This window comes from Ruegeria sp. SATB027 (assembly GCF_059613825.1).
Genome location: NZ_JBXWTH010000019.1, coordinates 1 through 57,227, shown reverse-complemented (window position 1 = coordinate 57,227; position 57,227 = coordinate 1). Strand labels below are relative to the sequence as shown.

At 59.5% G+C, this 57,227-nt stretch carries 52 protein-coding genes (1 of these 52 running past the window's edge); 40 read left to right on the top strand and 12 right to left on the bottom strand.

Translation table 11 applies throughout. From position 1 onward, the window contains the following. Positions 1–1,193: the 3' portion of a 5-aminolevulinate synthase gene (gene hemA / locus AC2FPW_RS03935; RefSeq protein WP_480488712.1), read on the top strand. The gene continues 31 nt to the left of window position 1, outside the view; 1,193 of the gene's 1,224 nt are visible here — the last part of the coding sequence; the start codon falls outside the window, past its left edge; it ends in the stop codon at positions 1,191–1,193. 53 nt (positions 1,194–1,246) lie between these two features. Here the strand turns inward: hemA and AC2FPW_RS03930 are convergent, their stop codons facing one another. The 6 genes from AC2FPW_RS03930 to AC2FPW_RS03905 are packed head-to-tail and all read right to left on the bottom strand — an operon-like array spanning position 1,247 to position 6,668. Further along, positions 1,247–1,534 carry a cytochrome C oxidase subunit IV family protein gene (locus AC2FPW_RS03930; protein ID WP_496812622.1) on the bottom strand — a complete coding sequence of 96 codons (288 nt, stop codon included), beginning with the start codon at positions 1,532–1,534 and terminating at the stop codon, positions 1,247–1,249. Positions 1,535–1,539: 5 nt separating this feature from the next. Next, positions 1,540–2,088 carry a cytochrome c oxidase subunit 3 gene (locus AC2FPW_RS03925; RefSeq protein WP_267365168.1) on the bottom strand — a complete coding sequence of 183 codons (549 nt, stop codon included), beginning with the start codon at positions 2,086–2,088 and terminating at the stop codon, positions 1,540–1,542. Beyond that, positions 2,085–4,007 carry a nitric oxide reductase activation protein NorD gene (locus AC2FPW_RS03920; protein WP_496812621.1) on the bottom strand — a complete coding sequence of 641 codons (1,923 nt, stop codon included), beginning with the start codon at positions 4,005–4,007 and terminating at the stop codon, positions 2,085–2,087. The genes AC2FPW_RS03925 and AC2FPW_RS03920 overlap by 4 nt, the downstream gene beginning before the upstream one ends. Before the next feature lie 9 nt (positions 4,008–4,016). Continuing rightward, a complete protein-coding gene (locus AC2FPW_RS03915) occupies positions 4,017–4,826 on the bottom strand; it encodes a CbbQ/NirQ/NorQ/GpvN family protein (protein ID WP_267365163.1) in 810 nt (269 codons plus the stop codon). Between the two features lie 8 nt (positions 4,827–4,834). Then, on the bottom strand, positions 4,835–6,202 hold the full coding sequence (locus tag AC2FPW_RS03910; RefSeq protein ID WP_480477361.1) for a cbb3-type cytochrome c oxidase subunit I: 1,368 nt from the start codon (positions 6,200–6,202) through the stop codon (positions 4,835–4,837). Between the two features lie 16 nt (positions 6,203–6,218). After that, a complete protein-coding gene (locus AC2FPW_RS03905) occupies positions 6,219–6,668 on the bottom strand; it encodes a c-type cytochrome (RefSeq protein WP_209597154.1) in 450 nt (149 codons plus the stop codon). A gap of 266 nt (positions 6,669–6,934) precedes the next feature. Between AC2FPW_RS03905 and AC2FPW_RS03900 the strand changes: the two genes are divergently transcribed. Beyond that, positions 6,935–8,041 (top strand): Hint domain-containing protein, encoded by a 1,107-nt coding sequence (locus tag AC2FPW_RS03900; RefSeq protein WP_496812620.1) that lies wholly within the window; start codon positions 6,935–6,937, stop codon positions 8,039–8,041. Positions 8,042–8,069: 28 nt separating this feature from the next. Here AC2FPW_RS03900 and AC2FPW_RS03895 read toward each other — a convergent pair whose 3' ends face one another. Then, the gene (locus tag AC2FPW_RS03895; protein ID WP_496812619.1) at positions 8,070–9,266 is read right to left on the bottom strand and encodes an NnrS family protein; all 1,197 of its coding nucleotides are present in this window, start codon (positions 9,264–9,266) and stop codon (positions 8,070–8,072) included. A gap of 243 nt (positions 9,267–9,509) precedes the next feature. On the opposite strand from AC2FPW_RS03895, the gene AC2FPW_RS03890 reads away from it, so the two are divergent. The 32 genes from AC2FPW_RS03890 (at position 9,510) to AC2FPW_RS03735 (ending at position 45,282) form a co-directional block, all read left to right on the top strand. Further along, positions 9,510–11,186: a cytochrome D1 domain-containing protein gene (locus AC2FPW_RS03890; protein ID WP_480871200.1), complete on the top strand. Its 1,677-nt coding sequence runs from the start codon at positions 9,510–9,512 to the stop codon at positions 11,184–11,186. 124 nt (positions 11,187–11,310) lie between these two features. Next, entirely contained in the window at positions 11,311–13,098 is a 1,788-nt protein-coding gene (locus AC2FPW_RS03885) for a NapC/NirT family cytochrome c (protein ID WP_496812618.1), read from the top strand. Between the two features lie 54 nt (positions 13,099–13,152). After that, positions 13,153–13,554, top strand: a complete 402-nt coding sequence (locus AC2FPW_RS03880) for a cupredoxin domain-containing protein (RefSeq protein WP_480484312.1) — start codon at positions 13,153–13,155, stop codon at positions 13,552–13,554. 201 nt (positions 13,555–13,755) lie between these two features. Further along, entirely contained in the window at positions 13,756–14,517 is a 762-nt protein-coding gene (gene cobA, locus AC2FPW_RS03875) for a uroporphyrinogen-III C-methyltransferase (RefSeq protein WP_480484311.1), read from the top strand. Between the two features lie 46 nt (positions 14,518–14,563). Continuing rightward, on the top strand, positions 14,564–14,893 hold the full coding sequence (locus AC2FPW_RS03870) for a c-type cytochrome (RefSeq protein WP_496812617.1): 330 nt from the start codon (positions 14,564–14,566) through the stop codon (positions 14,891–14,893). Continuing rightward, positions 14,890–16,035, top strand: coding sequence for a cytochrome D1 domain-containing protein (locus AC2FPW_RS03865; RefSeq protein ID WP_480871204.1), 1,146 nt, complete (start codon positions 14,890–14,892; stop codon positions 16,033–16,035). The genes AC2FPW_RS03870 and AC2FPW_RS03865 overlap by 4 nt, the downstream gene beginning before the upstream one ends. A gap of 3 nt (positions 16,036–16,038) precedes the next feature. Then, the gene (ahbB, locus tag AC2FPW_RS03860) at positions 16,039–17,028 is read left to right on the top strand and encodes a siroheme decarboxylase subunit beta (protein WP_496812616.1); all 990 of its coding nucleotides are present in this window, start codon (positions 16,039–16,041) and stop codon (positions 17,026–17,028) included. Next, entirely contained in the window at positions 17,025–17,474 is a 450-nt protein-coding gene (locus AC2FPW_RS03855) for an Lrp/AsnC family transcriptional regulator (RefSeq protein ID WP_496812615.1), read from the top strand. The genes ahbB (AC2FPW_RS03860) and AC2FPW_RS03855 overlap by 4 nt, the downstream gene beginning before the upstream one ends. Beyond that, entirely contained in the window at positions 17,471–17,953 is a 483-nt protein-coding gene (gene ahbB / locus AC2FPW_RS03850; protein WP_496812614.1) for a siroheme decarboxylase subunit beta, read from the top strand. The genes AC2FPW_RS03855 and ahbB (AC2FPW_RS03850) overlap by 4 nt, the downstream gene beginning before the upstream one ends. Before the next feature lie 4 nt (positions 17,954–17,957). After that, positions 17,958–19,172 (top strand): heme d1 biosynthesis radical SAM protein NirJ, encoded by a 1,215-nt coding sequence (gene nirJ / locus AC2FPW_RS03845; RefSeq protein ID WP_496812613.1) that lies wholly within the window; start codon positions 17,958–17,960, stop codon positions 19,170–19,172. Between the two features lie 91 nt (positions 19,173–19,263). Continuing rightward, complete coding sequence (locus AC2FPW_RS03840; RefSeq protein ID WP_496812612.1) at positions 19,264–20,772, top strand: cytochrome D1 domain-containing protein; 1,509 nt, start codon at positions 19,264–19,266, stop codon at positions 20,770–20,772. Next, positions 20,729–20,992, top strand: a complete 264-nt coding sequence (locus tag AC2FPW_RS03835) for a hypothetical protein (RefSeq protein WP_496812611.1) — start codon at positions 20,729–20,731, stop codon at positions 20,990–20,992. The genes AC2FPW_RS03840 and AC2FPW_RS03835 overlap by 44 nt, the downstream gene beginning before the upstream one ends. Positions 20,993–21,538: 546 nt before the next feature. After that, on the top strand, positions 21,539–23,716 hold the full coding sequence (locus AC2FPW_RS03830; RefSeq protein WP_496812610.1) for a 4Fe-4S binding protein: 2,178 nt from the start codon (positions 21,539–21,541) through the stop codon (positions 23,714–23,716). Between the two features lie 15 nt (positions 23,717–23,731). Beyond that, positions 23,732–25,639, top strand: a complete 1,908-nt coding sequence (gene nosZ / locus AC2FPW_RS03825) for a TAT-dependent nitrous-oxide reductase (RefSeq protein ID WP_209507040.1) — start codon at positions 23,732–23,734, stop codon at positions 25,637–25,639. Positions 25,640–25,641: 2 nt separating this feature from the next. Beyond that, positions 25,642–26,898: a nitrous oxide reductase family maturation protein NosD gene (locus tag AC2FPW_RS03820; protein ID WP_480488739.1), complete on the top strand. Its 1,257-nt coding sequence runs from the start codon at positions 25,642–25,644 to the stop codon at positions 26,896–26,898. Continuing rightward, positions 26,888–27,781: an ABC transporter ATP-binding protein gene (locus tag AC2FPW_RS03815; RefSeq protein WP_496812609.1), complete on the top strand. Its 894-nt coding sequence runs from the start codon at positions 26,888–26,890 to the stop codon at positions 27,779–27,781. The genes AC2FPW_RS03820 and AC2FPW_RS03815 overlap by 11 nt, the downstream gene beginning before the upstream one ends. Continuing rightward, positions 27,778–28,599: an ABC transporter permease gene (locus tag AC2FPW_RS03810; RefSeq protein ID WP_496812608.1), complete on the top strand. Its 822-nt coding sequence runs from the start codon at positions 27,778–27,780 to the stop codon at positions 28,597–28,599. The genes AC2FPW_RS03815 and AC2FPW_RS03810 overlap by 4 nt, the downstream gene beginning before the upstream one ends. Continuing rightward, positions 28,596–29,111 carry a nitrous oxide reductase accessory protein NosL gene (locus tag AC2FPW_RS03805; RefSeq protein WP_496812607.1) on the top strand — a complete coding sequence of 172 codons (516 nt, stop codon included), beginning with the start codon at positions 28,596–28,598 and terminating at the stop codon, positions 29,109–29,111. The genes AC2FPW_RS03810 and AC2FPW_RS03805 overlap by 4 nt, the downstream gene beginning before the upstream one ends. Continuing rightward, complete coding sequence (locus tag AC2FPW_RS03800; protein WP_496812606.1) at positions 29,108–30,001, top strand: FAD:protein FMN transferase; 894 nt, start codon at positions 29,108–29,110, stop codon at positions 29,999–30,001. The genes AC2FPW_RS03805 and AC2FPW_RS03800 overlap by 4 nt, the downstream gene beginning before the upstream one ends. A gap of 130 nt (positions 30,002–30,131) precedes the next feature. Further along, positions 30,132–30,647 (top strand): ferredoxin-type protein NapF, encoded by a 516-nt coding sequence (gene napF / locus AC2FPW_RS03795; protein ID WP_496812605.1) that lies wholly within the window; start codon positions 30,132–30,134, stop codon positions 30,645–30,647. Further along, positions 30,644–30,937, top strand: a complete 294-nt coding sequence (locus AC2FPW_RS03790) for a chaperone NapD (RefSeq protein ID WP_267363554.1) — start codon at positions 30,644–30,646, stop codon at positions 30,935–30,937. The genes napF and AC2FPW_RS03790 overlap by 4 nt, the downstream gene beginning before the upstream one ends. Beyond that, positions 30,934–33,426: a nitrate reductase catalytic subunit NapA gene (napA, locus tag AC2FPW_RS03785; protein ID WP_480507883.1), complete on the top strand. Its 2,493-nt coding sequence runs from the start codon at positions 30,934–30,936 to the stop codon at positions 33,424–33,426. The genes AC2FPW_RS03790 and napA overlap by 4 nt, the downstream gene beginning before the upstream one ends. A 28-nt stretch (positions 33,427–33,454) precedes the next feature. After that, entirely contained in the window at positions 33,455–34,273 is an 819-nt protein-coding gene (gene napG / locus AC2FPW_RS03780; RefSeq protein WP_496812604.1) for a ferredoxin-type protein NapG, read from the top strand. Beyond that, the gene (gene napH, locus AC2FPW_RS03775) at positions 34,270–35,187 is read left to right on the top strand and encodes a quinol dehydrogenase ferredoxin subunit NapH (RefSeq protein ID WP_496812603.1); all 918 of its coding nucleotides are present in this window, start codon (positions 34,270–34,272) and stop codon (positions 35,185–35,187) included. Before napG ends, napH begins: the two co-directional genes overlap by 4 nt. A 12-nt stretch (positions 35,188–35,199) precedes the next feature. Further along, positions 35,200–35,637: a nitrate reductase cytochrome c-type subunit gene (locus AC2FPW_RS03770; RefSeq protein WP_209507029.1), complete on the top strand. Its 438-nt coding sequence runs from the start codon at positions 35,200–35,202 to the stop codon at positions 35,635–35,637. Positions 35,638–35,666: 29 nt separating this feature from the next. Further along, positions 35,667–36,359, top strand: a complete 693-nt coding sequence (locus AC2FPW_RS03765) for a NapC/NirT family cytochrome c (protein ID WP_496812602.1) — start codon at positions 35,667–35,669, stop codon at positions 36,357–36,359. 13 nt (positions 36,360–36,372) lie between these two features. Further along, on the top strand, positions 36,373–36,630 hold the full coding sequence (locus AC2FPW_RS03760; protein ID WP_267363546.1) for a hypothetical protein: 258 nt from the start codon (positions 36,373–36,375) through the stop codon (positions 36,628–36,630). Between the two features lie 484 nt (positions 36,631–37,114). Beyond that, positions 37,115–40,315 carry an adenylate/guanylate cyclase domain-containing protein gene (locus AC2FPW_RS03755; protein WP_496812601.1) on the top strand — a complete coding sequence of 1,067 codons (3,201 nt, stop codon included), beginning with the start codon at positions 37,115–37,117 and terminating at the stop codon, positions 40,313–40,315. 52 nt (positions 40,316–40,367) lie between these two features. After that, complete coding sequence (locus AC2FPW_RS03750; RefSeq protein ID WP_496812600.1) at positions 40,368–41,252, top strand: encapsulin; 885 nt, start codon at positions 40,368–40,370, stop codon at positions 41,250–41,252. 14 nt (positions 41,253–41,266) lie between these two features. Continuing rightward, on the top strand, positions 41,267–42,091 hold the full coding sequence (locus tag AC2FPW_RS03745; protein ID WP_496812599.1) for a DUF3237 domain-containing protein: 825 nt from the start codon (positions 41,267–41,269) through the stop codon (positions 42,089–42,091). Next, a complete protein-coding gene (locus AC2FPW_RS03740; RefSeq protein ID WP_496812598.1) occupies positions 42,084–44,207 on the top strand; it encodes a hydroxysqualene dehydroxylase in 2,124 nt (707 codons plus the stop codon). The genes AC2FPW_RS03745 and AC2FPW_RS03740 overlap by 8 nt, the downstream gene beginning before the upstream one ends. Positions 44,208–44,211: 4 nt before the next feature. Beyond that, positions 44,212–45,282, top strand: coding sequence for a polyprenyl synthetase family protein (locus AC2FPW_RS03735; RefSeq protein ID WP_496812597.1), 1,071 nt, complete (start codon positions 44,212–44,214; stop codon positions 45,280–45,282). Here the strand turns inward: AC2FPW_RS03735 and AC2FPW_RS03730 are convergent. The 4 genes from AC2FPW_RS03730 to AC2FPW_RS03715 form a co-directional block, all read right to left on the bottom strand. After that, positions 45,273–45,743: a hypothetical protein gene (locus AC2FPW_RS03730; protein WP_496812596.1), complete on the bottom strand. Its 471-nt coding sequence runs from the start codon at positions 45,741–45,743 to the stop codon at positions 45,273–45,275. The genes AC2FPW_RS03735 and AC2FPW_RS03730 overlap by 10 nt on opposite strands. A 75-nt stretch (positions 45,744–45,818) precedes the next feature. Then, positions 45,819–46,598, bottom strand: coding sequence for a carnitinyl-CoA dehydratase (locus AC2FPW_RS03725; protein ID WP_496812595.1), 780 nt, complete (start codon positions 46,596–46,598; stop codon positions 45,819–45,821). A 3-nt stretch (positions 46,599–46,601) separates the two neighbouring features. Beyond that, positions 46,602–48,617: an acetate--CoA ligase family protein gene (locus AC2FPW_RS03720; RefSeq protein WP_496812594.1), complete on the bottom strand. Its 2,016-nt coding sequence runs from the start codon at positions 48,615–48,617 to the stop codon at positions 46,602–46,604. Positions 48,618–48,619: 2 nt separating this feature from the next. After that, positions 48,620–49,780 (bottom strand): acyl-CoA dehydrogenase family protein, encoded by a 1,161-nt coding sequence (locus AC2FPW_RS03715; protein WP_496812593.1) that lies wholly within the window; start codon positions 49,778–49,780, stop codon positions 48,620–48,622. 80 nt (positions 49,781–49,860) lie between these two features. On the opposite strand from AC2FPW_RS03715, the gene AC2FPW_RS03710 reads away from it, so the two are divergent. Next, on the top strand, positions 49,861–50,808 hold the full coding sequence (locus tag AC2FPW_RS03710) for a GlxA family transcriptional regulator (protein ID WP_496812592.1): 948 nt from the start codon (positions 49,861–49,863) through the stop codon (positions 50,806–50,808). 67 nt (positions 50,809–50,875) lie between these two features. Here AC2FPW_RS03710 and AC2FPW_RS03705 read toward each other — a convergent pair whose 3' ends face one another. After that, positions 50,876–51,478 (bottom strand): helix-turn-helix domain-containing protein, encoded by a 603-nt coding sequence (locus tag AC2FPW_RS03705; RefSeq protein ID WP_480484283.1) that lies wholly within the window; start codon positions 51,476–51,478, stop codon positions 50,876–50,878. Between the two features lie 146 nt (positions 51,479–51,624). Between AC2FPW_RS03705 and glyA the strand changes: the two genes are divergently transcribed. The 5 genes from glyA (at position 51,625) to AC2FPW_RS03680 (ending at position 57,134) form a co-directional block, all read left to right on the top strand. Then, entirely contained in the window at positions 51,625–52,878 is a 1,254-nt protein-coding gene (gene glyA / locus AC2FPW_RS03700; RefSeq protein ID WP_480484282.1) for a serine hydroxymethyltransferase, read from the top strand. An 11-nt stretch (positions 52,879–52,889) separates the two neighbouring features. Further along, on the top strand, positions 52,890–54,272 hold the full coding sequence (gene lpdA / locus AC2FPW_RS03695; RefSeq protein ID WP_496812591.1) for a dihydrolipoyl dehydrogenase: 1,383 nt from the start codon (positions 52,890–52,892) through the stop codon (positions 54,270–54,272). Positions 54,273–54,286: 14 nt separating this feature from the next. Next, complete coding sequence (lipA, locus tag AC2FPW_RS03690; protein ID WP_480488769.1) at positions 54,287–55,231, top strand: lipoyl synthase; 945 nt, start codon at positions 54,287–54,289, stop codon at positions 55,229–55,231. A gap of 25 nt (positions 55,232–55,256) precedes the next feature. Next, complete coding sequence (locus tag AC2FPW_RS03685; RefSeq protein WP_480488771.1) at positions 55,257–56,630, top strand: alanine/glycine:cation symporter family protein; 1,374 nt, start codon at positions 55,257–55,259, stop codon at positions 56,628–56,630. An 81-nt stretch (positions 56,631–56,711) separates the two neighbouring features. Next, entirely contained in the window at positions 56,712–57,134 is a 423-nt protein-coding gene (locus tag AC2FPW_RS03680) for a universal stress protein (RefSeq protein ID WP_496812590.1), read from the top strand. Positions 57,135–57,227 lie beyond the last annotated feature (93 nt).

The window sequence follows — 57,227 nt, the reverse complement described above, 5'->3', positions numbered from 1 at the left end:
TCGACACTTTGAAAGACGAAGGCAACTACCGGATTTTCATCGACCTGCAACGCCGTCGTGGCGCGTTTCCGAACGCGCGTCAAACCGACGGGCCGGTTCAGCGGGATGTGCGGATCTGGTGCTCAAATGACTATCTGGGCATGGGGCAGCACCCTTCGGTGATCTCTGCCATGCACGACGCACTGGATCGCTGCGGAGCAGGCGCTGGCGGTACGCGCAATATCTCGGGCACCACGCATGATCACGTTCTGCTTGAGGCTGAGCTGGCTGATCTGCATGGGAAAGAAGCCGCGTTGCTGTTCACCTCGGGATATGTGTCGAACTGGGCTGCTTTGGGGACATTGGCCGCGCGAATTCCCGGGCTGATCGTGTTTTCTGATGCACTCAACCACGCCTCGATGATCGAAGGTATCCGGCATTCGCGTGCCCAGAAGGTGATTTGGAAACATAACGACTTGGCGGATTTGGACGCCAAATTGGCCGCAGCGGACCCCGACGCACCCAAGATGATCGCCTTTGAATCGGTTTACTCCATGGATGGTGATATCGCCCCCATCAAGGAAATCTGCGATCTGGCTGACAAATACGGCGCGATGACCTATCTGGACGAGGTTCATGCCGTCGGCCTTTACGGCCCGCGCGGTGGCGGGATCGCTGAACGCGATGGATTGATGGATCGCCTGACTGTCATCGAAGGTACATTGGGCAAAGCGTTCGGCGTGGTTGGTGGGTATATCGCGGCCTCAGCCGCGCTGTGTGATTTTGTCCGCAGCTTTGCCAGTGGCTTCATCTTCACCACTGCCCTACCCCCATCGATTGCAGCCGGCGCTGCCGCATCGATACGGCATTTGAAGCATTCAAGTGCAGAGCGTGACTTGCAAAAGACCCGCGTGGCGCAGGTACGCGCCCGATTGGATGCCGAGGGCATTCCGCATTTGCCCAACCCCAGCCATATCATCCCGGTGATGGTTGGCGACCCTGTGAAGTGTAAATTCATTTCGGACACCCTGCTTGAGGAGTTTGGCATCTACATTCAGCCGATCAACTATCCCACGGTTCCAAAAGGAACCGAGCGCCTGCGGATCACGCCGTCACCCGTTCATACGGATGAGGACATCGATCATCTGGTGGGCGCCCTGTCGGCGCTGTGGCAGCGCTGTCAGATCGCGCGGATGCCAATGGCCGCACAATAACCTAAGCGTCCCTTTGCTTGGTAACCTGCCGTCCCTTTTAGGGGCGGCTTTTTTCAGATCAGGTAAAGTGCAAAGATCACAGCAGAGAACCCCGTCAGAACCAAGGTGAAGCCACGCAGCCAGCCCGGGCTTTCAGCCAGGTCCAGATATCGGGCCAGAATCACACAGGCTTTGATAAGGGCAAGGAGCAGGATACCGCCTGCAATGAGTGCGTCAGGCGTTTTCATCAGGGTCAAAAGCGTTGAAGCCAGACTGAGCGCCAAAAGCGACAGCCACGCGCCGGTGAGTGAATTCGGACGCCTCCGGCGGGAGTATTTAGCAAAAGATGAAGTTGCCGGCATATTGTTTATCCCAGAAGATAAATCACGGGGAACAGCAGGATCCAGACCAGATCGACCATGTGCCAGAACTGTGCGCCCGCCTCGATGTTACGAGGATCATCGCGCCACGCGACCAGCAACAGGATACACACCCCGGCCAGAACATGCGCCGCGTGAAATCCTGTCAGCAGGTAGTAGAACATGAAAAACGGGTGGGTTTCATAGGTAATGCCCTGCCCAGCCTTTCCAGCATATTCCACGCTTTTGATAACCAGGAATGCGATCCCAAGTACGGCCGCGCCTGTCAGGGCAAGCCTGGCCTTGAACCGGAATGCTGCGCGGCGCCAGTTCAGGGCCTGTGCGGCCAGGTAGCCAGATGTGACCAGTATTGCAGTGTTAAAGGCTGCACCTGTTCGATAAAGATGCGATTGCGCCTCGGCAAAGCCTGCAGGGTCGGTCAGGCGAACGCCCATGAACGCGATCAGCCCGGCACCAAAAACCAGCAGCTCACTGATAATCAGAACCCACATCAGCAATTCGCCCGGAAGCTCGTCGATGAAGGAGGTTTCGCTCATGCACCGACCAATTGGCGATATATTTGCGGCAACGCCATGGTCAGGCGGTGCGGGTCTGGGATAACAGCGAAACCGCCCTGTCCGAACATGCGGGGGAACCAGCTTTTGCCGGTTCTGTCGATGGTGACACCAAAAACCGATTGCCCGGCGCGGCGTGCCTCACGCACGGCCATGCACGTGTCTTCAATACCGTGACGCCCTTCGTAATGGTCAAGGTCATTGGGTTTGCCATCGGTGATCACCAGCAACAGGCGGCGTTTGCGGGTCTGACTTGCCAGATCCTTTGAACAGTGGCGGATCGCGGCCCCAAGCCGCGTGTAGTGACCGGGTCGCAGTGATGCGATACGTTGTTCAACTTTGGCACCCATCGGCTCATCAAACCGTTTGCATCGCTGGATATAGACGCGCTGACGTTTCAGCGAACTGAAGGCATGAATGGCGAAATCGTCACCGCAGGCGTTCAGGCCCCAGGCCAAAGCGGCCAGGGCTTCACGTTCAATGTCGATCACGGCGCGACCGGTTACGGCACTTTCAGTGGACCGGCTGACATCCAGCAGGATCGAGACTGCCAGATCGCGCGCCTCGGGGCGGGATTGTTGCCAAATGCGGTCGTTGCTTTCACCACTGGCCATACGGTCAGTTTCGGCGCGCACGGCGGCTTCGATATCCAACTGGTCACCGTCCAGATGGCCGCGTGTCATCACGCGCCCAGGGCGCAGCGCCTCGAACTGGCGTTTGACCGCGCGGATACGGCGGGCGGTGGCAGGGTCCTTGCCAAACGCGGCAGCATCGTCGCGGATATCCGCATCCGACAGCAGGACGTTGACGTGATCTGCTAGATATCGGCCCGAGCGCACGTCCCATTCGGGATAAAGGATGCGACCGGACAGACGCTCCCGGTTCACATCTTCGGGTGCCAGATCAAGGTGCAGTTTCAGCCGCGTTGGCGGGGCTTTTGATATCTGACCCAGGCCAATCTCTTCCTGGTCATCGGCCGCTTTCTTGGCATTGTCGGGATCATCATCGTCGATGCGGCGGTTGATGTTCAGGAACTCGGCCCAGCTGAGGATGGCTTCGAACTTATGCAGAATGAAACTGTCGCTGCGCTCGGCCTGATCCGATTTGCGACGACGGGCGCGGTGGGTTTTCTCACCGGATTCCTCGGGTGGACCTTCAGTTTCGGGGTTTTCCACCTCGTTATGTTCGGAAAAGCCAACTGCGCGCAGTTCGGGCCACAGGGGAACCGGGCGCATAGGCTGATAGCCGCGAGGGGCGATCAGGTCCTCGTCCAGTGTCAGAAGCTGCTCGGCTTTCGCCGACAGCGGTTGAGGGTCACCCAACTTATGGCGGATCAGCTCTTCAACTGCGTCTTCAATCGGTGGCAGGTTGGGGATATCGCGCTGATGCAGCACGCCCTTGCAAAGTTCGGTGTAAAGCGGGCGCAGGCCGGGGGCGTCGTCCAGCGTCGTATCAACCATTTTCTGCGCGGCGATCAGCGCGCGCAGGTCGGCACGCAGCGGATCGTCTTCATCAATTCGCGTTCCGGCATGGGCAGCCGCAGCGGCCAGCCAGACATACAGCGCGCCATTGGCTTCGCGCGCAGGAAAAACCGCCAACCGGTCCGGCAAGCGCAAGACTTCGCCATCAAACGAAGCGCGCGGCATCAGCTCCACTTCGGTCGCCAGACGACGACGCCAACTTAGGCGATGATGTGAAACCTCGGGCGAGACCGGGCGCAATTCTACGCCCGGGCCACCGCCCAGCCCTCGAAAGAGGACGGCCAGCCGCCCCGCGACCTCAGAGAGGTCGACCGCGGCTCCATCGTGCACCTGGGGTGCATCGAGGCGGCTGGCAAGGGTGTGCCACAGTTTCCCGATCGTTTCTTCGGGTTCCCATGGCTCAAAATCGATCTTGACCATCGGCCGGCCTCACCCAAAGACAGCCGTAACAAGATCGAGGAGCCCGCGTTTGATATCCTCGTCATCTGTCAGAGGTTCAATCATGGCGGCGAGGATGGCGCGGTCGGTGGACATGCCTTGTGCGATAAGTGTTGCGGCATAAACAACCAGTCGGGTGGAAACGCCTTCCTCAAGATCCTGACCCTTAAGCCCGCGCAGCTTACCCGCCAGCCGAACCAGCGGCTTGCAACGTTCCAGCGGCAGACCGCTTTCCTGTGCGACCACTTCGGCTTCCATCTGCGCGGATGGGAAATCAAACTCCAAAGAGATGAACCGCTGCCGGGTCGAGGGTTTCAGGGTTTTCAGGATATTCTGGTATCCGGGGTTGTACGACGCCACCAGCATGAAGCCAGGTGCGGCTTCAAGCTCTTCGCCAGTGCGGTCGATTGGCAGGATGCGCCGGTCATCGGTCAGCGGGTGCAGAACGACAGTCACATCCTTACGGGCCTCGACCACCTCGTCGAGGTAGCAGATCGCGCCTTCGCGCACTGCGCGGGTCAGGGGGCCATCGACCCAGACGGTTTCCCCGCCTTTCAGCAGATAACGGCCAATCAGGTCAGCAGCCGCCAGATCATCATGGCAGGCTACGGTATAAAGCGGGCGGCCAAGTTTTGCGGCCATGTGGGCCACAAAGCGGGTCTTGCCGCAGCCCGTCGGACCTTTCAGCAGAACTGGCAAGTCGTTGTTATAAGCCGCGGTGAACACATCGCATTCATCGCCTTGGGGCAGGTAGAAGGGGGCGTTTGCCGCCCCCTCATTCAGTTTTATGGAGCCATCCATATCCATCATCACTCCGCAGGGGTTTCGGCGGCGCCGGGTTCAATAACTTCTTTCCGGGGAACCCAGATCGAGTAGATGAACAGCAGCGCGCCAAGGACCACGACGATACCGGAACCCAGACGCATCCAGTAGAAGATTGCGATCTGGTCTTGTACGTCCATGAAGTAATCTCCGACCACACGTTGCATGTGCGTCTGCACGGTTCCGCCAAAGGTCAGCACGAAGGTCATAAAGACCATACCGCTCGTCATCAGCCAGAACGATCCCATGTTCAGCACCTGATTGTAAGGATCACGGTTCTTGAGGATCGGCATCGCATAGCTGAAGATCGCCAGGTTGAGGCAAACATAGGCTCCGTAGAAGGCCAGGTGACCGTGGGCCGCAGTGATCTGTGTGCCGTGGGTATAGTAGTTTACCCCGTGCAGCGTATGCAGGAAGCCCCAGACACCAGCACCGAAGAAAGCAAGCGTTGCGCAGCCCAGCGACCACAGCAAAGCGGCCTTGTTGGGATGGTCACGACGGCCTTTCCAGACCATGACGAAGGCAAAGGCCATCATCGCGAAGAACGGGATCACCTCGAGGCTTGAGAAGATCGACCCAATCCACTGCCAGTAACCGGGGGTGCCGATCCAATAGTAGTGGTGACCTGTTCCAAGAATTCCCGAGAACAGCGCAGCGGCCACGATGACATAAAGCCATTTTTCGACCACCTCACGGTCCACACCGGTCAGCTTCAGCATCAGGTAGGCCAGGATCGACGCCATGATCAGTTCCCACACACCTTCGACCCACAGGTGGACAACATACCACCAGTATTGCTTGTCCAGAGACAGGTTGCCTGGGTTGTAGAAGGCAAACAGGAACAGCAGCGCCAGACCCCACAGGCCCAACAACAGGATATTGGTGATTGCGGTCTTCTTCCCCTTCAGAACGGTCATCGACACATTGTAAAGGAACATCAGAGCGGCAACGACGATACCGGCCTTGACCCATTTGGGTTGCTCAAGGAACTCGCGCCCCTCTTTGCCCAGCAACCAGTTGCCTTCGAACAGGTTGAAGACATAAGTCAAAACCACGCCCAACGTACCGACCACAAGAATGATCAGCTGCAAATAGGCCAGCTTGGGCGAGTGGATTTCACGCTCGGCCTCTTCCGGGATCAGGAAATAGGCCGCACCGAAAAAGCCCAGTATCAACCAGACGATCAGCGCGTTGGTGTGTAGCATCCGCACGATGTTGAACGGCAGAAGCTCGCTCAGGAAGTTAGGGAATACATAGATGAAGCCGGCCAGCAGGCCGCCGATCACCTGTATCGCGAACAGTGCCATGGCTACCGCAAAGTAGGCATAGGCGATTTTTTGGGATTCGTATTTCATTGCTCCATTCCCCTTCTCAGCCAGCCTCGTTGGGCGGCCAGTCCTGAGCGTCGATGTTGTCCGTCCAGATCAGGAAGTTGGTCAGATCCCGGATCTCTTCGTCGCTGAGGTTGAATTGCGGCATCTGCCGACGACCGGGAATGCCGGTGGGTTGTGCCTCCATCCAGCCCTTGAGGGATTCAAAGGCCGATTCCGGGTCGTCCAACACGCCCCAACGTGTCATCACATTGCCGACCTCAGGGGCAAAGTACGCCCCTTCGCCAAGGATTGTGTGACAGTTGATACAGGCGTGTTTTTCCCAAACATGTTTGCCCCGAACCACACTTTCGTCGAGCTTCGCGGCATTTTCGGAATTGACGATATACAGGTGTGAATGGGCTGATAGAGCCAGAAAGATGAGGATGAAGAACAGTGACCCGCCATAGAATATGTTGCGAGCCATGCTCTTTGTCATGACTTCTCGCATCGCGCTCTCCTTTGCGCAGATTAGCTAGTGCATGAAACATGAAGGGTGAGCGCAGGGTTTGCCTTAACGAAAGTCAAGACTTCTCAAGTATGCTCAGAAACGCGATCAGACATCCGCAAACAGCGAGAATAACGAAATGACCTTGGGATCGCCTTGAAATCTCAGCCAATTCTGAGCATTTTCGCATCGACTTTATTGTATGACGAACTTATTCAAGCGCTTGAGAAAACAGGTGTTTATTTCGTTTCAAAGATTGATGGGTGGAAATGGCGAACTATTCCTATATCGGTTATACGCCTGGTGTAATCACGGTGAATACGATCGGGCCGGACACGGTTACGTTGGATGTCAGTTTTGATCCCGACACGGATCGTCGTTTGTTTAGCGTGACTGACGCAGCCGGTGGTTTTATTCAAAACGGAGGTGGACCACCTGTTGTCGATACAGGGGATGTTTTCAACGGTGACCGCTTTGACGACGAAGACGGCGATGACCTGACGCAGACCGGTACTATCACCACCCTCGATGGTTCGACCACCTTTTTGAGTGGCTCAATATACCTGGAAGAATCCTACATTCTGTCCAAACCAGGCGGAGGCACAATCACTGTTTATCGCGTCGAAGTTGACGGCGTATTGGGCGGCTACATAACCTCTGAACCACTTGTGCCCGGCACGACCTACTCGATGAACATCGTGAATGTCACGCCGACCAATGCGCCCGACACAACTGACCCGGCTGCCATCATTGACGTGCCGTGCTTTACTGCCGGAACACTTATAATGACGCCAGAAGGTCCGATGCCCATCGAGGATCTGAAGGTGGGTGACATGGTCATGACTGCCGACAATGGACCGCAACATATCCGTTGGATCGGAACGCGGCATCTGGATCAAGCGGCGCTTCGCGCCCGTCCCAGGCTGAAACCCATTCGGATCGAGGCCGGTTCATTAGGCGATCGGGTACCACGGCGCGACCTGCTTGTTTCGCCACAGCACCGTATGCTGGTTCGATCCCGGATCGCCGTCAGAATGTTTGACACCGAAGAAATCCTTGTTCCGGCCCACACACTTGTTGCCAGCCCCGGAATCTGTGTCGCAGACGAAACCGTGTCAGTCACGTATTTCCATTTGCTGTTCGACCGTCATGAAATCATCTACGCGGAAGGGGCCCCGTCAGAGAGCCTGTTCACTGGTGCGCAGGCCCTGTCCAGCGTTCACCCTGACGCCCGAGAGGAGATCTTCACTCTGTTTCCGGAACTGGCTGAACCGGGGCACGTCCCTCAGGCTGCGCGGCAAATACCCGCAAAAGGAAGACGCGCACGCGCGCTCGTCCAGCGTCACGTCAAGAACGAACGCCCCTTGATATCCTGAAACGGCAAGCCGCGGCGAAACGAACGGGTCAGCCCTGCTTTGTTGCGCGCGGGCCTGTCAGCGCGGGCCACATGGCAAACAGGTACAACCCAATTGCGGCAATCCATAGCCCGTCAGCTGTCAGCATGGCCACCATATAGCCACCTGCCAGCCCGGACCCCAGCCAGCGGACCAAAGCCGCCGCCGCCATAAGCCCGTATCCGACGGCCATGGGCGACGGTGCAACAAGGGGGCGGCCACTGTGGCCAAGGGCGGCGCGGCTCATGACGGCAAGGGTCATGCCACCAACGCACCCGATCCCCAAAATGTGCAGCGCGCCGATCTCATTACCATATCCGATGACGGCAGACCCCCACAGCAACAACCCAAGGGCCAGCATCATCAGGCCCAGGTGCAGAGCAATCAGGATCGGCTGCCGCAGCGCCCAACCCGCTCTCCACCGTGCCATGCGCGTCAGCTGGGCACCGCCCAGCAACAACGCGCAGATACCCGCCAAGGAAACACTGCCCAAGGTCAGCACCAACAACGGCAGCACAAGGGCAAGCGCCATCACGGCCTTTTCCAGCGCCGCGTTTGAAACCGGCCACAGGGCTTCGGGAACACCGTCGCGTTTCATTGCATTGCGCGTAAAGGCCGGAGTAATACGTCCCCCCAGTATCGCTATCATTGAACACAAGGTCAGCAGCCCTGCGCGCACGCCGGTATTCAACGTGTCTGCGGCGACACCTATCCATTCCAGATGAACCATCAGGTTGGCCACCCACACCAAACTCAGAAGATACAGAAATATCATGTTCTGTGGCTTGGGCCTTCGTACCAGCTGGCTGGCAATTTTCAGGACAAGAATCGGAACAAAGCTCAGGTCAACAATCGCGACGGTAATCGGAGAGAGCGATCCTGAAAACCACACCGCCAACCGCCCCGCCATCCAGATCAGCGCTACGATCGTGACAAAGCGCGCCCGCACTTCGGGCGTGCCGGTCCAGTTTGGAACTGCGGTCAGAAAAAACCCACCCAGTGCTGCCGTCGCATAGCCAAAAATCATCTCATGGGCATGCCACATGACCGGGGGCATTCCATAACTTTGCTCGGCATAGGGTAAGAGCCCATCCAGTGAGGCCAGCCAAACACCCCAGGCGACACCAGCAAACACACCATAAAGACCGGCAGAAAGGAAAAATACCCGAAAGCCTTCGCTGAAAATGCGCGATATTGCAGATGACATGCCTGCTCTCCATGGCCCATCTCGTCCTTCAACAAGCAGTACTGTCCGACGGGATTCGGGCACTTAACCGAAATCAAGACATCAAAAACATGTGCGAAAAAAACAGGTTTTATTGCTGAAATCTGCGTCTGGTTTTTGCCCAAAGAACGAAGTTAGCGCTGCGCCCGTTGACTTTGGTCAAGGATGACAATCCCGTGATGGATCAGTCTCCGCATTGCCTCACCACGCAAATGGAGAGTGATCATGTCACTTGGAATCAGCTACAACAAGACCGGCCGCGCTTTTGGGGTCGGATTGGCAATGTTGTTGGGCAGCGTCGCTGCTCCAGCTTTTGCCGACGAGCCAACACTTAGCGACGAAGCCTTTGAAGCTTCGAAACAACTGTACTTTGAACAATGTGCAGGCTGCCACGGGGTTTTGCGCAAAGGCGCTACCGGTAAAAACCTGGAGCCGCATTGGAAGAAGACCGCAGCCGACGGCACCGTAACCGAAGGCGGCACCCTGAAACTGGGTCAGGAACGCCTTGAGAAAATCATCGCCTGGGGAACTGAAGGCGGGATGAACAACTTCTCGGACATCATGTCCGAGCAGGAAATCAAGGATATGGCGACCTACATCATGATGGAGGCCCCAAAGCCGCCTGAAATGTCGCTGGAACAGATGAAGGCAACCCGCAAGGTTTACGTCGAAGAAGCAGACTACCCGACCGAGCCGCTTCACGGCCGCAACTGGGAAAACTTCTTTGTCGTCATCGAACGCGATGTGGGCAAGGTTGCCGTCATCGACGGTGACACGAAAGAAGTGCTGACGCATATTCCGACCGGCTATGCCGTGCACGTCCTGAAGGCTTCGGAACATCACAACATCACCGAACCCGAAACACCTGGACGTTTCTGGTACACAATGGGCCGTGACGGCAAGATGACCAAGATCGACCTCTGGCAAACGCCGGACAAGATGCTGGTTTCGGAAGTCAAGATCGCCTATGACGCGCGCGATGTCGCCGTGTCCGGTGACGGCAAATACGTCATCGGTGGTGGGTACTGGCCGCCTCACTTTGCGATCGTTGATGCGCAGACCATGGAGCCGGTCAAAGTCGTTTCGACCCGTGGCACAAACGTAGATGGCGAGTATGTGGAAGAAGCCCGTGTGGCCGCTATCTACACAACGCCGAACGAACCCACCTGGATCGTTGCCGTGAAAGAGCTGGGTCAGCTCTGGCAGGTTGACTACACCGACCTCGACAACTTGCGGATTGACAAGATCAACTCGGCCAAGTTCCTGCATGACGGGTTCTTCGACCCGACAGGCCGGTACTTCCAGATCGCGGCAAACGCATCGAACAAGATGGTCGTTGTCGATACTGAAACGCACAAGCTTGAGGCGATGATCGACACCGCTGCCCTGCCGCACCCCGGCCCGGGCGCGAACTGGATTGACCCGAACTGCGGACCTGTGGCGGGCACAACCCACCTGGGTGTCGGTACCGTGACAGTCTGGGGCAACGACCCAGAAGGTCACCCGGAACAGGCGTGGAAAACCTGTTACGAGGTGGAAACCGACGGTCCCGGCCTGTTTGTCCGCACCCATCCAAACTCGGACTACATCTGGGCTGACCAGACCAAACACCCCGAGCCGGAAATTCAACAATCGGTTCAGGTCATCTCGAAAGAGACCGGCGAGATCGTGAAAACGATCCAGATCACCGAAGATGAAGGCAGCGCCGCTGTTCACTTCGAATTCAACGCCGATGGTACCGAGGTCTGGGTTTCCAAGTGGAACCTGTCGGACTCGAAGGAACCCAACGGTCAGATTGTGATCTTCGACGCCAAGACATTGGAAGAAATCGGTCGGATTGACGGGCTTTATGCGCCAACCGGCAAATTCAATGTCCACAACCGGTCGAACCACGTCACCTGACGGGTTCGTAACCTAAACCGGAAAGGGCGGGCCCCTCGCCCGCCCTTTCCTCGTTTGACAGATCCGCCAAACTCACCGGCCTGCCACCCAAGGCCAGACAAGACAGCCAAAACGGAGCCCGGATATGACTTCCGAACCGGATAAGAAAAAACCGATCTGGCGCCGGTATTTCCTGTGGGGAATGCCCGTGGCCGGCATTGCTGCGGCTTTCGCCGCCGGCATCATCTTCTGGGGTGGGTTCAACACCGCCATGGAAGCCACGAATACCAAGGAATTCTGTGTCTCGTGCCACGAGATGCGGGATTTTGTTTATGCGGAATATCAGGGCACGATCCACGACGTGAACCGGTCGGGCGTTGGTGCGGTCTGCTCGGACTGTCACGTGCCCAAGGACTGGACCCATAAGATCATTCGAAAAATAAAAGCCTCGAAAGAGCTTTATGGAAAGATGGTCGGCACCATCAACACCCGAGAGAAATTCGAAGCCAAGCGCATTCATCTTGCCATGAATGAGTGGGAGAGGATGAAATCGACGGACTCGCGTGAATGTCGAAACTGCCATGACTTTGAATCGATGATGCCTGAATTCCAGCGTCCGCGTGCACGTCAGCAGCACCTGAACGCAATGGAAACCGGTCAGACCTGTATCGACTGCCACAAGGGTATTGCACACTCGAACATCCGAGACCGCGCATCCGACGAATATCTGGAAGAGCTTGAAGCGCCAAATCCGGCCTTCATTCGACCAATTCCGCCAGAATACCTTGCCAGCCTTGAGCGGATCGAAGCCAAGGAAGCTGCCGAGGCCGAGGCTGAGAAAGCTGCAAAGAAAGCCCAGCAGGAGGCCGTTCAGGCCCAGATTGCGGCAGCAGTTGACGCCGCTGTCGCGGAAGAGCGGGCAACGGCTGCAGCCGATGGTTCGGCAACACCTGCCAGCAGTGAAAGCGGCGATGTCGGTGGCAACATCGACTGGAATGCAGTGGCCAGTGCGGACCTGAAACTGTTCTATCCAGGCCAGGCGTCGTTTGAATGGGTGCAGAACGGAAAAACTCATGGCGGGGCCCGTCCGCTGACCAAAGGTGGCGATCAATGTTCGACCTGTCATGCCAAGGAACTGGATGCGATTGGTAACAAGATCGTTGCCGGTGGCGAGCTGGAACCCACTCCGATCCCCGGCAAACGCGGTGTGATCGACGCAACCGTTCAGGCGGCACATGATGACGAAAACCTGTACATCCGTCTGCAATGGCCGGATGCGGGGCACAACCCTGCTCCGTTTGTCGATGGCGGCAAAATGGATCCTGAAAACCAGATCAAGGTCGCTATGATGATCACCGGAACCGGTATCGAGCTGGGCGATCAGGTCGGCTGCTGGGCGTCGTGCCACGCCGACAACACCTATATGCCCTTTGCGCCTGAGGCCGATGCAATTGCCGCAAACGGGGATGTTTCCGGTCGCCTGACCGCTCAGGACACCGTGACCAAGTACCTCAGCGAAAGCCGCACCGAGATCGAGATCAAAGGTCGAGGCGGCAAGGCTTTGGGCGGTTGGGACAAATTGCAGGCCGCCGAACAAATCGAGCAGTATCTGGCTGACGGCACCTTTCTTGACCTGATGCGTGTCTACGCGGACGGCAGCGCCACAAATGGTTATCTGCTGGAACAGCGGGTGGTCAATGATGGTGAGATTGCAGCCTCGGCAAACCTGTCTGGTGGCATGTGGACGGTTGTTTTCACACGTCCGCTGAACTCGGGCGCACCCGGCGATGTTCCGCTGGAGGCCGGTCAAACCTATACGGTCGGTTTTGCAATCCATGATGACTTTGCCGCCGCACGGTTCCACCACGTAACGCTGGATACCAGCCTAGCGCTCGACGACGACAGCGCGTTTATCAACGTGGTCAAGCAATAACAGTTTGGGGCCGGTTCTCCCGGCCCCAATTACTTTGGAAAGGAGACATGGACCATGAAACCCCACCGCCTTCTTCCCGCGCTGCTGCTTCTTGCCGCGCCAGCCTGGTCAGATGAAACTGCCGAGATCTGCGCCGAAGCCGAAGAGCGCTATGTCGAGCTGTTCGGCCACCCCTCGGCCTCGGTCGAGGACGCCAAAGTGGTTTTGATGTACAACTACAATTTCTGCCCGTTCGAACTGACCGTAAAGGCAGGTACAACTGTCCGATGGGTGAATGTCGACAAGCGCACCAGCCACAGTGTGTTGCTGAAAGATGGCAGCGAACCCGAAAGCGACCGGTTGTTCCCGGAAGAAACGGTTGAAATGACCTTCCTGACACCCGGCCCTCAGGATTATCTTTGCGGGCCCCATTGGGAGACACAGAACATGATCGGGATGATCACTGTCGAGCCCTGATCCCGGGTGTTTTCATAGGCTGAACAGAGGGGCGCGGGCGCAAATCCCGCGCTCCTTAACTTATGTCAAGGAGGTTGGTTTTCGATTGCGCCAATCTGCCCTCATGACACGCCCGGCCTACCCAGCAACGTCCCGCAAAAGCATTGGATTCGCGCAGGAAACCCCGGGTTTCGAAGACATTCAGACCCAGCGAGTTTGAACATGAGCGGTAAGGTTTTTCTGATTGGTGCAGGCCCCGGCGACCCCGAACTGATGACGCTGCGTGCCCTGCGAATGCTGCAGGAAGCAGATGTGGTGGTCTATGACAGGCTGGTGTCTGCTGATATCCTGAATCTGCACGCCGAAGGCGCGCGGCTGATCCCTGTTGGGAAAGCGCCCAAATGCCACACCGTCCCACAGGACCGGATCAACGAAATCCTTCTGGAAGAGGCCAGCGCAGGTCACACGGTCGCCCGTCTGAAAGGTGGCGATCCGATGATCTTTGGCCGCGGCTCGGAAGAAGCCGCTTATCTGATGGCCCATGGCGTGGCAGTCGAATACGCACCGGGGATCACGGCGGCGCAGGGCGCGTCCTGTTCGACCGGCGTGCCGCTGACCCATCGCGGTCTGGCCACCTCGGTTCAATATGTCACCGGACACCGGCAGGCTGACAAAGTGCTGGATCTGGACTGGAAACGCCTGGCCGACCCGGACACGACACTGGTGGTCTATATGGGTGTGGCCAATATCGGCCAGATCGCCATGGGGCTGATGACCGAAAACCTACCGGGATCAACACCGGTTCTGGCCATCGGAAATGCGACGACACCTGATGAACGCCGGCTGGTGTCACGGCTGGACCAATTGGCCAACGACGTGCGCACCTCCGGGTTGAAGGCACCAACGCTTTTCATCATCGGTAAAGTTGTCTCACTCTACGCCGAACAGCCCGTGGCGAACATTCTGGAACGGGCTCATGGCTAAGCTAGGGTGCAGAAATCGTGTGCCGTGTCCCGCGCCGAACAGAAATGTGCCCGGCCACAAGGGGTGGGTTGCCCGAACCTTTCTGACAACTGCGGTTCTGGCCGCAACGTCCGCCTTTGCTGCCGATGTCATTGATCCCAACGCACTGAAAAGACTTGTGCATCAGGATTGCGGCTCGTGCCACGGGGTATCGCTGAAAGGCGGCCTGGGGCCTGATCTGCGCTCGAAAACACTGGAGCATTATGACGCCGAGGTTTTGACCGGCGTCATCCTTGACGGCATCCCCGATACGGCGATGCCCCCGTGGCGGCCCCTGATCAGCGAAGAAGAGGCCGAATGGATTGCCCGATACCTGCTGGAACAGGAGGCACAATGAAACACCTTATCCTCAGCCTTGCGGCGACATTGATGATGACCACGGCCCAGGCCGAGCCGATGGCGACAGGAGACCTTGGGCTGGTGATCGAACGTGCCAGCGGATCGGTCCTGTTGGTGGACCAGTCCGACCGTGCCGCTCTGGCCCGGATAGAAGGATTGGGCGATCTGTCCCACGCCTCGTTGGTCTATTCACCGGATGAACGTTTTGCCTATGTCTTTGGCCGTGACGGAGGCCTGACCAAGGTTGACATTGTCACCCGCCAGATCGTGAACCGTGTTGTGCAGTCCGGAAACGCCATTGGTGGCGCAATCTCGGACGATGGCGCCTTTGTAGCTGTATCGAATTACGAACCCGGCGGTGTGCGCGTGTTTGATGCGCAAACGCTGGAGATGGTGGCTGACATTCCCACCGGCAGCAAAACGATTGGTCTGGTCGACGCGCCGGGCCGCCGTTTCGTTTTCACAATGTGGGACACCGGCGAGACATGGATCGCGGATTTCGCACAAGGCGCGCCCGAGATCACCAAGATCCCCGATATCGGCAAGAACCCTTATGACGCGCTGATCACTGCCAATGGCCGCACCTATATCACCGGCCTGTTTGGCGAGGATGGTCTGACCGCGCTTGATCTGTGGTCCGACAACCCGGAACCGATCCGCGTTCTACCCGGCTATGGCCGTGGTCAGGAGGAAATGCCGGTCTACAAGATGCCCCATCTGGAAGGTTGGGCGCTGACAGGGTCCGAATTTGTCTTGCCCGCCGTTGGCCACCACGAGGTTTTGTGGATCGACGCCACCACCCTGACCGAGACCGGACGCACGCAAACCTACGGACAGCCGGTTTTTGCCATGGCCCGCCCGGACGGGCGGCAGGTCTGGGTTAACTTTGCCCACCCGCTGAACGATACCATTCAGGTCATCGATACCGTCAGCAAACAGATCATCCACGAATTCAAGCCCGGCCCTGCCGTTTTGCACATGGAATTCACTCCGCGCGGGCACGAGGTCTGGATCAGTGTGCGCGATGCGAACAAGGTCATGGTTTATGACACGCGTAGCTTCGAAAAACTACGTGAGATCGAGGCCGAAAGCCCGTCGGGTATCTTCTTTACCGCGCGTGCGCACAAAACGGGTCTGTAAGTCATGCAACACATTACAGACCCGATCGACCGCCGCTTGCTGGATGAATTTCAGCGTGATTTCCCGGTGACCGAACGCCCGTTTCAGGTTCTTGGAACCGCTCTTGAACTGGACGAAAGCGAAGTCATCCACCGCCTGACCAGAATGCGCACCACAGGCCGCATCACGCGGGTTGGCGCAACCATCACACCCGGCGTGGTGACGGCCAGTACGCTGGCAGCAGTGTCCGTCCCGGAGGAGCGGCTGGAAGAGGTTGCCGCCCTGATCGACGCCGAGCCGGGTGTAAACCACAATTATCAGCGCGAGGACGCCTGGAACCTCTGGTTCGTCGCTACCGGCCCGGATCGGGCGCATGTGGATGCTACCCTTGCGCGGATCAGCCGGGTCACCGGGCTGCGGGTACTGGATTTGCGGCTGGTGCGCCCTTTCAACGTTGATCTTGGGTTCCGCATGATCGGAGGGGTCAAAAATGTGCCCACAGCGCGTCAGGTGGATGCATCCGCCATGCGCGACGGCGATCGTTGCCTGCTGCAAACGCTCAGCTCGGGACTGTCTCTGGTCGCCGAACCTTATGCAGCTTTGGCACATTCGCTGAACCGGGACGTTGATGAGGTGATGGCGCGGGTCATCGCGTTGCACGCTGCCGGTATCATTTCGCGGCTGGGTGTCATCGTACGTCACCGGGCGCTTGGCTGGTCGGCCAATGCGATGGTGGTCTGGGACCTGCCGGCAGAGCAGATCGACATCGCTGGCCCCGCTTTGGCCGCTTTCCCAGGGGTGACCTTGTGTTACGAGCGCAACCCGGTGCCCGATGTGTGGCCATATCGCCTGTATTCCATGATCCACGCGCGGTCCCGCAGCGAAGCTTTGGACGTACTGGCCCGTGCGACGACCCTGTCCGAACTGACAGGTGCACGGAACAAGGTTCTGTTCTCTACCCGCTGTTTCAAGCAGACCGGTGCCCTGATTCAAACCAAAGAGGTCGCCGCATGACGCTGGACCAAACTGACCGTGCGATCCTGAACCGTATGCAGGACGATCTGCCACTGGTTTCACATCCTTACGCAACAGTCGCCAAAGAACTTGACCTGTCCGAGACCGAATTGCTGGCGCGCCTGACACGCATGAAAGAGACCCGCGTCATCACACGATTTGGGCCGTTCTTCGATGCCGCTGCAATGGGCGGTGCCTTCTGCCTCTGCGCGATGGCCGTTCCAGCCGGGGAATTTGAAGCCGTCGTGACCAAAGTCAATGCACACCCCGAGGTTGCCCATAATTATGAACGCACGCACCGGCTGAACATGTGGTTCGTACTGGCCACTGAAACGCCCGAAGGAATCAGGGCCACAGCCGATGCAATCGAACAGGAAACGGGGATCGAGGTTCTTTGTTTCCCCAAACTTCAGGAATTCTACATCGGCTTTCGGGTAGCGGCATGATCGACGCAACAGACAGACAGATTATCCAAGCACTACAGAGCGGATTGCCTCTGGTTTCTGCTCCATATGCTCAGGTTGCTGATGATCTGGGGATGCAGGAAGCCGATCTGCTTGAGAGGCTGTCAGCCCTCAAAACGCGCGGCGTAATCCGCCGCATCGCGGCCGCCCCCAACCACTACAAGCTGGGCATGACCTCGAACGGCATGACTGTCTGGGATGTCGAAGATGACCGCATCGCCGAATTGGGCGCTCAGATCGGTGCTCTACCCTTTGTCACCCATTGCTATGAACGCCCGCGCGCCCTGCCCGACTGGCCCTACAATCTGTTTGCCATGGTTCACGGATCGGATCGGGATGAAGTCGAGGAAAAACGCGCCCAGATCACTATGATCCTGGGTGATGCCTGCCGGGCCAAGGATATCCTCTATTCCACGCGCATTCTGAAAAAGACCGGGCTGCGCCTGAAAAAGAAAGGCTGAGACGATGTTCCGCCTGACCGAATACATGCACCAGCTGGTCAAACCGACCCCGGTGCGAAAACGCCGCCCCGGCCCTGTGAAACCGGTTGTAATCTGGAACCTGACGCGGCGCTGCAATCTGAAGTGTCGTCATTGCTACACCGTCTCGGCGGATGTTGCGTTCCCGGGCGAGCTCAGCCACGAGCAAGCCATGGTAACCCTTGAGGATCTGGGCCAGTTTCGCGTCCCGGCCCTGATCCTCTCGGGTGGGGAACCACTGGACAGGTTCGATTTCTTCGACATTGCCAAACGTGCCCGCGACCTTGTGCCGATGCTGGCGCTGTCGACCAACGGGACACGAATTCATGATGAAACCGCCGACATGATTGCCGACGTCGGTTTCAACTACGTTGGCATCTCGTTGGATGGGATCGGGGCCACAAATGACTGGTTTCGTGGTGTTGAAGGGGCTTTTGCCGACGCCCTGCGCGGTGTGCGCGAATGCAAGAGGCGCGGCATCAAGGTTGGCTTGCGGTTCTGCCTGACCGAAGGCACGCAGCATCACCTGCCGGACCTGCTTCAGCTATGCGATGACGAGGGCGTCGACAAGTTTTACCTGTCGCACCTGGTTTATGCCGGGCGTGGTGACAAGAACCGTGGTGAAGATGCCGAGCATCAGCGCACCCGCAAGGGAATGGATCTGCTGTTGGAGCGCGCGTGGGAGGCTGCCTCGGGCGGTCGCCCGCTGGATATCGTGACGGGCAACAATGACGCAGATGCGGGGTATTTTCTGAACTGGGTTCGTGCGCATTTCGACGCTGACAAGGCTGCGCATGTCCGCGAGCATCTGGCCGCTTGGGGAGGAAATTCCAGCGGTTTGGGTGTGGCCAATATCGATAATCTGGGCCGGGTTCATCCTGACACCTACTGGTCTGATTACACAGTCGGCAACGTTAAGACGACATCGTTTTCCGAACTTTGGACCAGCGACGATCCTATGCTGGCCATGCTGCGCACGCGTCCGCGCCCCCTCAAAGGGCGCTGTGGAGCCTGTGAGCTAAAGGATGTCTGCGGTGGCAACACCCGCATCCGGGCCCTGCAACTGACCGGTGATCCCTGGGCCGAAGATCCGGCCTGTTACCTGACAAACGAAGAAATCGGTGTTGACGACGCAGGTGAGCGTCTGCGGGTCACGCCGTTCCGGGGGAAAAGCCATGATCCGGCGCATCAGTTCTTTTGATCCTTTCTGCTTTGAGCCTTCGACATGGGCGCTAAAGACACGTAACGGAGCCTCCGGCGGGAGTATTTTTGAAAAGATGAAGGTCGTGTTGATGTGTTCTGTACTGGGCGCCGGTGGTGCCTGGGCGGATGCACCAACGGACTATGCCGAGCATTGTGCGTCCTGCCACGGTGAAAACCGCCTGGGCGGTGTGGGCCCGGCACTGATCCCAGAGACGCTGCAGCGCATGCGTGGGCCGCGTATCGCAGCGGTGATTGCGGAAGGGCGCGCGGCGACGCAAATGCCTGCTTTCTCGCACGAACTCGATGCTTTGCAGATTGAAGAGCTGGCTGGCTGGTTGAAATCACCGCTGGAAACCGACCCCGAATGGGGCGAGGCCCATATCATGGACAGCCGCACGCTGGATGACGGTTATATCCCGGTTGATGCGCCAGTGTGGTCCAGCGATCCGATGAACATCACCCTGGTGGTCGAAACCGGGGATCATCATGTCAGCGTGCTGGATGGTGACACGTTTGAAGTTTTGGACCGGTTCGAGACACCCTTCGCGGTTCACGGCGGGCCGAAGTTCAGCCCGGATGGGCGTTACGTTTTCATCATGTCCCGGGATGGCTGGGTTCAGAAATACGACATCTGGGCTCTGCAACAGGTGGGGCGCGTACGGGCGGGGCTTAACAGCCGAAACATCGCAATGTCCGGTGACGGCAAGTGGCTGGCCGTTGCGAATTATCTGCCAAACAGTCTGACCCTGCTGTCGACCGAAGACCTGTCGGTGGCAAAAGTCATTGCGATCAAAGGAAAAGCGGGGAAATCCAGCCGCGTATCCGCGGTGTATCAGGCCCCCCCGCGCGAGAGCTTTGTTCTGGCGCTCAAGGATGTTCCCGAGATCTGGGAGGTCTTTTACGGAGCCAATCCGCCGCAATCCGGTTTGGGTCACGACTTCCGCATCGAAGGGCAGTTCAAGAACCCTGACCCCTTCCCGGTGCGCAAGATCACCACGCCCGACTATCTGGACGATTTCTTTTTCGATCAAAGCTATGAATACGTCATGGGTGCCGCGCGCGATGGCAAGGGCGGACAGGTGATCGACCTTGTTATTGGGCACAAGGTGGCCGATCTGGACTTGCCGGGGATGCCGCATCTGGGCTCGGGGATTACGTGGAAACATGGCGATACGACCGTTATGGCCACACCGCATCTGACCGACGGCACGGTGTCGGTGATCGACATGGAGACTTGGGAAACCGTCAAACGGATCAAGACCGAAGGGCCGGGCTTCTTCATGCGGAGCCACGAAAATTCGCCTTACGTCTGGGCCGATGTCTTCTTTGGCCCCAACAAGGATGCCATGCATGTGATCGACAAGCAAAGCCTTGAAATCGTAAGAACTTTGCGCCCTGCCCCGGGCAAGACCGTGGCACATGTCGAGTTCACAAAGGATGGCCGGCACGCGCTTGTATCAATCTGGGAAGATGACGGCGCGGTGATCGTTTATGATGCGCAGACGCTGGAAGAAGTGCGCCGCCTGCCAATGCGAAAACCGTCTGGGAAGTACAATGTCTGGAACAAAATCACCTTCTCGGAAGGCACCAGCCACTGAAGGCAAATGGCCGGTCTGGAAACTGGCCATTATGCTTTATCCAGCCACCATGTTGACCGTGGCCATCAACCTGTTTCTGGCCGGGCTGATCCTGCATAGCGCCGGTTTCGGGGTGATTGGACCGGTTCCGGCAATCCTTTGGTCAATACCTTTAGGCATACCCGCGTCCTGGTTGGCGGGGCGATGGGTGCGTGGGTTGATGGACGAAGCGGACGGCTGAAGGGAAATTCCAAAGGCCTGACGAAAGTCAAGTATCGGACAGGGAAAACCGCCTACGACTCGGGAAAGAATACCGAGTTGGATTCTCCATGCCTGCCTTTAACTCCTTTCACACCCTCCCTGTTCGCGCATTACGCGCGGCGTGTGGACTGGCAGGCATTTTCCTTCTGTTGTTGCAAATGCTTGGCCCGGTTCTGGCGAGTCCCGGTGAGAGCATGTGGGTGGAGATCTGCTCGGAGGCGGGCGCGGTCTGGGTTCAAGTTGACCTTGAAGAAGAAGGCGACAACGATCCAACCGCGCCCTGCCCGAAATGCGCGGACTGTGCGCTTTGTGCGGTAGCGGTGTCAGCACCGATGCCGGGCGCTTTGCTGCCCGCAAGCGTCGGAAATGTTCAAAATGTACGCTTTGAACATGGGGGGCAGTGCATTTTGTACAGCCCCAAACACCTGTGGCCCGAAACCCGGGGGCCCCCGTTCACGACCCTAGAAGAATCTGAACGCGCCCCGCGCGCGTCCATGGCGTCCACCCAATTGATCGGAGGTGCGCCGTGGTCATAAGTCGCGCAATCCATTTCCTTCTGGCCCTCGTTCTGTCCTGCGGTGTTGCAATCAGTGCACGCGCCGACAGTCTTGCCAGCTTTCTTCCTGACATTGATCCGGCTGACCTGGCCCCGGGTGCCGACGCGTTTGGCCCGGTACGCAGCGACGTGAAGGTTGCCCCGGTCCTTCGGGGTGCCGAGACCATCGCGTGGGCTTTTCTGACTTCGGACTTTGTCGGCACGACCGGATATTCCGGCAAACCCATTCACGTGGTTGCCGCCATCGACGCGGATGCTGTTCTGACCGGTGTTCAGCTGGTCAAGCATTCCGAACCCATCGTGCTGATCGGTATTCCCAATTCCCGGATGGTGGAACTGACCGAAGGCTATGCGGGCCTTGACCTGAAACGAGAGGCCGAGACCGGGGGTGAGGGGCATGACCTAGACATTATCTCGGGCGCGACCGTGACGATCATGGTGATCGATGACAGCCTTGTGCGCGGAGGGATCAAAGTGGCCCGCGCGCTGGGGCTGGGCGGATTGTCTCCGGTACAGGCTGGCGGGCCGAAGCGCGAAGTCGATATGGCGCAGGATGCCATTTACGACTGGACCACATTGTCTGGAGACGGCTCGGTCCGGCGGATGACGCTGGATGTCGGGCAGGTCAATGCTGCCTTTGAAGCCACCGGGGATCAGCGCGCGATCAAGCGACCCGAACCGGGCGCGCCGGATGACACCTTCATCGACATGCACATGGCGCTTGTTTCGGTGCCATCGATCGGCAAGTCGCTGCTGGGTGAGGCTGAATACCAGAACCTGACCAACTGGCTGGACGAGGGCGAACAGGCCATTCTGGTACTGGGGCGCGGGGCCTATAGTTTCAAGGGATCGGGCTATGTCCGGGGTGGGATCTTTGACCGGATTCAGCTGATCCAGGGCGACAGCTCGGTGCGGTTCTTTGACAAGCAGCAGCGCCGTCTGGGTGAGGTTGCCGCGCCAGATGCCCCCAGCTTTACCGAATTGGATATCTTCAAGATCCCCGCTGATGCCGAGTTTGACCCGGCCGAGCCGTTCCGCCTGCAATTGCTGGTGCAGCGTGCCGTCGGGGCGGTTGAAAAGACCTTTCTGACCTTCGATCTGGGATACAAACTGCCGGAACAGTACCTGTTGCCCGTCACCGCGCCATCGGTCGTGGATGATGCAACCGGCGAAGCGGCTGCCAAGGCCGCCCTGTGGCAGCGCATCTGGAAGGATCGCACTGTCGAGATCGCCGGGCTTGGTGTCATGCTGCTGGTGCTGACGGCCACGTTCTTCTTCCAGTTCCACGCCACGATGAATGCGCGCGTCTTCTACTGGTTCCGCATCGGGTACCTGACGATAACCCTGTTCTTCATCGGCTGGTATGCCAATGCACAGCTGAGCGTGGTGAACCTGATGGCGCTGGCGGGCAGTTTGCGCACGGGGTTCTCGTGGGATGCGTTCCTGCTGGACCCGCTGGTCTTTATCCAGTGGTTTGCCGTGGCCGCAGCCCTGTTGTTCTGGGGCCGTGGGGCCTATTGCGGATGGCTGTGCCCGTTTGGCGCGCTTCAGGAGCTGACCAACAAGATCGCGCGGGCGCTGAAAGTGCCGCAATGGACTTTGCCCTGGGGTCTGAACGAGCGTCTCTGGCCTGCGAAATACATGATCTTTCTGGGTCTTTTTGGCCTGAGTTTCGTGTCGATCCCGCTGGCCGAGCAATATGCCGAGATCGAACCGTTCAAGACCGCGATCATTCTGAAATTCATGCGCGACTGGCCGTTTGTGGTCTTTGCGCTGGTCCTGCTGGGGATCGGGCTGTTCGTTGAACGGTTCTATTGCCGCTATCTTTGCCCGCTGGGAGGAGCGCTGGCGATCCCTGCCCGTATCCGCATGTTCGACTGGCTGCGCCGCTACAACGATTGTGGCACGCCCTGTCAGACCTGCGCCAATGAATGCCCCGTTCAGGCGATCCACCCCACCGGTGAGATCAATCCGAACGAGTGCGTCACCTGCCTGCATTGTCAGGTGCTCTATCAGTCCGAGGACAAATGTCCCGTCGTTATCCGCCAACTGAAACGGCGGGCCAAGACCGGGTCGGTCACACCTAAGACCCCCCTCGGGCAACCACCGGCGAACCATCCGAACGCCAAACCGAAAACCGTTTCCTAAAAAGGAGGAACGACCATGTCGGACCAAGAAAACAAACTGAACATCACGCGCCGCGGAATGCTGGGGGCCACTGCCACCGGTGCCGTCATCGCCGGGACCGGTCTGGGATCGACCCTGATGACCGCGAAAGAGGCCAGCGCTGCCGCCAAGCAGCATCTGGAACCGGGCGAGCTGGACGAATATTACGGCTTCTGGTCGTCGGGCCAGACTGGCGAGCTGCGCATTCTGGGCGTGCCGTCCATGCGCGAGCTGATGCGGGTGCCGGTGTTCAACCGCTGCTCGGCCACGGGCTGGGGCCAGACCAATGAGTCGCTGAAGGTTCTGACCGAAGGCCTGCTGCCTGAAACCAAGGAATTCCTGGCCGCAAACGGCAAGGTCACCTATGACAACGGCGACCTGCACCACCCGCATATGTCGTTCACCGACGGCACCTATGATGGCCGTTACCTGTTCATGAACGACAAGGCCAACACCCGTGTGGCCCGTGTGCGCTGTGACGTGATGAAATGCGACAAGATCATCGAGATCCCGAACGCGCATGACATCCACGGCCTGCGTCCGCAGAAATTCCCGCGCACCGGCTATGTCTTTGCCAATGGTGAGCACGAGGCCCCGCTGGTCAATGACGGCCAGATCCTTGATGACCCGTCGCAATATGTGAACATCTTTACTGCCATCGACGGCGACAGCATGGAAATTGCGTGGCAGGTGATGGTGTCGGGCAACCTCGACAACACCGACTGCGACTATCAGGGCAAATACGCGTTCTCGACCTCGTACAACTCGGAAATGGGTATGAACCTGGCCGAGATGACCGAGAACGAGCTGGACCACGTGGTCGTGTTCAACCTCAAGGGCATCGAGGATGCGATTGCCGCGGGTAACTATCAGGAGCTGAACGGCGTCAAGGTCGTGGACGGGCGTAAAGAGGCGGGTGGAAACCTGACCCGGTACATCCCGATCCCGAACTCGCCGCACGGTGTGAACGCGGCCCCCGACAAGAAACACATCATGATCAACGGCAAGCTGTCGCCGACCGTGTCCGTGATCGATGTGGAAAAGGTCGATGCGCTGTTCAGCGAAAACGCCGATCCGCGTTCCGCTGTTGTCGCCGAGCCGCAACTGGGTCTTGGCCCGCTTCACACGGCGTTCGACGGCAAGGGCAACGCCTATACCACCCTGTTCCTGGACAGCCAGGTGGTGAAGTGGGACATCGCCAAGGCGATCGAGGCCTATGCGGGTGCCGATGTTGACCCGATCGTCGACAAGGTCGACGTGCATTACCAGCCGGGCCACAACTCGACCTCGATGGGCGAAACCGCCGAAGCGGATGGCAAGTGGCTGATTTCGATGAACAAGTTCTCGAAAGACCGCTTCCTGAACGTGGGTCCTCTGAAGCCCGAGAATGAGCAGCTGATCGATATTTCCGGCGACAAGATGAAGGTGGTCCATGACGGCCCGACCTTTGCCGAGCCGCACGACTCGATCATTGTTCACCGGTCCAAGGTGAACCCGGTCAATGTCTGGGACCGCAACGACCCGATGTGGGAAGAGGCGCGTGCGCAGGCTGCCGCTGACGGTGTCGATCTGGACGAAGGTGCCGAGGAGCCGATCCGGGATGGCAACAAGGTGCGGGTCTACATGACCTCGACCGCGCCCGTGTTCAGCATGGAGAAGTTCACCGTCAAGCAGGGTGACGAGGTGACCGTTTATGTCACCAACCTGGACGACGTGGATGATGTGACCCACGGCTTCTGCCTGTCGAACTTCGGTATCGCGATGGAAGTTGCACCGCAGGCCACCGCCTCGGTCACGTTCATTGCCGACCGTCCGGGCGTGCACTGGTTCTATTGCCAGTGGTTCTGCCACGCGCTGCACATGGAGATGCGCGGCCGGATGTTTGTTGAGCCGCGGAGCGCATAAACATGCGTTGGCCCCTGCTCATACCGCTCCTGCTCGGCTCGCCCCTTTGGGCGGCGGACTGGGATGTGCCCAATCGGGCGGGGGCCATCAACGAGATACTGGCGCAGGCGGCGGATGGGGACACCCTTCGCCTGAGCCCCGGCGTTTACGTCGAGCAGTTGGTTCTGGACCGGCCCGTGACCCTCGACGGGCTGGGACAGGCCACCATCGACGGCCAAGGCCAAGGCAGCGTGATCACAGTGACCGGGCCGGGCGTGACCGTGCGCGGGCTGACGGTGATCGGATCGGGATCGGATCATGACGGGATCGACAGCGGCATCCAGTTGACCAAGACGGCGCGCGCGCCGGTGGTCGAGGATAACGTGCTGCTGGGCAATCTTTACGGCATCGACATCCACGGTGCGAAGGACAGCATCGTGCGCGGCAACCGGATTGAAGGGCGGCAGGATCGCCACATGAACGCACGCGGCAATGGTGTCTATGTCTGGAACGCGCCGGGTGCAGTGGTTGAAGGCAATGACATCCGCTATGGGCGCGACGGGATCTTTGTGAATTCGTCCAAGAAGAACACCTTTACCGGCAACCTGTTCCGCGATCTGCGGTTTGCCGTTCACTACATGTATGCCGACGACTCGGTCGTCAGCGACAATGTCTCGATCGGCAACGATCTGGGCTATGCGGTGATGTTCACGACCAATGTGCGGGTCGCCAACAATGTCTCGATCGGGGACCGCGAACATGGCGTGATGCTGAACTATGCCAACAAGAGCGTCATCACCGGCAATGTGGTGAAAGGTGCCAAGGAAAAATGCACTTTCCTGTATAACTCGAACAAGAACGAATTCACCGACAACTGGTTCGAGGGATGCGGTATCGGTATCCACTTTACCGCTGGCAGCGAACGCAACCGCATTGTTGGCAATTCATTCATCGGAAACCGGACGCAGGTGAAATACGTCTCGACCAAGTGGGTCGAGTGGTCCGAAGACGGGCGCGGCAATTACTGGTCCGATTTTGCCGCCTATGATGTGGATGGCAACGGCATCGCCGATGTCCCCTATCGACCCAATGACAGTATGGACCATGTGCTGTGGACCCAACCCGCAGCCAAATTGCTGCTCGGCTCGCCTGCCGTGCAGCTGGTGCGCTGGTCGCAATCGGCCTTCCCGGCACTGTTGCCGGGGGGTGTGATGGACAGCAACCCATTGATGCAAGCCCCTGAACCCCCAGCTATGAAAAAGGTGCCTCATGACGGATAAGGCCCTGTCAATTGACCATGTTTGCAAGAACCGGGGGAAAACCCGCGTTCTTGACGATATCACCCTGTCCCTTGCCCCCGGTCAGCGCGTGGCGCTGCTGGGCCATAACGGCGCGGGAAAGTCGACCCTGATCAAATCCATCCTTGGCCTGACGCCCATTCGGGACGGAGCCATTCGGATCGGGGGTGCCACCCCCGGCAGCGCGCAGGCGCGACGGGATACGGCCTATCTGCCCGAAGCGGTCTCGTTTCACCCGGCGTTGACCGGGCGCGAGCAGCTGACGCTGTTTGTGAAACTGTCCGGGTCAAAAGCCGATGTGCCCGGCCTGTTGGAGCGCGTTGGCCTGAGCGACGCATTGGACCGCCGGATCGGTGCCTATTCCAAGGGGATGCGGCAACGACTGGGGCTGGCGCAGGTGCTGCTGGGACAGCCGAAAGTGGCGCTGCTGGATGAGCCAACATCGGGCCTGGACCCGATCTCGCGGCAGGACCTCTATGCCATTATTGACGAATTGGCCGCGCAGGGTACCGCCGTGCTGATTGCCAGCCATGCCTTGACCGAGGTTGAGGCGCGCACCGACCGGATCGCCATCATGCGCAAGGGTCGGATGGTGGCCGATGACACGCTGAACAACCTGTCGGCGCTGGCCGGTCTGCCGATCCGCCTGAAGGTGCGCGCCAGCGCCAATGCGGATGCCCTGGCCGCTGAACTGGGCGGCAACCGGATCAACGGCGCATCGGTCGAGCTGCTGTGCACACCCGAAGACAAGATGGAGGCCCTGCGCCGGATCGCCGGATTGGGCGATGCAGTGGCGGATGTGGAAATGACACCGCCCAAGCTGGAGGACCTTTATCGCCACTACGCACAGGAGGAGAGGACATGACCCGCTTCCTTGCCATTTCCCGAACTGAAATGCTGATCCTGCGCCGCAACCGCTGGCTGCTGGTTGCCACGTTGATCATGGAGCTGTTCGCCTTGGCGCTGACCTTTGCGGGCAGCGCGCCCACCGGCACATTGGGTGTTGATATGCTGACCGTTTCGGTCGCGTCGATGACCACGCTGTCGGTTTACCTTGCGCCTTTGCTGGCGCTGATGATTTCCTTCGATGCCATCGCGGGCGATGTGGACCGCGGCAGCCTGTCGCTGCTGCTGTCTTATCCGGCTGGACGCGGGGAAATCCTGTTGGGCAAGTTCTGCGCCCATCTGGCCGCTCTGGCCTTTGCCATGACCGTGGGTTTTGGCACCGCAGGCGCGGTAGCCGCGTTCTTTGGTGGTGCGGGGCCGGAAAGCCTGATGGCGCTGGTGCGACTTATCCTGACCTCGATCCTGCTGGGCGCCGTGTTTCTGGCGCTTGGATACCTGCTGTCCGCTTTGGCGAGGGGCGCCACGGCGGCAGCGGGTCTGTCGGCCGGGCTTTGGCTGGTTTTTGTCGTCCTTTATGATCTGGGCCTGTTGGGGGCCGTCGTCATGGACAAGGGCGGCACCTTTACCCAATCCGTCTTTCCATGGGTGATGGTGGCCAACCCGGCCGACGCGTTCCGTTTGTGGAACATCGCCGCGACGGAAGGCGTGGCCATGGCTTCGGGCATGACCGGGGCCGCACAGGCGCTGCCGGTCTGGGCCGCACCCGCGTCGCTGCTGATCTGGCCGGTGCTGGGCTTTGCCCTCGCCCGGCTGGCTTTCCGGAGGGTGGAGCCATGAGGCATCTTGCCCTGATTGCATTGCTTGCACTGGCGGCCTGCAAGGAAGAGCTGGCCGAGGCCCCCGATCCGGTCGATCTGACACCGGATGCGCTGAGCTATTTCTGTCAGATGAATGTCGCCGAGCATGGCGGCCCCAAGGGGCAGGTTCATCTGAAAGGCTATCCGGCACCGCTGTTTTTCGCGCAGGTGCGGGACATGGTGGCCTATCTGAAAAGCCCCGAGCGCGATGCGGATATCACTGCCATATATGTCAGCGATATGGGCGTCGCGCCAAGCTGGCGGCAGCCGGGGATTTCGAACTGGATCGCTGCGGATGGTGCGACTTTTGTCGTCGGTGCCGATGTGGCAGGCGGCATGGGGGCGCGCGAAGTGGTGCCCTTTGCCGATCCTGCTGATGCCCAGGTTTTCGCGGATACTTATGGCGGGACCGCGATGCGCCTGCCCGACATTCCCGATGCCGAAGTGCTTGGCCCTGTCGATCTTGATCTGACATTGGAGACCCCCGTATGACCGCCCTGTCCCGTCGCCGTTTTCTGATCATTTCCGCCGCCTGTGTGGCCACCCCGGCCATGGCTTCGGACGCGTACTGGCGCGGCACCGCCCTTGGGGCTGCGGCCAGCCTGCGGCTGGTCGGGCTGGCGGATGCCGAGGCCGCACCGATCATTGCCGCCGTCGAGGGTGAGGTGACCCGGCTGGAGGATATCTTCAGCCTGTACCGTCCGCAGTCACAGCTGAGCCGCTTGAACCGCGACGGTGTTTTGACCGCACCCGCACCTGAGCTGTTGGAGGTATTGAGCCTGAGCAGCGCCCTGCATCAGGCCTCCGGCGGCGCATTCGACCCCAGCATTCAGCCCCTGTGGTATGCTTTGGCAACAGGCGCAGGCCCCGGAGATCTGGCTGCCGCCCGCGCTGCTGTGGGCTGGGAACGGGTGTCTTTCGATGCTGCGTCGGTGCGGCTGCCGGTGCCGGGCCAGTCGGCCCTGACGCTGAACGGTATCGCCCAAGGCGCGGTCACGGATCGGATCGCCGCGCTGCTGCGTGGCTTTGGTTTGCGTGATGTTCTGGTCGATATGGGAGAGGTTGCCGCCTTGGGTTCGCGAGGCGACGGCACGCCCTGGAAAGTCGGGTTGGCCGCGCCGGACCAGCGGGTTCTGAAGCGGGTCGCGCTGCGTGACCGCGCTGTCGCGACGTCATCATCGCTGGGGACGCAACTGGGACAGGGTTTCGGTCACATCATCACCCCGGACGGGCCTGCAAACCGGGACAGAACGGTTTCGGTTTCTGCCCCTGACGCAGTGACGGCAGATGGTCTGTCCACCGCAATTTGCGCGGCATCTGACAGTCAAGTCACTGAAATCTTGCGACGTTTTCCCGAGGCCCATATCGAGCTGAATGTATGACGCATGGTCGCAAATCTCAGGTGCGTCAGGAAAATTCGCGAAAAACATGATATAGGTCAATTCGTGCGCTGCTTCGCGCAGCTAGGAAGTAAGGACGCGAACCAATCTATCCACACTCGAGTCGCCAGCCATGAGCCAGTTGACCAGCAGACGCGCTTTTCTGAGCGCACGTATCCTACGGGAGGATCCTGATGCGATCCGACCGCCGGGTGCGGGCGTGACAGGCTTTGCCGATCTGTGCACAGGCTGCGAAGACTGCGCCGGGGCCTGCCCGGAAGAGATCATCACATTCGACAACAGCGGTTTTCCGGTTCTGGATCTTTCTGCAGGCGGCTGCACCTTATGCGGTGCATGTGCCGAGGTTTGCCCGACCTCGGCGCTGTTGCCCGAGCGTGTGGCCGAGTGGCCGTGGCGCGCACGGATCGAGGCTGCAAGCTGCCTGTCGATGAACGGGGTAAGCTGCCGCCTGTGCCAGGACACTTGCGAACAGGAAGCCATCCGCTTTCGCCTGCAACTGGGCGGGCGGGCTGAACCGGCGCTTGAAACCGAAACCTGCATCGGATGCGGCACATGTTCTGCCGCCTGCCCCGCCGGGGCCATCACGATGCACCGCCCCGCCCCTTTGCACCCGGAGGTGACCCAATGAATATCTGTGGCTGTCTTGTCCACATCGCCCCCGATCACACCGACGCCGCGCGCGCGGCGATGACCGGCACCGATGGCGTCGAGCTTCATGCCGAGGCCGAGGATGGCCGGTTCGTCGTGGTTGTCGAGGATACAGCCGACCGGCTGGCCTCGGAAACCATCATGGATCTGCACCAGATCCCCGGCGTGATCTCGCTATCGCTGACCTATCACCATTTCGAAGATCCCGCGGAGGCTGCTCCGCGTCCTGATGCTCCAAGCCAACCGTCCAGCAGGAGGCCCATGCAATGACCATCTCTGAATCCCGTCGTACATTTCTGAAAGCGTCCGCAGCGGCTGCCACGGCCTCGGCTGCCGGCATTCCACTGGCCGCTGGTTCGGCCAGCGCCCAGGCCGCCGCGCCTGATATCCGCTGGGATAAGGCCGCCTGCCGGTTCTGCGGCACGGGCTGTTCGGTTCTGGTGGGCACCAAGGATGGCCGCGTAGTCGCCACGCAGGGCGACCCGGATGCGCCGGTCAACCGGGGTCTGAACTGTATCAAGGGCTATTTCCTGTCCAAGATCATGTATGGCAAGGACCGCCTGACCACGCCGCTTTTGCGCAAAACCAACGGCGAATATGACAAGAACGGCGAGTTTGAGCCGGTCAGCTGGGACGAAGCCTTTGACGTCATGGCTGCCAAGTGGAAAGAGGCGCTGGCCAAGAAAGGCCCGACCAGCGTGGGTATGTTCGGTTCCGGTCAGTGGACCGTCTGGGAAGGTTATGCGGCGGCCAAGATGATGAAGGCCGGATTCCGGTCGAACAACATCGACCCCAATGCGCGTCACTGCATGGCGTCGGCCGTGGTCGGCTTTATCCGCACCTTCGGCATCGACGAGCCGATGGGCTGCTATGACGACCTTGAGCACGCAGATACGTTTGTTCTGTGGGGGTCGAACATGGCCGAGATGCACCCGATCCTGTGGTCGCGTCTGACCGATACGCGCCTGACCAAGCCGGGATGCGAAGTGCATGTTCTGTCGACCTTCGAGCACCGTTCGTTCGAGCTGGCCGACAATGGCATGGTGTTCAACCCGCAGACCGATCTGGCGATCCTGAACTACATTGCCAATTACATCATCCAGAACGGCGCGGTGAACGAAGAGTTCGTCAAGAACCACGTCAACATCACCAAGACCGCCACCGATATCGGTTATGGCCTGCGCGACAATCATCCGCTGCAACAAGAGGCCGCGAACCCCAATGTCGGCAAGATGGAGCCGATCAGCTTTGAGGAATATGCCGAGGCGGTATCGGCATACACGCTGGAATACACCTCGGAGCTGTCCGGCGTTCCGGCGGACAAGCTGGAGCGTCTGGCCCAGCAATATGCCGACCCGAACCGCAAGGTCATGAGCCTGTGGACCATGGGGTTCAACCAGCATACCCGCGGGTCGTGGGTGAATTCGCTGATGTATAACGTGCACTTGCTGGTGGGCAAGATTTCCGAGCCCGGAAACTCGCCCTTCTCGCTGACCGGTCAGCCGTCGGCCTGCGGAACCGCGCGTGAGGTCGGCACTTTTGCCCACCGTCTGCCTGCCGACATGGTTGTCATGAATGACGAGCACCGCAAGATTTGCGAAACCGCCTGGAATGTGCCAGCGGGTACCATTCCGGCCAAGCCCGGCTTTCACGCCGTGCTACAACACCGCAAGCTGAAGGATGGTGATCTGAACGCCTATTGGGTGCAGTGCAACAACAACATGCAGGCCGCACCGAATATCAACGAAGAAGGTTATCCCGGGTATCGCAACCCCGAGAACTTCATCACCGTTTCAGACCCCTACCCGACCGTCACGGCCGTGTCCGCCGACCTGATCCTGCCCACCGCCATGTGGGTCGAGAAGGAAGGTGCCTATGGCAACGCGGAACGCCGCACCCAGTTCTGGCGGCAGCAGGTCAAGGCTCCGGGCGAGGCCAAGTCGGACGTGTGGCAGGTGATGGAATTCTCGAAACGCTTCACCGTTGAGGAGGTCTGGGGCGAAGAGTTGCTGGCCACCATGCCAGAACATCGTGGCAAGACCATGTACGAGGTTCTGTTTGCCAATGGCAGCGTTGACAAGTTCCCGCTGTCGGAAACGGCCGAGGGCTTTGACAACGACGAATCCGAGCATTTCGGGTTCTACGTTCAGAAGGGCCTGTTCGAGGAATATGCCAATTTCGGACGCGGCCACGCGCACGATCTGGCTCCGTTTGAAACCTATCACCAAGCCCGTGGTCTGCGCTGGCCGGTCGTGGATGGCAAGGAAACCCTGTATCGTTTCCGCGAAGGCTATGACCCTTATGTGCCCGAAGGCGCGGGCGTGAAATTCTATGGCAAGAAGGATGGCAAGGCGAGCATCATCTTTGCGCCTTACGAGCCTGCGGCCGAGGAACCGGATGCGGAATATGATCTGTGGCTGTGCACTGGTCGTGTGCTGGAACACTGGCATTCGGGGTCGATGACGCGCCGTGTGCCAGAGCTGCACCGCGCCTACCCGGCGGCTGTGGTTTACATGCATCCGCAGGACGCCAAGGATCGGGATCTGCGCCGGGGTCAGGAGATTGTTCTGTCCACCCGTCGGGGCGAGGTCACCAGCCGGGTCGAGACCCGTGGGCGCAACAAGGTGCCGCGCGGTCTGGTGTTCATGCCGTGGTTTGATGAAGGCCAGTTGACCAACAAGCTGACGCTGGACGCAACCTGCCCGCTGTCGAAAGAGACCGACTTCAAGAAATGCGCCTGCAAGGTCGAGCGCGCATAGGCAACAAGGATCGTACGGGTAAATCCTCATGTCTTTTGCCGACAAACCCCTTTCGCCGCAGCGGCGCCGGTTCCTGCAGGATTCGGCGCGGGCGGCGGGCGGCTGCGTGGTCGCCGGGACGGTGCTGGCCTATCTGGCCCGCGACGCCCGCGCCCTGCCGGCCGAGGCTTTGCGCCCGCCCGGCGCGCTGCCGGAAAAGGAGTTTCTGTCGGCCTGCATCCGCTGCGGATTATGCGTGCGGGATTGCCCATACGATACGTTGAAACTGGCCGAGTTAGGCTCGGACGCGGTAGCGACGGGAACCCCATATTTCACCGCCCGGGATATTCCCTGTGAGATGTGCGACGACATCCCTTGCGTCGCTGCATGTCCGACCGGGGCACTGGACCCCTCGCTGGACAATATCGACGATGCGAAGATGGGGGTCGCGGTTCTGGTCGATCAGGAGAACTGCCTGAACTTCCTCGGGTTGCGCTGCGATGTCTGTTACCGCGTCTGCCCCGTCATTGACGAGGCGATCACACTGGACACCACGCACAACACGCGGTCGGGCCATCACGCGATGTTCATCCCGACCGTCCACGCCGACCGCTGCACCGGCTGCGGCATGTGCGAGAAAAGCTGTGTTCTGCCCGAGGCCGCCATCAAGGTGCTGCCTGCCCGGCTGGCGCGGGGCAGTTCGGCAGAGCATTACCGCAAGGGTTGGGAAGAAAAGGCCGCGAAAGGCGCGCCGGTGGTCGAGGGGATCATCGATCTGCCGGACCGTTTGCCCGGACCGGGCACGGACAATCTGGCCACGCCCGGCGGATTTGCACCGGGATATGATCTGCCGGGGGTGGGACAATGAGCGCCCGCACAGATATGCCCACAGGTCACGAGGCCATCGCCAGCAAGGGCTGGATCGGCGCGCATCGCTATCTGCTGCTGCGCCGGGCAAGCCAGCTGTTCTTTCTGGTTCTGTTTCTGCTGGGCCCATGGTTCGGCATCTGGGTCGTTCAGGGCACGCTGGCCGGGTCGCTGACGCTGGGCGTGCTGCCCTTGACCGATCCGTTCATCCTGATGCAGAGCATGGTTGCAGGCCACTGGCCCGAAATGACCGCGCTGATCGGTGGGCTGATCGTTCTGGTGGTCTACGCGCTGATTGGTGGCCGTGTCTATTGTTCCTGGGTCTGCCCGATCAATCCGGTGACGGACGCGGCCAATTGGTTGCACCGCAAGCTGGACCTGCCGAAAGGCTGGCAACCCAAGCGCGGGACGCGCCTGTGGATTCTGGCAACCGTCCTGCTTGTTTCGGGTCTGAGCGGAATGATCGCGTGGGAGTTGATCAACCCGATTACCATGCTGCATCGCGGGCTGGTCTTTGGAATGGGCTTTGTCTGGGCCCTGATCGCCGCCATCTTTGTCTTTGACGTTTTTGTCTCGCGCCACGGATGGTGCGGACACCTGTGCCCGGTGGGCGCGTTCTATGGCCTGATCGGAGCAAAAAGCCTGCTGCGGATCAGCGCCACAAACCGCGCCGCCTGCGACGACTGCATGGATTGTTACGCGGTCTGCCCGGAAAATCAGGTGATCTCGCCCGCGCTGAAGGGTAAGCCGGGAAGTACCCCGCTGATCCTGTCACCCGACTGCACGAATTGTGGCCGCTGCATCGATGTCTGCGCGGTCGACGTCTTTACCTTTACTCACCGGTTCGACGACCACGTCGTCCAACCTTCCGATCCAGTTGCCGCGCCCGAGCCGCGCGCCGCCAGACCTATCTAGGGGAGTGCCAAGATGAAAAAATCAATCGTTACAGGCGGAATTGCCCTTCTACCCGTATTATTGCTGAGCGGATGGGCCCTCGCGCAATCTGCTCAGGTTGAATCCCTGCGCGGTGCGGATGTGGATGAGCCGGTGCCGCTGGACCAGATCCACCGCAATGTCGAAGGGCGCCAGCAGCGCAATTACCGGCAGCAGCCGCCAGTGATCCCGCATTCGGTCGAACAGTACCAGATCGACATCCGTACCAACCAGTGCCTGTCCTGCCATGACTGGACCAAAGCCGGTGACCGCAACGCGCCGACGCTGTCGATGACCCATTATCTGGACCGCGAAGGCCGCGAACTGGATCGGATCGCCGGAACCCGGTATTTCTGCAACCAGTGCCACGTACCGCAGGCCGACGCCCCACCGCTGGTCGACAACGTGTTCCAGCCCTCCGCCGGCAATTGATCCAACGCAAGACTGAAAGGAGCACCGATATGGCCGACTCTCCTGAAAACCGCGGCTTGCTTGGTCGCCTCTGGAACGCGATCTGGACGCCGACGGTGCTGTTCAGTTCAGGCTTTCTGGTCCTGTCCGGATTTCTGGCCGGTATCCTGTTCTGGGGTGGATTTCACTGGACCCTTGAGCTGACGAATACCGAAGAATTCTGTACCTCGTGCCACACGATGGAAACCAACCTGGGCGAGTATCGCGAAACGGTTCATTACAACAACCATTCCGGCGTTCGCGCGATCTGTTCCGACTGCCACGTGCCGGATGAATGGAGCCACAAGATCAAAGCCAAGATCATGGCCGTCAAAGACGTCTATCATGAGCTGGCCGGAACCATCAGCACACCCGAGCAGTACGAAGAGCATCGCCTGAGCATGGCTTCGGCCGTCTGGAAGAAGATGAAGGAATCGGACAGCCGTGAATGCCGCAACTGTCACAACTTTGACTACATGGACTTTACCATTCAGGAAACCCGCGCCGCGTCGGAACACCAGCGCGCCATCGACACCGGCATGACATGCATCGATTGCCATCAGGGCATCGCGCATAATCTGCCCGCGAACTATCTGGAACAGTACCAGAAGATAAGCGAGGCCGTGGAGGGCGTGGTTCTTCAGGAACATGCTTCCGCCTCGGGCAGCGACATCCGCGCGTTTCTGAACAACAGCTCGAATTAGGGTGGGGGCAGACATGTTAGACTTACTTGGAACAATCGGCGCCAATGTCCTGGGCCTGCCCGGCATACTGGGACTGGCGCTTGGAATGATGACCCGCAAGCTGTGGTTGGGCGCGGCACTGGGGGCCGGTGTCGGCATTCTGGAAACGCTGGTTTTCGCCGGCTTTCAGTTTGCCCATGTGGAAGCGCTGGAACTGGGCATCTCGGTTCTGGTCGGGCTTTGCGCGGGCAGCCTTGGCACTGCCATCCGCCTGAAAGGCGCAACCGTCTGAAGAAGACACCGGTTCTGCCCATTGGTGGAACCGGTATCCTGCCGGGTCACGTTTCCAGCGCCAAAGCGGGTGCTTGTACCGCGCGCGACACGTCCATTGACGTAACGGAAGCGTTTAAAGAGCGCGGCGGCAACGAAAATCGGCAGGATCTGGTTTTCGCATTTCCACAACTTCGACAAAAGCGCACGAGGCCCTAGCGCCAAGGGCAAAACACCCGTTCCCATTTTGCGCGGCAAGGCAGCAGGCCAGGCCCGAAATCGCGCGTGAAAAATCAACATGAAACCGAAAGCCAATGATTTGGCAAGAAAAATTCAAAGTGGAGTGGAAATTCGATACGACATCTGTCACAGCAGATAACAAGTTAACAATGGTGCCCCTGCGTCATGTGGATAGAACGTAAATTCCTCTCTATTTTTGCTTATACAAATACAATATGTTTTGAGGGGAATAAGGGGGGAAAAAAAATGGGCGGGGGCGCAGAACGATGACGGGGGTCCTTGAGGCATCGCCGCGTATCTCAAAAGTTCTTCAACTGGCTGATCTGGAAAACCATGCCACCCTGTTTCGGCAGGAAGGCGTGGATGATGATATTCTGGACGAGCTGACAGATCCCGAACTGCGTGATCTGGGGTTGACGGTTGGCGAACGGAAACGGTTTCGCAAGGCGCAGGCCCGTCTGAAATCTGAGGAAGCATCGACCCGGCAGGAGCTTAGGTCCGAAGCCGAACGGCGGCAGCTTACGCTGGTTTTCTGCGATCTCGTGGGGTCGACGCAGCTGGCCCAGCGGTATGACCCGGAAGACCTGATGCAGATCATGAATCTGTATCTGGATACGGCGATCGGCACCCTGAAACAGCATGGCTGTCATCTGGCCTACAGGCAGGGCGACGGGATCATGGTCTATTTCGGATATCCCAAAGCCATGGAGGACGATGCCGAACGCGCCGTTCGCGCCGTGCTGGAAACCATCGAAGCCGTACAAAACCTTGAAAACAGGTTTGGCGAAAAACTGGATCTGCGCGCGGGAATTGCCACCGGTATGGTTGTTGTGGGGGTGGTCTCGTCGACAAGTCTTGGGTCGCAGGACTTTCTGGTCGGTGAAACCGCGAACCTTGCATCCCGCCTGCAAGGTCTGGCCGAGCCGGGTGAAGTGATCGTTTCCGCAGAGACGTGGCGATTGACACAGGGCGCATTCGAGTTCGAGCCCCGTGGCAGCCAGAACCTGAAAGGGTTTGACAATCAGCGCACCGTTTATCGCGCAATTTCCGAAAGCGTCGCGACCAGCCGGTTCGATGCGCGTGTCGGACAGTCAGCTGTTGATCTTGTCGCCCGGGGCGACGATCTTTCGGTCCTGACGCAGCTTTGGAAAGATGCACAGGCGGGGTCCGGCAGGTTTGCGTTTGTCGGTGGCGCCGCAGGCATTGGCAAATCGCGGTTGATCAAGTCCCTGTCTGAAACAATTGGCGTCAAACCCTTTACCTTGCAGTGCATTCCGCATCTGGCCAGCCTTCCGCTTCACCCGATCGTGGGAGAGTTGAGGCGTGTCTCAGGCGACAAGTCCGATGACAGCATCCGGGGCGCGATTTCCGATTTTGTTCAGGCCGCCTCTCGTCTGAGCGACGCGGATTTGCCTGTTCTTCTGGATATGGCCGGGGTCGAAACGGGCGCAGCGCCGGATCCCGACCCCCTGAAAAAGGCCCGCAAGTCGCTGGACGTGTTGTTGCGCAGCCTTGGCAGCCTGTGTGACAGGCGCGGCACCTTGTTGCTGGTGGTGGAAGACGTGCACTGGGCTGACGCAACCACGCTGGACGTGCTGGAGGCGCTGGCATCAGGACTGGACGGGTTCCCGATACTTGTGGTCCTGTCGCATCGCCCTGAATATGAGCCGCCAGAGCATTACGAGGGCCGCGCGGCGCGCATCGATCTGACGCCTCTGGCCGGCAGTGAAGCCTCGGAACTGGTCCGGCGCGTGGCCGAGCCGTACAGTTTGCCGGTCATCCTGATCAGGCAGATTGTCGAGAAAGCCGATGGCGTGCCGCTTTACATCGAAGAGATGACAAAGGCGGTTCTGGACCAGCTGCCGCAAGATGCGCCGATCAACGCCGAGGTTCTGGATGCCCTGAGTATCCCCGCAACCCTTCAGGATTCGTTGATGTCGCGTCTTGACCGGATGGAAAACGCCAAGCCCATTGCGCAGCTTGGGTCTGTTATCGGGCGCAGTTTCACCTCGGCGATGATCCAGGCGGTGGCGCAGGAAGACATGGATGTGGAAAGCGCGCTGATGCAGCTGATGGCGGCCGGGGTCGTGCTGATCACGGGCGAAGCCGGAACGGCCACCTACACGTTCAACCACGCGCTGGTTCAGGATACGGCCTATAACTCGCTGCTGCGCGAAGACCGGCAGAAGGTTCATCTGAAAATCGCCCGGGCCTTGCTGGCCGGACATAACGCATTCGGGAACCCCGCCCCCGATACCGTGGCGCATCACTGCGACCATGGCGGGTTGAAGGATGAGGCGGTGTCCAACTGGTTTACGGCAGGCGAACAAGCCCTGACGCGGTTGGCGAACCTGCCTGCGATCTCGGCGTTTCGCGCGGCACTGCGCAATATCGGAACGATGCCCGCCAATGCCGAGCGTGACGGATTCGAGCTTCGGGTGCAGATGAATATCCTGCCAGCTTACATGGCGATCTATGGATGGTCCTCCGATCAGGTCGGAGAGACAGCCGCCCGCGCGATGGAGCTTGCCCATGCATTGGGCGATGGAGAAACCCTTTTCGCGGCCACCTTCTGCCGCTGGACCAATTTCTTTGTCGCGGGCCAGATGAACCGCGCAATGGAAATGGGACAGGCCCTGGACGCGATGGCCGGTATGAGCGGCGACCCTGTCGCCAACGTGCTGGCGGCCCGCGCGCTGAGTTTCACGCATTACTTCCGCGGGGAATTCGCGGATTGCGAGCAGCAGCTTGACCGTGCCTTTGCCCTGATTACGCCCGAGCTGGACATGGCCATGATGCCGATGACCCAATCCTCGACCACGGCGTCTTTGCTGGCCATTCAGGGGTGCCTTCTGTGGCAGCAGGGCAAGTTTGATGAGGCGGAGGCCGCACGTCTGAAAGCCATCGACGTCAGCCGGGCACTGAACCACGCACCCAACCTTGTCTACATCATGGGCGCGTGCAGCATGTTCCTGCCCTACGCGGGCGAGTGGGACCGGCTGGATGTGACCATGAAGGAAGCCCGCAAGATCGCCGACGAGGAAGGGTTCCTGTATCTTCACGCCATGCAGGATATCTACATGGGTCTTGCACAGGCGGGAAAAGGAGACATCGAGGGCGTTCCGGCCCATATCGAGGCCTGCATGAACCTGATCTCCAAGTCTGGTGGAAACTTTACTTTTCCGCAGAATCAGATTGTTCTGTCTGAGTTGATGATCGATCACGGGGATATTGATCAGGCCCTGGACCGGCTTGAAACCGTGTGTACCCCCGGTTGGGAACGAGGAGAAACGCTGAACAAACCGGAATATCACCGCGTGCGGGCCAAAGCCTTTGCTGCCAAGGGTGATCGGGACAGCGCGATTGCCGAGGGTGAACTGGCATTGGCGCTTGCCCGCGAATGTGGTGCCGTTGTTCAGGAACAACGCGCCGGGGCACTTCTGGACAGTTTGACGAAAGCCGAATGAACGAGACGGACTGCCCGGCCAAACAGGGCAGCATCACCAAGAGGGATTTACAATGACCGATGCATTGGATTGGAACACCGAACAGTGGAATGCCGTTAACAAGGCGGTCCATGATGAGGCGCTGCGTGCGCGGGTGGCTGCGAGCTTTCTGCCGCTTTATGGGCCGCTGCCTGCGGACACGCAATCTGTTCCCCTGAACAAGCTGGGTCTGGTCGACAACGCATCAGGCGCGGCCAAGCGTCTGGAAGTGAATGATCATGACACCCTGCGGCTGACGACGGTTTCCGTCAACGTCTACCTGAAAGGCGCGCAGGTGGCTGATCCGGAACTGGCTGCGGCCATGATCATGTTCCGCCGGGCCGCCGCCGTCGTGGCCAAGGTCGAGGATGACATCGTTTTCAACGGCCAGCCAGGCAGCAGCGAAGCCCCCAAACATGCCGGTGGCGCACCTGCCGATCTGCCGCCGATCTATACCGTCAGCGGTGGCGGCAAATATCCGGGGCTGCTGGAGGCTGGCGAAGGTCAGTCCATTTCGATCAACGGGAAGAAAAAGCCCTGTTCCGGCCCTGAAGTATTCGAGGCCGTGGTTGCGGGCATCAACAAACTGGAAGCGCACGGATACCTCGGACCTTTTGCCTGCGTGATGGGTAACGGACTGTTTCAGGCCGTTACCACGCCGATCGAAAACTCGATGGTGCTGCCGCGTGACAGTATTCTTCCGTTCCTTGACGGCCCGCTGCTGAGATCGGGCACCCTTCCTGCAAACAAGGCAGCACTTGTATCGCTGCAAGGCGCGCCGGTCGAGATTGTCGTGCCTTCGGATATCGCGGTGAAGTATCTGCAAACCTCGTCTGACGGTGAGCACATCTTCCGCGTGCAGCAGAAGTTCCACCTGAGGATCAAAGAAGCACAGGCGATCTGCACCATTACGTGCTGACCGGAGATCTGGTCATGGGGGAGTTTACAGACCGGGGCGTGACATTGCGTTGGTCCGAGCTGATCAACGAAAATGGGCTTAATCGGGTGCTGATCGAAGCCGGACCCGCCGTGTCTTCGCATGACGTGGTGCGTGTGATCTGTTCCGAAGATGGTGGCCCCGAACGCGCCATTCGCGGCTGGCCCTTGCATTGCGACCCCAAGACCGGGTTTCAGCAGTTTGCAGCCATGCTGCCATCTGTGACCCAGGAAAAGACATTGACCTGGCGACCGGTGCTGACGACCGGTGGTCGCGAATATGATCCCGGCCCCGGAAAGGCCCCCGAACCTGCGCTGCCAAGCCCGGCAAAGCCAGTCACGCAAGTGCCCGCGCTTGAACATGTGGGCAGGTTTGTGGTGCCGTTCACCGACGAGTTCTATCCGTCGGGGGAAACACCGGACGGCATCTGGCTGCATTTCGGGATCAAAGAGGGCGGAACGGTTGAAGGGCCTCATCTGAAGGGGACGATCGATCCGCTGGGGGGCGACTGGATGCGCGTGCGGTCCGACGGAGTTGGGCTTTTGCACGCCCGAGCGCTTATTCAACCCGTTGAAGGGGGTGCGCCGATCCTGTTTGAAGATACCGGCGTGTGTGACTTTGGCCCAGATGGGTATGCCGGGCTGGCGAAGGGCACTCTGCCCGCCTCAGCCCCGGTCCGGCTTGCGCCGCGATACCTGACGTCAAACCCGAATTATGCCTGGATGAACAGGTTGCAGGGGTTCGGCATCGGCGAAGCCAGCCTGTCCGATATCACTCTGCGCTTTGACGTCTATTCCGCGAAAGGAACATCCGATGGCTGAAAAGGTTGTCATATTGGGCGGTGGCGTGGCCGGAATGAGCGCCGCGCATGAGCTGATCGAGCGCGGGTACGAGGTCGAGATTCACGAGCGCCAGCTGATCCCCGGCGGTAAGGCACGCAGCATCCCCGTGATGAAGGGCGAAGGCGATCACGGGTCCAAGGCGAAACACATCAAGGCGCTTGAACAATGGGCCGAGATGGACGGTGCCAGTTATCCTCCAGGCGTGAAACGCCCCTGGTTGCCCGGCGAGCACGGGTTCCGGTTCTTTCCGAATTTCTACCGCCATATCACCGATACGATGGCGCGCACGCCCTATTACGGCAAAGGCACCTGTTATGATAATCTGGTGTCCACCACTCAGGTTCTGGTCAGCCAGTTTGACGACCCAGGCATCATCGTTCCCGAACGGTTCCCCCGCACGCTGAAAGACGTGGCCGACGCGCTCAAGACGGTTGCATTCACGCTCTCGCCCCGGGACCAGATCGCCTATGAGGATGTCGAACATTTCATCGCCTGCATGTGGCGCATCGCGACATCCTGCAAGGAACGCCGGTTCGACGAATATGAACGCATCGGGTGGTGGGATTTCATCGGTGCCGAACAACGCTCGGAAGCGTATCAGAAGTTTCTGGCCATTGGCCTGACCCGTTCGCTGGTGGCCGCGAAGGCGACAACTGCCAGTACAAAGACGGTGGGCGACATTGCCGTTCAGCTTCAACTGGGTATCGCGACGCCCGAGCCGCATGGCAACCGGCTGTTGAACGGTCCCACCAACCTTGTCTGGATACAGCCGTGGCTGGATTACCTCAAAAGCAAGGGGGTCGTGTACAAGTTCAACTCAAAGGTCACGGGCATCGACTGCCAGAATGGCCGCATCGTCAGCGCGACGGTTGAACAGGATGGCGAAGAAAAGCAGGTCACCGGGGATTGGTTCATCAGTGCGATGCCGATCGAACGGATCGCGCCCCTGATCACCCCTGCGATGACGGCAATCGACCCGTCTCTGGCCAAGCTGCCCCTGCTGGCCGAAGATGTGCAATGGATGAACGGAATTCAGTTCTATCTGACCAAGGATGTTGAACTGACGCACGGCCATGTCATTTTCATTGACAGCCCATGGGCCCTGACCGCGGTTTCGCAAAAACAGTTCTGGTCGGCCATCAACTTTGAAAACTGGGCAGAAGGCAAGACCAAGGGTTTGCTTTCAATAGATATTTCGGAATGGGACAAGCCGGGCCTGAACGGAAAAACCGCGCGTGATTGCAGCCGCGAGGAGATTGCGCAAGAGGTTTGGGAACAGCTCAAGCGGAGCGTCAACGTGGATGGCCAGACCGTCCTGCGCGACGAGGACATGCATTACTGGTTCCTTGATCCGGATATTGTGCAGGATCCCAACGACCCCAAGCGCCAAACCAATGTGGAGCCGCTGTTGGTCAACCGCATCAACAGCTGGCGGTTGCGTCCTGAGGCGGCCACGTTGATCCCGAACTTCATGCTGGCATCGGATTATGTGCGCACCTACACCGACCTTGCCACCATGGAAGGGGCGAACGAAGCGGCACGCCGGGCGGTCAACGCCATCCTGCAACGCGGCGGATCAAAAGCTGAGCCCTGCCAGATCTGGGATCTGCACGAGCCGGATATCCTGAAACCGCTGCGCGCCTATGATTTTGCCCGTTATCAGGCCGGCCTGCCCTGGGACAACCGGTTTGCGGTTGCGGTCGAAGCCGCGCTGAGGATGGGACAGGATGCAGTGGGTGTTGAGCGTGGCGGCGAAGGGCCGCTTGCCGTCATTGCGAAACCGGCTACGGAATATTCAAAACCCGGCGGGATTACCGAAGACCCAGCGATTGCGGACGCGTTGCGCATGATCTGCCCTCCGAAAGAGCTGTTTGACCTGATGGTGGCCTACGAGCCGACCGCTGATCTTCCGATCCCCGGAGAGGAGATTGCAGAGGATGTTGCCTTTGATCTGGGCCGGGACAGCGGCCAGACGGGGGTATTGTCCAAAGCCTTGCCGCTGACGGATTCACCTTTGTCCGCAACCGGACCAAACCTTGCCGAGACGGGCAGGAACGAGACCAAAACCCGTGTGATCATCACCCAGAAGGGATGACCCTGTGGCCACTGGCACAGCACATCTGGATCCTGCGGCACAGCAGGATTTTCTGAAAACGCTGACCTCATACGGGGATCGGGCCCGTGAGACGCTTTTGCAGATGCTGCCGACGGGCGAGCCGCAGGCCTATCTGTACGGGCCGATGCGGGATTACATCGAAACCTCGGGCAAGGGGTTGCGGCCCGCGCTGTTGCTGGCCACCTGCGAGGCTTTCGGCGGTGACAGCGAAACCGCGAGGGTGTCAGCCGCCGTTCTTGAACTGCTGCACAACGCGTTTTTGATCCATGACGATATCGAGGATCAAAGCGATTTCAGGCGCGGGCGCGAATGTATGCACAAGCGTCTTGGGGTCCCTTTGGCGATCAATACCGGTGACGGGATGCAATCGCTGGCCCTGCGCCTGTTGCGCCAGAACCTTGGGCCGCTGGGCCCTGAAACCGGTATGCGCGTGGTGGACGAGTTTGATCACCTTTTGCAGCAGTCCATTGAAGGTCAGGCGCTGGAGCTTGGTTGGATACGGGACAACCGGCTGAACGTGGATGCATCGGATTATCTGACGATGTGTCTGAAAAAGACCTGCTGGTACAGCTTCATTCACCCCATGCGCATCGGAGCGCTGATTGCCCGGCCACATGATGTCGCGTCAGGCGCGCTTAATCTGGACGATTTCAACGCGTTTGGGTTTTTTCTGGGGGCCGCGTTTCAGATACAGGATGATGTTCTGAACCTCGTGGGTTCGCAGGACAAATATGGCAAAGAGATCGGCGGGGACATTTACGAAGGCAAACGCACGCTGATGCTGGGGCGGCTTAGCCTGCAGGCGGATGAGCCCGAAAAGGCGCGCCTGTCGGATATGCTGTCAAACCCGCGCGACAGCCGCTCGACGCAGGATGTGGGCTGGGTTCTGGATCGCATGGATCATTATGGCTGCATCCGATACGCTCAGGACGCGGCCAATGACCTGCTGGCCTCGGCCCGTCAGGAGTTTGCGCAGGTTTTTGCAGCCACCGAAGAGGTGCCGCGCGCGTTTCTGGGTCATTTCATGGACTATCTCGTAACCCGTCAGGTTTGAGCGCCCGCCACCTCATACATCACGATGATCGAGGTTTGCACTGTGCCTGTGCAGGCGATCCGGCCGTGATATTCGCCGGGATCGGCAAGATCCGGCACGGTTACAATGACGGCAACATCTGTTGACTCACCGGGGTTTAACTGGATTCGCGGGGGGACAACATTGACCCGGTTTGCCGGAAGAGTGTCGCCGTTCCGGTTGATCAGGTCACCCGGTTCGAACTGTAGTGCGACAGGCCCGCCACCATTTGGTGCGTCAAAGGACAGCAATATGGTCGCGGTGCCGCCGGGGTGGCAGGTTTTGCGGCACGCAAATGGCCCTTCAACCGGCTGTTGCGTGCCCCGTTCAGCCCCAAGCACGCGGCGGGCAATGTCCGAGATCGGTTGCGCATCCGGCTGCGGCGCGATCGGGCTGACCGGAAGTGGCGTGCTAACGTATGGTTTTCGTTCGAAATAAGGCATGCCTAACTGTGCACCTGTGGCGCGGATCAGTAAATGGGAAATTTGCCGGATCCGCGCGACAAACACACCGCGTTATTATTTGCCTTTCCAGACCGGATCACGTTTTTCGGCAAATGCACGCGCGCCTTCAAGCTGGTCCTCACTGGAATAGAGGACATCCACGCTGCGCAGTTGCCGTTTGGTGATGCGGTTCATGGCGTCCTGAAAATTGGCGTCTTCGGCATCGCGTACGATTTCCTTGATGGCCGCGTAGACCAGCGGCGGCCCTGACGCCAGCAGGCGGGCGAGGTCCCACGCGCGGTCCATCAGCTGATCAGCGGCGACAATCTCGTTCACCAGACCCCAGCGGTTGGCTTCTTCGGCATCAAACCAGCGGCCTGTCAGAAGCAGCTCCATCGCGATGTGATAGGGGATGCGCTTGGGCAGTTTGACGCTGGCGGCATCCGCAACGGTGCCCGAGCGGATTTCCGGCAAAGCAAAAGTGGCGTGGTCAGCTGCTAGGATCATGTCTGCTGACAAGGCCAACTCTAGCCCGCCGCCGCAGGCGATACCGTTGACGGCGGCAATCACGGGCTTGTTCAGGTCGCGCAGCTCTTGCAGGCCTCCGAACCCGCCGACGCCGTAATCTCCGTCCACCGCGTCGCCGTCGGCGGCAGCTTTCAGATCCCAGCCGGGGCAAAAGAATTTCTCGCCAGCGCCGGTCAGGATGGCCACGCGCAGGTCCGGGTCGTCGCGGAATTCAGCAAAGACCTCGCCCATTCTGCGGCTGGTGATCAGATCGATCGCGTTTGCCTTAGGGCGGTCCAACGTAACCTCAAGGATCGAACCATCGCGGCGGGTTTTGATCGGGTCCATATCTCAGGCCTTTCTTATCAGGGCGTCCACGGCAACGGCCTTGTCCGGCGTGCACAGGAGCGGGTTAATCTCGACCTCGCCAAGCGTGTCGGCATTTTGCATGACATAGGTCTGAACGGCCTCGACCGCGGCAACAACCGCATCCATATCAGCCGCCGGTTGACCGCGATAGCCCGCCAGCAGCGGGGCGATCTTCAATTGGCTAAGGGCGGAGCGGATGTCTTCGGGCGGGCTGGGCACCAGCAAGGATACCGTGTCGCGCAGCAGTTCGGTCAGCACGCCCCCTGCCCCAAGGGTCAGAACAAACCCATGGGCGGGATCACGCACCACGCCAATCAGAAGTTCGGCAACGGGTCCGGTGACCATCTCCTCGATCAGGATGTCTTCGGTGCCGATATCTGCCGCGACAGCCGCGACGTCCTGGGCCCGGATGCCCAGCCGAACGGCGCTGTGTTCGGATTTATGCGCAAGCCCGACACCTTTGACGGCAAACGGGCCTTCCATCTGGTCCGCTGCGGCACGGGCAGCTTCCGCGCCCCGCACCGTCCGGTTCTGCGGGATACGCAGGCCGCATTCCGCCAGCGCCGCCTTCGAGGCGCCTTCGGTCAGGGTTTGGGTTGGTTCCATCATGCCCGGTTGCAAAACGGGCGCTGCGGATGGGGCCTTGACCTGCCCTGCGGCGCGGGTCGCAGACAGCGCCTCGCGCAGGCCCATGAAGGGGACAACACCCCCGACCATCAGCTGTTGCGCGATGTCTTCCGGCAAAAGTTCCGGCAAGGTGGCGACAATCGCAAACCGGGCGCCGGTTTCTGCCCGTACGTTCAGCGCTGCCTGCGTTGCGCAGGCCCAATCGGTGGAGTCGGTGGTCGGGTAGTCGACGATCGAGAATGTCATGTCGATATCGTCACCCGTCATGCCCGACCAGGCCCGCGTCATCGCCTGCTCGTCACGCCAGATATAGGTGTGATAATCCAGCGGGTTGTTCAGCGCGACCATGGGCCCGAGCGCGTCACGCAGGCGGGTCAGCTTTTCACCGCTCAGCCGTGGAAATTGCAACCCCGTGCCGACGGCCATATCGGCAATCAGGCTCGCCTCGCCCCCCGAACAGCTGATCGAGGAAATGTTGCCCCCCGGCAGCGGCCCGTAGCAGTGCAACAGTTTGAGCGTTTCAAGGAAGTCAGGCAGTGCCGAAACGCGCGGAATGCCAAGCCGGTCAAGCAGCGCCTGCGCCCCGGCATCGCTGCCCGCCAGAGATGCGGTATGGGAAACGGTTGCCGTCTGCGCCTGTTCCGATGCGCCGACCTTGAGGGCGACCAGAGGGATGCCTTTTGCATGGGCTTTGGCGGCCAGCGCCTCCCACTCGCGGATGTTCTTGAAGCCTTCGATATGCAGGCCCACGGCAGTCACGCGCGGGTCATCGATCAGGGCCGAGGCGATTTGCGCCTGACTGGTCTGAGCCATATTTCCGCAGGTGACCATATAGGCAATCGGCAGCCCGCGTTTCTGCATGGTCAGGTTGATCGAGATGTTCGAGCTTTGCGTCAGGACCGCCACGCCCTTGTCGACGGGCACAGCCCCGTGCTGATCCGGCCACAGCAATGCCCCGTCCAGCGCGTTGATGAAGCCATAGCAATTCGGGCCCAGAATGGGCATGTCACCGGCCGCTGCGATCAGTTGATCCTGCAAATCCCCGCCGGTGTCGTCCTCGGCCACGGCCTCGGAAAAGCCCGAGGCGAAGCAGACAGCGCCACCCGCACCCATGCTGGACAGGACTTGAACCGCTTCAATCGTGGCGTGGCGGTTGATACCGATAAAAACCGCGTCAGGTGCGTTGGGCAGGTCTTCGATATGCCCATAAACCTTGTGGCCCGCAATGTCCGAAGCCTTGGGATGGACCGGCCAGATCTGACCGGCATATCCCATGCGTTCGGATTGCAGAATAACCTGTTGGCACCATGCACCGCCGCCAATGACAGCGATGGATTTCGGGCGCAGCAGCCGGGTCAGGTCTTTGGTCATGGTCAGGCGCCCAGCGGACGCAGAAGATCGCGGCTGATGATGTGGCGCTGAATCTCGCTGGTGCCGTCCCAGATCCGTTCGACCCGGGCGTCGCGCCAGAACCGTTCAATCGGGAAATCATCCATCAGGCCCATGCCGCCGAAGATTTGCAGCGTCGTGTCGGTGACCCGCGCCAATGCCTCGGAGGCATAGAGCTTGGCCGAGGCGATCTCGCGGTTTGCGGGCAGGTTCTGATCCAAACGCCAAGCAGCGGCAAGGGTCAGCCAGTCGGCGGCGTCAATCTCGGTGATCATGTCGGCAATCTGAAAGCCGACACCCTGAAACTTGCCGATGGGCTGGCCGAATTGCTTGCGCTCGGCGGCGTAGTTCAGCGCATAATCAAAGCAGCGCCGCGCACGACCGACCGAGAAGGCCGCAACCGTCAGGCGGGTCGCGTAGAGCCATTCGTTCATCACCGCAAAGCCGCCATCGACCTCGCCCAGAACCTGGGCATCGGACAGGCGGCAATTGTCGAAATACAGGATACAGTTTTTATAACCCCTGTGGCTGACGGATTTGTAGCCGTCGCGCACTTCAAAGCCCGGTGTGCCGCGATCCACCAGGAAAGTGGTGATGCGTTTTTTGGGGCCTTTCGGGGTCTCATCCACGCCGGTGGCAACGAATACAATAAAGAAATCCGCGTGTTCCGCGCCCGAGATGAAGTGTTTCGATCCGTTGACGACCCAGTCGCCACCGTCGCGCACCGCCTGACATTTCATGCCGCGCACGTCCGATCCGGCATCCGGTTCAGTCATCGCCAGCGCGTCCATCTTTTCCCCGCGCACAGCAGGCAGCAGATAGCGTTCGCGCTGTTCATCGCTGCAGGCCATCAGGATGTTCTGCGGGCGGCCAAAGAAATGCGTCAGCGCCATCGACCCACGACCCAGCTCACGCTCGACCAGTGTAAAATCCAGGTGCGACAGGCCCGCGCCACCCACTTCTTCGGGGAAGTTGCAAGCATAGAACCCCAGATCGATACATTTCTGCTTGATCTCATTGCCAAGCTCCAGCGGGACCGTTCCGCTGCGTTCCACCGCGTCTTCATGCGGGTAGATTTCTTTTTCTACAAAGCTGCGGACCGTCGAAACGATCATGTCCTGTTCTTCTGTCAGACCAAACTGCATGGCGCGTGTTCCCTGGATCGGTGGTTGACCAACCAAACGCCATCGCTCATGGTCGCGGCATGCAGAGATAGATCAGTTTCATGCCAAATTCGAAAATATTAACGCAGCAGTACAATGTCCTGCTGTTCAACGGGTTCTCGAACCATTGCCTTGCGAACATGGTCGAACCGTTGCGGGCGGCAAACACCCTGTCGCGGCAGGCGTTATATGCGTGGCGCTTCTGTTCGCTTGACGGCAACCCTGTTCAAAGCTCAAGCGGCCTTGTCGTCACCCCGAACGGGGCCATCGGCGATCAACAGGGGGATTTTCTTGTTGTCATGCCGTCATATGGATACCTGAAGCTGGATACGCGGTCGACCATGCGTGCCGTGCTGGCAGCGGCCAAGAAACACAAGCACCTGGCCGGGCTGGACACGGGAAGCTGGCTGCTTGCCAGCGCGGGATTGCTGGATAACCACAGGGCAACCATTCATTGGGACGAATTTTCGCGGTTCGAGGAAAGGTTTCCGGCGGTAGAGGCCGTGCAGGAACGGTTCGTCATCGACGGCAACCGGCTGACCTGTTCCGGGGCCATGGCAGCCTTCGATCTGGCCCTGACCCTTATCCGCCGGGATCACGGCCCGCTGCTGGCGATGGAGGTTGAGCACCTGTTCATGAGCCGGAACGGGCGTGGCCATTATGACCTGCCTCTTAAATCCGAGGACACGCTGGTCAATCGTGCGCTGACCGTCATGCAGGCGCATCTTGAAGCACCGCTGTCAGTCCGAAGCGTGGCCCGGAAAATCGGATGTTCACAGAAAAGGCTCGAAACGCGTGTTCAGGCGGAATTGAAAACAACTCCGCAAGCGCTGTACCGGCGTCTGCGCCTGAACCGCGCGCGCAATCTGGCCGAGGATACGGAACAATCCATCGCCGAGATCGCGGGGCGCTGTGGATATGAAAACGCCAGCGCCATGACCCGCGCGTTCAAGGCCGAATTCGGTCAAACGCCGACCGCATTTCGAAACGGAAACCTGTCGGGGCGCTGAGCCCGGACTGGCGGGAAGCCGTTTGTTGCTTTTCACAACCTGCAATAATGCATGCGGTTTTCTGATATCACTCCAGCGAAACCCACAGAATCCTGGCGTCTTCGTCGCTGGTCGAGATACAGCCATGGCCCATTCCACTGTCGTAATACAGTGAATCCCCCGCCTTCATGGGCAGGGGTCGGTAATGTTCGGAAAGGAAAATCAGCTCACCGCTGAGTACATACATGAATTCTTCGCCAGAGTGCCGAATCCAGGTGTCGAACTCGGATACATCCCGCGCCTTGATCGTTGCGATATAGGGTAGCATCCGTTTGCTGGTCAGTTCAGAACACAGCAGTTCGTGATGATAGGTGGGCGTGGTCTTGAATTCCCCCTCGCCTTTTGGGGTGAAATCGCGGCGACCCGAGATGCCCGACTGACCCGATTGCAGGAACAGCTGTGGCGTGCTCATGTCGAGCGCCTGCGTCAGGCGCCGCACGATTTCAAAACTGGGCCGTGTCTGGTTGTTTTCGATCTTGGACAGAGTGGACCGACCAATACCCGCAGCACGGCCAGCCTCTTCCAAAGTCCAGCCTTTTGATCGTCGCGCATCGCGAATGGAGCGGCCCAAAGCCTCGCCTTCATCCGGTTCTTCCAACCCGGAAACATCGTTTTGGCTTTCATCGACCATGGATTTCCCCCTGTTTTTCAAAGGCTACAGGTTTTCCCATACATACGCAACTTCTTGAATAAGAGATTTATGTTGCCTTGTTGGATCATTTTCCACTATTGGAAACAAAGTTTCGTACTGAGGATTCGGAACCGGAGGAGGGGATAATGTTCAAAACGTCGCTGAATGAGGCTGACCCGGTAATCGCCGCGTCGATCGCGCGCGAAGGAATACGTCAGGCGGAACAGATTGAATTGATCGCGTCCGAGAACATCGTCTCGAAAGCTGTGATCGAGGCTCAGGGCTCGGTCCTGACCAATAAATACGCCGAAGGTTATCCTGCGCGCCGCTATTATGGCGGGTGCGAATATGTCGACGAGGTCGAAGTCGAGGCCATCGAAAGGCTGAAACAGCTGTTCGGTTGTGAATACGCCAACGTTCAACCCCATTCCGGCGCTCAGGCGAACGGGGCGGTCAAACTGGCGTTGCTGAGCCCCGGTGACACCATCCTGGGCATGTCGCTGGATGCGGGCGGGCACCTGACACACGGTGCAAAACCTGCCCAATCCGGCAAGTGGTTCCGGCCGGTACAATACGGTCTGACCCAAGCCGGCCTGATCGATTACGACCAGGTGGCCGAGCTGGCCCGGGCGGAAAAGCCCAAGCTGATCATCGCAGGCGCATCGGCCTATTCCCAGAAGATCGACTTTGTCCGTTTCCGCGAGATCGCAGATGAAGTTGGTGCGTGGTTGCTGGCGGACATGGCGCATATCGCGGGTCTGGTCGCAACTGGCCTGCACCCTTCGCCCATTGGGCACGCGCATATCGTCACCTCAACCACCCACAAGACACTGCGCGGCCCGCGGGGCGGGATCATTCTGACCAATGACGAAGCGCTGGCGAAAAAGATCAACTCTGCCGTATTCCCGGGCTTGCAAGGTGGCCCGCTGATGCATGTGATCGCCGGCAAGGCGGTTGCATTCGGAGAGGCGCTGAAGCCGGAGTTCAAAGAATACATGCAGCGCGTTGTCGACAGTGCATCGGCTTTGGCCAATGTCATGATGGCGCGCGGATGTGACATCGTTTCGGGTGGCACCGAAAACCACCTGATGCTGGTCGATCTGCGCCCGATCGGTGTGACCGGCAAGGATGCCGAGGCCGCGCTGGAACGTGCCGGGTTCACCTGTAACAAGAACAGCGTTCCGGGCGATCCCCAGAAGCCCACCATCACCAGCGGTATCCGTCTGGGCACTGCCGCCGGGTGCAGCCGGGGTTTTGGCCCTGAAGAGTTCAAACAGATCGGCCATCTGATCGGCGATGTTCTGGACGCGTTGGCGCAGTCGCCCGAAGGCGACGCGGCCATCGAAAAAGAAACCCGCGAAAAGGTTCGCGCGCTTTGCGCAAGCCACCCGATCTACTGAAAGTGCGCGAAATGAACACCTACGATCTGATTGTCATCGGAGGCGGACCGGGCGGTTATGTTGCCGCGATCCGCGCGGCTCAGCTGGGACTGAAAGTTGCCTGCGTCGAAGGGCGCGGCGCTCTTGGCGGCACCTGTCTGAACGTGGGGTGCATCCCCTCCAAAGCGTTGCTGACCTCCTCGGCCAAATATGCCGAGCTTGCACATCTCTCCTCCCACGGTGTTGCGGTCGAGGGGGCCAGCATCAATGTCGGCGCGATGATGGAGCGCAAGGACAAGATCGTGGGCGACCTGACCAAAGGCATCGCATTCCTGTTCAAGAAGAACGGCGTTGACCTGATCGAAGGTTGGGCCAGCATCCCTTCAGTCGGGCAGATCAAGGTTGGCGCTGACATCTATGAGGCAAAGAACATTCTGATCGCGACCGGGTCGGAACCTACCTCGCTACCGGGGATCGAGATTGATGAGCAGGACGTCCTGAGTTCGACCGGCGCGATTGCGATGGAAAGCGTGCCGGATCATCTGGTGGTGGTGGGCGCAGGTGTGATCGGTCTGGAACTTGGTCAGGTCTGGGCGCGTCTGGGCGCGAAAGTCACCGTCGTCGAATATCTGGACCGTGTGCTGCCCGGCATAGATGGCGAGATTGCAAAACTGGCGCAGCGGGCGCTGGCCAAGCGCGGCCTGAAGTTCCAGCTTGGTCGGGCATTGAAATCCGTCAACAAGACCGCGGCCGGATTGACGCTTGCTCTGGATCGGGTTGGCAAAGACAAGGAAGAGGTGATCGAGGCCGACAAGGTTCTGATCGCCGTCGGACGCCGACCGGTAACGCGCGGGTTGGGGCTGGAAGAACTGGGGATAGCCTGCGACCCGCTCGGATTTATTCAGGTGGATGACACATTCTGTACCTCTGTTCCCGGCATCTATGCCATTGGCGACTGCGTTCCAGGGCCGATGCTGGCGCACAAAGCCGAAGAGGATGGCGTTGCCTGTGTCGAGATGCTGGCAGGCGAAGCGGGACATGTTGACTACAATACCGTGCCCGGCGTGGTTTACACCGACCCCGAGGTCGCCTCGGTCGGGCTGACCGAAGAAGCCTTGCAAGAAACGGGCATTGAATACGTGGTCGGGAAGTTTGCCTTCATGGCCAATTCGCGGGCGCGCTCGACCGGCGAGACCGACGGGGCCGTCAAGGTGCTGGCCAGTTCCGAAGGCAAGATCTTGGGCGCGCATATTTGCGGTGCGCATGGGGGAGATCTGATTGGCGAGCTGGTTCTGGCCATGGCCAAGGGCATCACCGTCGCCGAGGTCGCAGCCACCTGCCATGCCCACCCGGCGATGGGCGAGGCTGTGAAAGAAGCCTGCCTTGACGCCATGGGCCGGGCAATTCACGCGTAGCGGGGACCAGCCAGATGACCATCCAGCTTAGACCACGTCACCCGGAAAAAGCCAAAAAGGCCGACAGCGTCATTCCGCGCAAACCCAAGTGGATACGCAAGAAAAAAGGCGACAGCTCCGCCTATTACGAAACCCGGCGCCTGATGCGGGATCACAATCTGGCGACGGTCTGCGAAGAGGCGGCCTGCCCCAATATCGGCGAGTGTTGGTCCAAGCGCCACGCAACCATGATGATTATGGGCGAGGTCTGCACACGCGGATGTTCGTTCTGCAACGTATCGACTGGCCGCCCCGACGCGCTGGACGCTTTCGAACCCGGTCGCGTTGCAGCGGCGGTCAGGAAGCTGGGCCTGCGCCATGTCGTCATCACCTCGGTCGATCGCGACGATCTGGCCGATGGCGGGGCCGAGCATATTGCCCAGACCATCCGGGCGGTACGCCACCAAAACCCCGGCACCACGGTCGAAGTTCTGACCCCCGATTTTCTGGGCAAGGGCGACGCCGCCAAGGCAGTCTTTGACGCCGCACCGGACGTGTTCAACCACAATCTGGAGACCGTGCCGCACCTATATCCGACCGTCCGTCCTGGCGCGCGGTATTACACGTCGCTGCGGCTGCTGGATGATGCCAAGCGCGCCAATCCGGAACTATTCACCAAATCCGGCCTGATGGTGGGCCTGGGAGAAACACTCGCGGATGTGCGTCAGGTCATGGATGACCTGCGTGCAGCGCAGGTCGATTTCCTGACCGTTGGCCAATATCTGCAACCAACCCCGAAACACCATCCAATTGACCGGTTCTGGACACCGGAAGAGTTCGCCCAGCTGGAACAGATTGCCCGGTCCAAGGGCTTTTTGCACGTGTCAGCAACCCCGCTGACCCGGTCGTCGTTCCATGCGGACGAAGATTTCGCTGCTCTCAGGCAGGCCCGCCAGCGGGCTATCGCCAAAGGGGCATAAACCAAACGCAAATGGGAGGGAATCCATGGAAGCGTTAAATTCAATCGTAGGGGCCATCAATGGCGTCGTGTGGGGGCCGCTGATGCTGGTTCTCATCCTTGGCGTCGGCTTCTTCCTGCAGGTCGGACTGAAGTTCATGCCGATCCTGCGCATTGGCACGGGCTTCAGCCTGCTGTTCAAAGGCCGTGAAGGTCAGGGCGAAGGGCAGATCAGCCCGTTCAACGCGTTGATGACTTCGTTGTCGGCCACCATCGGTACGGGGAACATCGCCGGTGTTGCCACTGCTGTCTTCCTGGGCGGTCCGGGCGCATTGTTCTGGATGTGGATGACCGCCCTGGTGGGCATGGCCACCAAATATGCCGAGGCTGTCTGCGCGGTGAAATACCGCGAAAAGGACGAGCTGGGCAACTTCGTCGGCGGCCCGATGTACTACATCAAGAACGGTCTGGGCGCGAAATGGGCGTGGCTGGGTGTTGCCTTTGCCCTGTTTGGCGCAGTTGCGGCCTTTGGCATTGGTAACGGCGTGCAGGCCAATGGTGTTGCACAGGTTCTGGAATCGAATTTCGGAGTAAACACCTCGGTCACCGGTGTCGCTCTGATGGTTCTGACCGCCGCTGTTATTCTGGGTGGTATCACCCGTATCGGTGCGGTCGCCGGTAAACTGGTTCCGTTCATGGCGATTGCCTATATCGTTGCCGGACTGCTGGTCCTGATCATCAACATCGGCAACATCGGTCATGCGCTGTCGCTGGTCTTCACCTACGCCTTCACCCCATCAGCCGCCGAAGGTGGTTTCGCAGGTGCAGCCGTCTGGGCCGCCATCCGTTTTGGTGTGGCGCGGGGTGTTTTCTCGAACGAAGCGGGTCTGGGTTCCGCTCCGATCGCGCACGCGGCAGCCGAGACCAAAGGCCCGGTCAACCAGGGCCTGATCGCGATGCTGGGAACGTTCATCGACACTATTATCGTCTGTTCGATCACCGGTCTGGCGATCATCTCGTCAGGTGCTTGGACATCGGGGGAATCCGGTGCGGCGCTGACCTCGCTGGCGTTCGAGACCACTCTGCCGGGTATCGGCGGGTCGATCATCGCCATCGCTCTGTCGATCTTTGCCTTTACCACCATCCTCGGCTGGTCCTTCTATGGCGAGAAATGCGTCGAGTTCCTGCTGGGCGTGAAATCCCTGCTTCCCTACCGCATCCTGTGGATCATCGCGATCTACTTCGGTGCAACCGCGGATCTGGGCTTTGTCTGGCTACTGGCCGACACGCTGAACGCCATGATGGCCATTCCGAACCTGATCGCCCTGGCCCTGCTGAGCCCGATCGTCTTCAAGCTGACGAAAGAGTTCTTCGCCTCGGGCGGCAAGTCCGAAGAGCCGGGCGGCGCGCCTGCCGAATAAGCTTGGTCTGACTTGAAACCGGGGGGCCATTCCGGCCCCCCGCCTTTAAAAACAGAGTTCCATATCTCGAGGAGAGACGTGATGGCCACGAAAATCCTGCTGCCCATTGATCACACCGACGACCGTTCGTGGAAGAATGCCCTGCCAGTTGCCTTGGAACAGGCCAGGTTCTACGGGGCTGAGCTGCATGCGGTTGCCGTTATCCCCGAGATCATCCAGCTGCCGAACCTTCCCGCAAACTATGGTGCCGGTGCCAAAGACCACGTGCGAAATGCGGTTCAGGCCATTCTGGATCATGGCAACGCATCGGACGTGCCTATCCATGTTGAAGAAGGCAGCGTTTACCGTGAAATCCTCAAGCGCGCCTACAAGAACGGCTTTGACCTGATCGTCATGGCCTCGACCAAGGGTGATTTTCCGAATTATGAAATCGGTCCGAACCTGGCCCGTGTCGTGCGCAACGCGCATTGCACCGTCATGGTTGTTCGCGACCAGTCCCGTTGAGTGAAAGGTTGGATCAATGACCGAGATTAGACGCACGCCGCTTTTTGGGCTTCACGTTGAGTTGGGCGGCAAGATGGTTGATTTTGCCGGGTG

What these genes read in the sequence shown, in the direction of transcription:
- AC2FPW_RS03805 (WP_496812607.1), top strand. Translation starts at nt 28,596, where the DNA reads ATGAGGCATCTTGCCCTGATTGCATTGCTTGCACTGGCGGCCTGCAAG.
- napH (WP_496812603.1), top strand. Translation starts at nt 34,270, where the DNA reads ATGAGCGCCCGCACAGATATGCCCACAGGTCACGAGGCCATCGCCAGC.
- AC2FPW_RS03810 (WP_496812608.1), top strand. Translation starts at nt 27,778, where the DNA reads ATGACCCGCTTCCTTGCCATTTCCCGAACTGAAATGCTGATCCTGCGC.
- AC2FPW_RS03790 (WP_267363554.1), top strand. Translation starts at nt 30,644, where the DNA reads ATGAATATCTGTGGCTGTCTTGTCCACATCGCCCCCGATCACACCGAC.
- AC2FPW_RS03890 (WP_480871200.1), top strand. Translation starts at nt 9,510, where the DNA reads ATGTCACTTGGAATCAGCTACAACAAGACCGGCCGCGCTTTTGGGGTC.
- nirJ (WP_496812613.1), top strand. Translation starts at nt 17,958, where the DNA reads ATGTTCCGCCTGACCGAATACATGCACCAGCTGGTCAAACCGACCCCG.
- AC2FPW_RS03885 (WP_496812618.1), top strand. Translation starts at nt 11,311, where the DNA reads ATGACTTCCGAACCGGATAAGAAAAAACCGATCTGGCGCCGGTATTTC.
- AC2FPW_RS03920 (WP_496812621.1), bottom strand. Translation starts at nt 4,007, where the DNA reads ATGGTCAAGATCGATTTTGAGCCATGGGAACCCGAAGAAACGATCGGG.
- AC2FPW_RS03895 (WP_496812619.1), bottom strand. Translation starts at nt 9,266, where the DNA reads ATGTCATCTGCAATATCGCGCATTTTCAGCGAAGGCTTTCGGGTATTT.
- AC2FPW_RS03745 (WP_496812599.1), top strand. Translation starts at nt 41,267, where the DNA reads ATGGGGGAGTTTACAGACCGGGGCGTGACATTGCGTTGGTCCGAGCTG.
- AC2FPW_RS03680 (WP_496812590.1), top strand. Translation starts at nt 56,712, where the DNA reads ATGGCCACGAAAATCCTGCTGCCCATTGATCACACCGACGACCGTTCG.
- lipA (WP_480488769.1), top strand. Translation starts at nt 54,287, where the DNA reads ATGACCATCCAGCTTAGACCACGTCACCCGGAAAAAGCCAAAAAGGCC.
- AC2FPW_RS03855 (WP_496812615.1), top strand. Translation starts at nt 17,025, where the DNA reads ATGACGCTGGACCAAACTGACCGTGCGATCCTGAACCGTATGCAGGAC.
- glyA (WP_480484282.1), top strand. Translation starts at nt 51,625, where the DNA reads ATGTTCAAAACGTCGCTGAATGAGGCTGACCCGGTAATCGCCGCGTCG.
- AC2FPW_RS03865 (WP_480871204.1), top strand. Translation starts at nt 14,890, where the DNA reads ATGAAACACCTTATCCTCAGCCTTGCGGCGACATTGATGATGACCACG.
- AC2FPW_RS03740 (WP_496812598.1), top strand. Translation starts at nt 42,084, where the DNA reads ATGGCTGAAAAGGTTGTCATATTGGGCGGTGGCGTGGCCGGAATGAGC.
- ahbB (WP_496812614.1), top strand. Translation starts at nt 17,471, where the DNA reads ATGATCGACGCAACAGACAGACAGATTATCCAAGCACTACAGAGCGGA.
- AC2FPW_RS03755 (WP_496812601.1), top strand. Translation starts at nt 37,115, where the DNA reads ATGACGGGGGTCCTTGAGGCATCGCCGCGTATCTCAAAAGTTCTTCAA.
- AC2FPW_RS03750 (WP_496812600.1), top strand. Translation starts at nt 40,368, where the DNA reads ATGACCGATGCATTGGATTGGAACACCGAACAGTGGAATGCCGTTAAC.
- AC2FPW_RS03765 (WP_496812602.1), top strand. Translation starts at nt 35,667, where the DNA reads ATGGCCGACTCTCCTGAAAACCGCGGCTTGCTTGGTCGCCTCTGGAAC.
- AC2FPW_RS03770 (WP_209507029.1), top strand. Translation starts at nt 35,200, where the DNA reads ATGAAAAAATCAATCGTTACAGGCGGAATTGCCCTTCTACCCGTATTA.
- AC2FPW_RS03730 (WP_496812596.1), bottom strand. Translation starts at nt 45,743, where the DNA reads ATGCCTTATTTCGAACGAAAACCATACGTTAGCACGCCACTTCCGGTC.
- AC2FPW_RS03710 (WP_496812592.1), top strand. Translation starts at nt 49,861, where the DNA reads ATGCCAAATTCGAAAATATTAACGCAGCAGTACAATGTCCTGCTGTTC.
- AC2FPW_RS03925 (WP_267365168.1), bottom strand. Translation starts at nt 2,088, where the DNA reads ATGAGCGAAACCTCCTTCATCGACGAGCTTCCGGGCGAATTGCTGATG.
- AC2FPW_RS03905 (WP_209597154.1), bottom strand. Translation starts at nt 6,668, where the DNA reads ATGCGAGAAGTCATGACAAAGAGCATGGCTCGCAACATATTCTATGGC.
- AC2FPW_RS03840 (WP_496812612.1), top strand. Translation starts at nt 19,264, where the DNA reads ATGTGTTCTGTACTGGGCGCCGGTGGTGCCTGGGCGGATGCACCAACG.
- AC2FPW_RS03720 (WP_496812594.1), bottom strand. Translation starts at nt 48,617, where the DNA reads ATGACCAAAGACCTGACCCGGCTGCTGCGCCCGAAATCCATCGCTGTC.
- AC2FPW_RS03835 (WP_496812611.1), top strand. Translation starts at nt 20,729, where the DNA reads ATGTCTGGAACAAAATCACCTTCTCGGAAGGCACCAGCCACTGAAGGC.
- lpdA (WP_496812591.1), top strand. Translation starts at nt 52,890, where the DNA reads ATGAACACCTACGATCTGATTGTCATCGGAGGCGGACCGGGCGGTTAT.
- AC2FPW_RS03760 (WP_267363546.1), top strand. Translation starts at nt 36,373, where the DNA reads ATGTTAGACTTACTTGGAACAATCGGCGCCAATGTCCTGGGCCTGCCC.
- napF (WP_496812605.1), top strand. Translation starts at nt 30,132, where the DNA reads ATGAGCCAGTTGACCAGCAGACGCGCTTTTCTGAGCGCACGTATCCTA.
- napG (WP_496812604.1), top strand. Translation starts at nt 33,455, where the DNA reads ATGTCTTTTGCCGACAAACCCCTTTCGCCGCAGCGGCGCCGGTTCCTG.
- ahbB (WP_496812616.1), top strand. Translation starts at nt 16,039, where the DNA reads ATGCAACACATTACAGACCCGATCGACCGCCGCTTGCTGGATGAATTT.
- cobA (WP_480484311.1), top strand. Translation starts at nt 13,756, where the DNA reads ATGAGCGGTAAGGTTTTTCTGATTGGTGCAGGCCCCGGCGACCCCGAA.
- AC2FPW_RS03715 (WP_496812593.1), bottom strand. Translation starts at nt 49,780, where the DNA reads ATGCAGTTTGGTCTGACAGAAGAACAGGACATGATCGTTTCGACGGTC.
- AC2FPW_RS03685 (WP_480488771.1), top strand. Translation starts at nt 55,257, where the DNA reads ATGGAAGCGTTAAATTCAATCGTAGGGGCCATCAATGGCGTCGTGTGG.
- AC2FPW_RS03910 (WP_480477361.1), bottom strand. Translation starts at nt 6,202, where the DNA reads ATGAAATACGAATCCCAAAAAATCGCCTATGCCTACTTTGCGGTAGCC.
- AC2FPW_RS03930 (WP_496812622.1), bottom strand. Translation starts at nt 1,534, where the DNA reads ATGCCGGCAACTTCATCTTTTGCTAAATACTCCCGCCGGAGGCGTCCG.
- AC2FPW_RS03820 (WP_480488739.1), top strand. Translation starts at nt 25,642, where the DNA reads ATGCGTTGGCCCCTGCTCATACCGCTCCTGCTCGGCTCGCCCCTTTGG.
- AC2FPW_RS03725 (WP_496812595.1), bottom strand. Translation starts at nt 46,598, where the DNA reads ATGGACCCGATCAAAACCCGCCGCGATGGTTCGATCCTTGAGGTTACG.
- nosZ (WP_209507040.1), top strand. Translation starts at nt 23,732, where the DNA reads ATGTCGGACCAAGAAAACAAACTGAACATCACGCGCCGCGGAATGCTG.
- AC2FPW_RS03880 (WP_480484312.1), top strand. Translation starts at nt 13,153, where the DNA reads ATGAAACCCCACCGCCTTCTTCCCGCGCTGCTGCTTCTTGCCGCGCCA.
- AC2FPW_RS03800 (WP_496812606.1), top strand. Translation starts at nt 29,108, where the DNA reads ATGACCGCCCTGTCCCGTCGCCGTTTTCTGATCATTTCCGCCGCCTGT.
- AC2FPW_RS03705 (WP_480484283.1), bottom strand. Translation starts at nt 51,478, where the DNA reads ATGGTCGATGAAAGCCAAAACGATGTTTCCGGGTTGGAAGAACCGGAT.
- AC2FPW_RS03900 (WP_496812620.1), top strand. Translation starts at nt 6,935, where the DNA reads ATGGCGAACTATTCCTATATCGGTTATACGCCTGGTGTAATCACGGTG.
- napA (WP_480507883.1), top strand. Translation starts at nt 30,934, where the DNA reads ATGACCATCTCTGAATCCCGTCGTACATTTCTGAAAGCGTCCGCAGCG.
- AC2FPW_RS03815 (WP_496812609.1), top strand. Translation starts at nt 26,888, where the DNA reads ATGACGGATAAGGCCCTGTCAATTGACCATGTTTGCAAGAACCGGGGG.
- AC2FPW_RS03915 (WP_267365163.1), bottom strand. Translation starts at nt 4,826, where the DNA reads ATGGATGGCTCCATAAAACTGAATGAGGGGGCGGCAAACGCCCCCTTC.